General features: G+C 64.8%; 50 protein-coding genes and 1 pseudogene (1 of these 51 running past the window's edge). 21 read left to right on the forward strand and 30 right to left on the reverse strand.

What is annotated here, in order from left to right; genetic code table 11:
* The 3 genes and pseudogenes from VOM14_RS26810 to VOM14_RS26820 form a co-directional block, all read left to right on the forward strand.
* Positions 1-121, forward strand: a pseudogene (locus tag VOM14_RS26810) (porin); the annotation flags it as partial.
* Positions 122-213: 92 nt separating this feature from the next.
* Positions 214-1,842 (forward strand): methyl-accepting chemotaxis protein, encoded by a 1,629-nt coding sequence (locus VOM14_RS26815; protein ID WP_327631756.1) that lies wholly within the window; start codon positions 214-216, stop codon positions 1,840-1,842.
* Between the two features lie 96 nt (positions 1,843-1,938).
* The gene (locus VOM14_RS26820; RefSeq protein ID WP_327631757.1) at positions 1,939-2,106 is read left to right on the forward strand and encodes a hypothetical protein; all 168 of its coding nucleotides are present in this window, start codon (positions 1,939-1,941) and stop codon (positions 2,104-2,106) included.
* Between the two features lie 29 nt (positions 2,107-2,135).
* On the opposite strand, the gene VOM14_RS26825 is transcribed toward VOM14_RS26820, so the two are convergent.
* Positions 2,136-3,323: a GGDEF domain-containing protein gene (locus VOM14_RS26825; RefSeq protein WP_327631758.1), complete on the reverse strand. Its 1,188-nt coding sequence runs from the start codon at positions 3,321-3,323 to the stop codon at positions 2,136-2,138.
* A 25-nt stretch (positions 3,324-3,348) separates the two neighbouring features.
* On the opposite strand from VOM14_RS26825, the gene VOM14_RS26830 reads away from it, so the two are divergent.
* Positions 3,349-3,660 carry a hypothetical protein gene (locus VOM14_RS26830; RefSeq protein WP_327631759.1) on the forward strand — a complete coding sequence of 104 codons (312 nt, stop codon included), beginning with the start codon at positions 3,349-3,351 and terminating at the stop codon, positions 3,658-3,660.
* A gap of 105 nt (positions 3,661-3,765) precedes the next feature.
* Here VOM14_RS26830 and VOM14_RS26835 read toward each other — a convergent pair whose 3' ends face one another.
* The 3 genes from VOM14_RS26835 to VOM14_RS26845 all read right to left on the reverse strand — a co-directional run bounded on the left by VOM14_RS26835 (position 3,766) and on the right by VOM14_RS26845 (position 7,910).
* Positions 3,766-5,073, reverse strand: coding sequence for a tryptophan leader peptide (locus VOM14_RS26835; RefSeq protein WP_327631760.1), 1,308 nt, complete (start codon positions 5,071-5,073; stop codon positions 3,766-3,768).
* 266 nt (positions 5,074-5,339) lie between these two features.
* Entirely contained in the window at positions 5,340-5,585 is a 246-nt protein-coding gene (locus tag VOM14_RS26840) for a hypothetical protein (protein WP_327631761.1), read from the reverse strand.
* Positions 5,586-5,681: 96 nt separating this feature from the next.
* The gene (locus tag VOM14_RS26845) at positions 5,682-7,910 is read right to left on the reverse strand and encodes a putative bifunctional diguanylate cyclase/phosphodiesterase (RefSeq protein ID WP_327631762.1); all 2,229 of its coding nucleotides are present in this window, start codon (positions 7,908-7,910) and stop codon (positions 5,682-5,684) included.
* Positions 7,911-8,245: 335 nt separating this feature from the next.
* Here VOM14_RS26845 and VOM14_RS26850 point away from each other — a divergent pair, with 335 nt between their 5' ends.
* Complete coding sequence (locus VOM14_RS26850) at positions 8,246-8,581, forward strand: hypothetical protein (RefSeq protein WP_327631763.1); 336 nt, start codon at positions 8,246-8,248, stop codon at positions 8,579-8,581.
* Between the two features lie 60 nt (positions 8,582-8,641).
* Here the strand turns inward: VOM14_RS26850 and VOM14_RS26855 are convergent, their stop codons facing one another.
* Positions 8,642-10,171, reverse strand: coding sequence for a UxaA family hydrolase (locus tag VOM14_RS26855; protein ID WP_327631764.1), 1,530 nt, complete (start codon positions 10,169-10,171; stop codon positions 8,642-8,644).
* Positions 10,172-10,303: 132 nt separating this feature from the next.
* On the opposite strand from VOM14_RS26855, the gene VOM14_RS26860 reads away from it, so the two are divergent.
* Complete coding sequence (locus VOM14_RS26860; RefSeq protein ID WP_327631765.1) at positions 10,304-11,029, forward strand: FadR/GntR family transcriptional regulator; 726 nt, start codon at positions 10,304-10,306, stop codon at positions 11,027-11,029.
* Positions 11,030-11,192: 163 nt separating this feature from the next.
* Here the strand turns inward: VOM14_RS26860 and VOM14_RS26865 are convergent, their stop codons facing one another.
* Positions 11,193-12,833 (reverse strand): L-lactate permease, encoded by a 1,641-nt coding sequence (locus VOM14_RS26865; RefSeq protein WP_327631766.1) that lies wholly within the window; start codon positions 12,831-12,833, stop codon positions 11,193-11,195.
* 477 nt (positions 12,834-13,310) lie between these two features.
* On the opposite strand from VOM14_RS26865, the gene VOM14_RS26870 reads away from it, so the two are divergent.
* Positions 13,311-14,861 (forward strand): methyl-accepting chemotaxis protein, encoded by a 1,551-nt coding sequence (locus VOM14_RS26870; RefSeq protein WP_327631767.1) that lies wholly within the window; start codon positions 13,311-13,313, stop codon positions 14,859-14,861.
* A gap of 27 nt (positions 14,862-14,888) precedes the next feature.
* Here VOM14_RS26870 and VOM14_RS26875 read toward each other — a convergent pair whose 3' ends face one another.
* Entirely contained in the window at positions 14,889-15,770 is an 882-nt protein-coding gene (locus tag VOM14_RS26875; RefSeq protein WP_327631768.1) for a LysR family transcriptional regulator, read from the reverse strand.
* Between the two features lie 103 nt (positions 15,771-15,873).
* Here VOM14_RS26875 and VOM14_RS26880 point away from each other — a divergent pair, with 103 nt between their 5' ends.
* Both VOM14_RS26880 and VOM14_RS26885 read left to right on the forward strand, forming a co-directional pair.
* Positions 15,874-17,511, forward strand: a complete 1,638-nt coding sequence (locus VOM14_RS26880) for an MFS transporter (protein WP_327631769.1) — start codon at positions 15,874-15,876, stop codon at positions 17,509-17,511.
* A gap of 324 nt (positions 17,512-17,835) precedes the next feature.
* Positions 17,836-18,867 (forward strand): XdhC family protein, encoded by a 1,032-nt coding sequence (locus VOM14_RS26885; RefSeq protein ID WP_327631770.1) that lies wholly within the window; start codon positions 17,836-17,838, stop codon positions 18,865-18,867.
* Between the two features lie 30 nt (positions 18,868-18,897).
* Here VOM14_RS26885 and VOM14_RS26890 read toward each other — a convergent pair whose 3' ends face one another.
* The 12 genes from VOM14_RS26890 to VOM14_RS26945 form a co-directional block, all read right to left on the reverse strand.
* Positions 18,898-19,821: a LysR family transcriptional regulator gene (locus VOM14_RS26890; protein WP_327631771.1), complete on the reverse strand. Its 924-nt coding sequence runs from the start codon at positions 19,819-19,821 to the stop codon at positions 18,898-18,900.
* 127 nt (positions 19,822-19,948) lie between these two features.
* Positions 19,949-21,514: a UbiD family decarboxylase gene (locus VOM14_RS26895; protein ID WP_327631772.1), complete on the reverse strand. Its 1,566-nt coding sequence runs from the start codon at positions 21,512-21,514 to the stop codon at positions 19,949-19,951.
* Positions 21,515-21,600: 86 nt separating this feature from the next.
* Positions 21,601-22,326 (reverse strand): enoyl-CoA hydratase/isomerase family protein, encoded by a 726-nt coding sequence (locus VOM14_RS26900; protein ID WP_327631773.1) that lies wholly within the window; start codon positions 22,324-22,326, stop codon positions 21,601-21,603.
* A gap of 42 nt (positions 22,327-22,368) precedes the next feature.
* Positions 22,369-24,705, reverse strand: a complete 2,337-nt coding sequence (locus tag VOM14_RS26905) for a xanthine dehydrogenase family protein molybdopterin-binding subunit (RefSeq protein WP_327631774.1) — start codon at positions 24,703-24,705, stop codon at positions 22,369-22,371.
* The gene (locus VOM14_RS26910; RefSeq protein ID WP_327631775.1) at positions 24,702-25,223 is read right to left on the reverse strand and encodes a (2Fe-2S)-binding protein; all 522 of its coding nucleotides are present in this window, start codon (positions 25,221-25,223) and stop codon (positions 24,702-24,704) included. The genes VOM14_RS26905 and VOM14_RS26910 overlap by 4 nt, the downstream gene beginning before the upstream one ends.
* A 63-nt stretch (positions 25,224-25,286) precedes the next feature.
* Complete coding sequence (locus tag VOM14_RS26915) at positions 25,287-25,754, reverse strand: SRPBCC family protein (RefSeq protein WP_327631776.1); 468 nt, start codon at positions 25,752-25,754, stop codon at positions 25,287-25,289.
* A 32-nt stretch (positions 25,755-25,786) separates the two neighbouring features.
* The gene (locus tag VOM14_RS26920) at positions 25,787-26,605 is read right to left on the reverse strand and encodes an FAD binding domain-containing protein (RefSeq protein WP_327631777.1); all 819 of its coding nucleotides are present in this window, start codon (positions 26,603-26,605) and stop codon (positions 25,787-25,789) included.
* A gap of 49 nt (positions 26,606-26,654) precedes the next feature.
* Complete coding sequence (locus VOM14_RS26925; protein WP_327631778.1) at positions 26,655-27,422, reverse strand: alpha/beta fold hydrolase; 768 nt, start codon at positions 27,420-27,422, stop codon at positions 26,655-26,657.
* Positions 27,419-28,777, reverse strand: coding sequence for a fumarylacetoacetase (fahA, locus tag VOM14_RS26930; RefSeq protein ID WP_327631779.1), 1,359 nt, complete (start codon positions 28,775-28,777; stop codon positions 27,419-27,421). The genes VOM14_RS26925 and fahA overlap by 4 nt, the downstream gene beginning before the upstream one ends.
* On the reverse strand, positions 28,774-29,307 hold the full coding sequence (locus VOM14_RS26935; RefSeq protein ID WP_327631780.1) for a VOC family protein: 534 nt from the start codon (positions 29,305-29,307) through the stop codon (positions 28,774-28,776). Before VOM14_RS26935 ends, fahA begins: the two co-directional genes overlap by 4 nt.
* 43 nt (positions 29,308-29,350) lie before the next feature.
* Positions 29,351-30,538 (reverse strand): FAD-dependent monooxygenase, encoded by a 1,188-nt coding sequence (locus VOM14_RS26940; protein ID WP_327631781.1) that lies wholly within the window; start codon positions 30,536-30,538, stop codon positions 29,351-29,353.
* Between the two features lie 183 nt (positions 30,539-30,721).
* Positions 30,722-31,300, reverse strand: coding sequence for a UbiX family flavin prenyltransferase (locus tag VOM14_RS26945; RefSeq protein ID WP_327631782.1), 579 nt, complete (start codon positions 31,298-31,300; stop codon positions 30,722-30,724).
* A 293-nt stretch (positions 31,301-31,593) separates the two neighbouring features.
* Here VOM14_RS26945 and VOM14_RS26950 point away from each other — a divergent pair, with 293 nt between their 5' ends.
* The 12 genes from VOM14_RS26950 to VOM14_RS27005 all read left to right on the forward strand — a co-directional run bounded on the left by VOM14_RS26950 (position 31,594) and on the right by VOM14_RS27005 (position 47,637).
* A complete protein-coding gene (locus VOM14_RS26950) occupies positions 31,594-32,685 on the forward strand; it encodes a porin (protein ID WP_327631783.1) in 1,092 nt (363 codons plus the stop codon).
* A gap of 232 nt (positions 32,686-32,917) precedes the next feature.
* Positions 32,918-34,318, forward strand: a complete 1,401-nt coding sequence (locus tag VOM14_RS26955; RefSeq protein ID WP_327631784.1) for an MFS transporter — start codon at positions 32,918-32,920, stop codon at positions 34,316-34,318.
* A 118-nt stretch (positions 34,319-34,436) separates the two neighbouring features.
* A complete protein-coding gene (gene leuC, locus VOM14_RS26960) occupies positions 34,437-35,864 on the forward strand; it encodes a 3-isopropylmalate dehydratase large subunit (protein WP_327631849.1) in 1,428 nt (475 codons plus the stop codon).
* Positions 35,864-36,496: a 3-isopropylmalate dehydratase small subunit gene (leuD, locus tag VOM14_RS26965; protein ID WP_327631785.1), complete on the forward strand. Its 633-nt coding sequence runs from the start codon at positions 35,864-35,866 to the stop codon at positions 36,494-36,496. Before leuC ends, leuD begins: the two co-directional genes overlap by 1 nt.
* A 62-nt stretch (positions 36,497-36,558) precedes the next feature.
* The gene (locus VOM14_RS26970) at positions 36,559-38,199 is read left to right on the forward strand and encodes a methyl-accepting chemotaxis protein (protein ID WP_327631786.1); all 1,641 of its coding nucleotides are present in this window, start codon (positions 36,559-36,561) and stop codon (positions 38,197-38,199) included.
* A gap of 109 nt (positions 38,200-38,308) precedes the next feature.
* The gene (locus tag VOM14_RS26975) at positions 38,309-39,652 is read left to right on the forward strand and encodes an MFS transporter (RefSeq protein ID WP_327631787.1); all 1,344 of its coding nucleotides are present in this window, start codon (positions 38,309-38,311) and stop codon (positions 39,650-39,652) included.
* Between the two features lie 464 nt (positions 39,653-40,116).
* Complete coding sequence (locus VOM14_RS26980) at positions 40,117-41,385, forward strand: ABC transporter substrate-binding protein (RefSeq protein WP_327631788.1); 1,269 nt, start codon at positions 40,117-40,119, stop codon at positions 41,383-41,385.
* Between the two features lie 141 nt (positions 41,386-41,526).
* Entirely contained in the window at positions 41,527-42,402 is an 876-nt protein-coding gene (locus VOM14_RS26985) for a branched-chain amino acid ABC transporter permease (RefSeq protein ID WP_327631789.1), read from the forward strand.
* A gap of 14 nt (positions 42,403-42,416) precedes the next feature.
* Positions 42,417-43,343 carry a branched-chain amino acid ABC transporter permease gene (locus VOM14_RS26990; RefSeq protein ID WP_327631790.1) on the forward strand — a complete coding sequence of 309 codons (927 nt, stop codon included), beginning with the start codon at positions 42,417-42,419 and terminating at the stop codon, positions 43,341-43,343.
* Complete coding sequence (locus VOM14_RS26995; protein ID WP_327631791.1) at positions 43,340-44,854, forward strand: ATP-binding cassette domain-containing protein; 1,515 nt, start codon at positions 43,340-43,342, stop codon at positions 44,852-44,854. The genes VOM14_RS26990 and VOM14_RS26995 overlap by 4 nt, the downstream gene beginning before the upstream one ends.
* Before the next feature lie 203 nt (positions 44,855-45,057).
* On the forward strand, positions 45,058-45,888 hold the full coding sequence (locus tag VOM14_RS27000; protein ID WP_327631792.1) for a 3-keto-5-aminohexanoate cleavage protein: 831 nt from the start codon (positions 45,058-45,060) through the stop codon (positions 45,886-45,888).
* A 588-nt stretch (positions 45,889-46,476) separates the two neighbouring features.
* Positions 46,477-47,637 (forward strand): hypothetical protein, encoded by a 1,161-nt coding sequence (locus VOM14_RS27005; RefSeq protein WP_327631793.1) that lies wholly within the window; start codon positions 46,477-46,479, stop codon positions 47,635-47,637.
* Positions 47,638-47,703: 66 nt separating this feature from the next.
* Here VOM14_RS27005 and VOM14_RS27010 read toward each other — a convergent pair whose 3' ends face one another.
* From VOM14_RS27010 to cpaB, 11 genes are all read right to left on the reverse strand, one after another.
* Complete coding sequence (locus VOM14_RS27010) at positions 47,704-48,045, reverse strand: zinc ribbon domain-containing protein YjdM (protein ID WP_327631794.1); 342 nt, start codon at positions 48,043-48,045, stop codon at positions 47,704-47,706.
* Between the two features lie 163 nt (positions 48,046-48,208).
* Entirely contained in the window at positions 48,209-49,261 is a 1,053-nt protein-coding gene (locus VOM14_RS27015) for a pilus assembly protein TadG-related protein (protein WP_327631795.1), read from the reverse strand.
* A gap of 8 nt (positions 49,262-49,269) precedes the next feature.
* Positions 49,270-49,740, reverse strand: coding sequence for a TadE/TadG family type IV pilus assembly protein (locus VOM14_RS27020; protein ID WP_442955588.1), 471 nt, complete (start codon positions 49,738-49,740; stop codon positions 49,270-49,272).
* Positions 49,737-50,603 (reverse strand): tetratricopeptide repeat protein, encoded by an 867-nt coding sequence (locus VOM14_RS27025; protein ID WP_327631796.1) that lies wholly within the window; start codon positions 50,601-50,603, stop codon positions 49,737-49,739. The genes VOM14_RS27020 and VOM14_RS27025 overlap by 4 nt, the downstream gene beginning before the upstream one ends.
* On the reverse strand, positions 50,600-51,550 hold the full coding sequence (locus VOM14_RS27030) for a type II secretion system F family protein (RefSeq protein ID WP_327631797.1): 951 nt from the start codon (positions 51,548-51,550) through the stop codon (positions 50,600-50,602). Before VOM14_RS27030 ends, VOM14_RS27025 begins: the two co-directional genes overlap by 4 nt.
* Positions 51,547-52,524: a type II secretion system F family protein gene (locus tag VOM14_RS27035; protein ID WP_327631798.1), complete on the reverse strand. Its 978-nt coding sequence runs from the start codon at positions 52,522-52,524 to the stop codon at positions 51,547-51,549. Before VOM14_RS27035 ends, VOM14_RS27030 begins: the two co-directional genes overlap by 4 nt.
* A complete protein-coding gene (locus VOM14_RS27040; RefSeq protein WP_327631799.1) occupies positions 52,521-53,897 on the reverse strand; it encodes a CpaF family protein in 1,377 nt (458 codons plus the stop codon). The genes VOM14_RS27035 and VOM14_RS27040 overlap by 4 nt, the downstream gene beginning before the upstream one ends.
* Positions 53,897-55,111, reverse strand: coding sequence for an AAA family ATPase (locus VOM14_RS27045; protein WP_327631800.1), 1,215 nt, complete (start codon positions 55,109-55,111; stop codon positions 53,897-53,899). The genes VOM14_RS27040 and VOM14_RS27045 overlap by 1 nt, the downstream gene beginning before the upstream one ends.
* Before the next feature lie 16 nt (positions 55,112-55,127).
* Positions 55,128-55,511: a CpaD family pilus assembly lipoprotein gene (locus VOM14_RS27050; RefSeq protein ID WP_327631801.1), complete on the reverse strand. Its 384-nt coding sequence runs from the start codon at positions 55,509-55,511 to the stop codon at positions 55,128-55,130.
* Positions 55,512-55,533: 22 nt separating this feature from the next.
* Positions 55,534-56,886: a type II and III secretion system protein family protein gene (locus VOM14_RS27055; RefSeq protein ID WP_327631802.1), complete on the reverse strand. Its 1,353-nt coding sequence runs from the start codon at positions 56,884-56,886 to the stop codon at positions 55,534-55,536.
* A 47-nt stretch (positions 56,887-56,933) separates the two neighbouring features.
* Positions 56,934-57,671, reverse strand: partial view of a Flp pilus assembly protein CpaB gene (cpaB, locus tag VOM14_RS27060; RefSeq protein WP_327631803.1) — the 3' portion only. Its footprint extends 270 nt past the window's final position; 738 of the gene's 1,008 nt are visible here — the last part of the coding sequence; its start codon lies beyond the right edge, outside the window — the gene reads right to left on this strand; it ends in the stop codon at positions 56,934-56,936.

Below are 57,671 nucleotides of genomic sequence, written 5' to 3' on the forward strand. Positions count from 1 at the left end.
GCGCACTGAACTGTACCTGGCCGGCGACTACATGAAGCTGCATGGCGGCTATACGGTCGGCACCACGTTCGGCGCAACCAACCAGCTCGAACTGACCACGGGCGTGCGCACTCGCTTCTGATCCGTTTCATTCGAAGTTTCTCCACGATGTTCTCCACCTTGCGGCCGCGGACCTTTTCGCGGCCGCTTTTTTTCAGCAGGCGAGGGTGAGACATGTTCAGCAATACGACTATCCGGACCGCGCTTACCGTCACGATTGCGGGCTATACGGCCGCGTTGATGTTCGTGATCGCGCTATCCGTCGCTGGGTTGAGGAATACCAACGCGGCCCTCGAAAAGATGTACAGCGAAGAGACCGTTGCGTTGCGCCACATCGGTGCGAGTGGCGAAGCGCTTCTGCAAGCGCGCGTGGATCTCGGCGCCTACGAAACGCTGGTTGCACAGGGAAAACCCACCGACGCAGTGCTCGCCCGCATTCATACTGGGCTGAGCGGCAGCGAACGCGAACTGGCGGCCTATCTGACGCAGTCGCCGTCGAACGTGGAAGAGAAAACACTCACCGACTCGCTCCGCACGAAGCGCGAGCAGTTGATGAAGCAGGTGTTGCGGCCCGAAGTCGCGGCACTCGACCAGAACGATTTCATCACGTTCCGCACGACGGAGCGCGAGGCGCCCGACGCGCTGTTTATCGACTACAAGCGTGCCGAGCTTGCGCTGGAGAACTTCCAGTTGCAACACCAGGAAGCGCGCTTTAAAGCGGCTGAGGAACACTTTCGTCTGCTGTGCTGGGTATTCGCCGCGATCGGTTTGATCGCACTCGCGCTTGGCCTGTTTGCGCGTGTGCTGATGAACGCATCGATCTTGCGGCCCATCGGCACGGCGATCGAGCACTTCGAGCGGATCGCGTCCGGCGATCTCACGGGGCGGATCGCCGGCGTGGGCGCGAACGAAATGGGCCGCCTGATGGACGCGCTTGCCAGCATGCAGGCGAGTCTCGTGGCCGCGGTGAATCAGGTGCGGGTCGGCACGGCGGCGATTGCGCATGGCGTGCACGAGATTGCGGGCGGCAATGCCGATTTGTCGACGCGCACCGAACAACAGGCAGCGACGCTACAGGAAACCGCATCGAGCATGGAGCAGTTGACGGCGACAGTCAGACAGAACGCCGACAATGCGCAAGAGGCCAGCACGCGTGCTGAAAACGCGTCGCAAATCGCGGCGCGTGGCGGCGAAGTGGTCGATCAGGTGATCGACGTGATTGCGGACATGGCGTCGGGATCGAACAGGATCGTCGACATTATTGGTGCAATCGAAGGCATCGCTTTTCAGACCAACATACTTGCACTGAATGCCGCGGTGGAAGCGGCGCGTGCCGGCGAAGAAGGGCGCGGATTCGCGGTGGTGGCCGGTGAAGTGCGCGCGTTGGCACAGCGCTCGGCGGCTGCGGCGAAAGAGATCCGGGAACTCATCAGCAGTTCGGTGGCGAAGGTCGAGAATGGCGCGCAACTCGCCGTGCGCGCCGGCGCGACGATGGCGGAAATCGTCGGCGCGGCGCGTGAGGTGACGCGCATTGTCAGCGAGATCAGCGTGGCTTCGGAGGAGCAGTCGCGCGGTATCGACCAGATCAACCGCGCGGTCACGCACATGGACAACGCGACGCAACAGAATGCCGCGCTGGTCGAGCAGGCTGCGGCAGCGGCGGCGTCACTCCAGGAGCAGGCGGCCGCGCTCGATGATGCCGTTGCGGTGTTTCATGTTTCGGGTGAGAGAAGTACTCGGAGTCCGGAGCGGCAAAACTCGAATGAAAGCTCCGGTAGTTTGCAGAGGCTCCACTGCGTGTAACGCTGTAAATAGCGGCGTGGGGCAAGCATCGGCCGGGCAACCTGTGCGGGCACTGAAGGTCTAACGGGAGGAAGGTGCTGCAAACGGAGGTGAAAGATGAGCGGTCGAGCGATGTTGCGGGCGATCGCGGCTAGTTTGCTCGCGGCGCTGGTTCTGTTTGGCCTCGCGGGTTGCGACGCGTTGCGCGGACCGCCTGCACCGGAATGGCCGGGTCCGCACGCGCCCTATCCATTCCCCGACGATGTGCCGCATCGGACTGAGTAATGGGCTTGTTGCTTCATGCGGGCGAACCTTCAGACTGAACGGCTGGCCATCCGGTGCAGCAGATCGTCGGACTGGATGTTGTTCCGGCCTTTCGTCTTCGCGCGATAGAGCAGGCTGTCCGCGGCAGCGATAATGGCCTCTTCCGTCACCTCCGTATTGCCGCCCGCGAGATCGACGGCCAATACGCCGAAGCTCGCCGTGACGGCAATGCTCTGACCACTCCATTCGACCGACGTTTCGGCAAAGGCTTGCCGTAACCGCTCGGCAAGATTCACCGCGCCCAACCTGTCGGTTTGCGGCAGCAGCAACAGAAACTCCTCGCCGCCGTAACGAACGACGCAATCGACCTGCTGGCGAACCAGCCTCTGGAGCAGGGCGGAGCAGCTTCGTAAAACGGCGTCTCCGCAGAGATGGCCGTAGGTGTCGTTAATCGATTTGAAATGGTCGATGTCGCACAGGATGACACCGAACGAGAGCCGGTGCCGCCGGGCACGTTTGAGTTCGGCCGGCAGAAGGACATCATGCAAATGGCGCCGGTTAAAGCATCCGGTCAGATGGTCCTTCATGGCCTGCTCGGTCAAAAGCGATTGCACCCGATATTCGTCGCGCCACAGACGTTGGTAGCGGCGCGCGGCCACCAGTCCGAAGCTGTTCGTCAGCAGTAGCAGCATGGACATGGTCAGCATGTCCGACAATTTGAGCGTGGATGTCTTCAGCACGACGACGATGAAAATCGCCGTGCTGAGAAACGCAATGCACTTCGAGACGATTAGCCGGTTCGGAATGAAGATGTAGACCACGATGAGCATGATGCAAAACGACATGGCATGCCACGGAATCTCGCTGGGTCGATGCCGGACGATGAGCATGAACGTGCCCATTCCGACAATCTCCGCGGCGGTTGCGGCGAGCTGAAGCGTGATGACAGAGGCGGGGCGCAAACGGACCTGATAGAGCCCGACCGTGGCCGTGATGGCCACGAACATCCGGGCGGCAAGAAGGAGCAGCGTCTCGCTCGTATAACCGAGCACAATGGCGTCTGTCAGCGCGAATGCAAGGTAGAAAAAGGAACAGAAAATCAGTGTGGTGCGCAACGAGGCCTGGTTGCGCACCAAGTGGTGAACCTGAAAATTGCGTTCGATCTCGTCGCTTCTAAATTCAACCCGCACAGGTTGAATAGCAAATTTGACGAGTGATGGGGCGATGATATTTTTCAAGTTGTTTTCATCAGGCGAGGGTCATATGCAAGGCGCGCTGAAGCATACCAGCGCGGCGCGCCCGCTTCGCACGCTAACCGGCGGAGCCCGTCCCAAGGTAGTCGTCATCGCTGCGCTGAGGAACCAGGCCAGGTTCGTCTTCGGCTCTTTCGGGATCGCGCTCAAGTGCGCGCAGCACATCGCGCGCAAAGTCTTCGGCGATGTCCCGCCACTCGGGCGAGTCCACTGGGAAGCCTCCGAGACAGCGCTTGCCGCGGGCGCGCCGTATTGCACTGACAGTCAGCGCAAGGGCCTGCGCTTGCGCAAGCAGCATGGCCCGCGAAAGGAGATGGGGTGATTGGCCGTCTTTCATGACTTTTATTACGGCTCACGCGGTAGGAACTTGAGCCGCTTATGCCCCATTGAGCCGCATTGAGATGCGGGCGGCCCTTTCCTTCGAGGCTCAAGCAGGCATTTGACCCGGCGTGCGGTCGAGAATACGAAGCTTGTCGTCGATGTCGGGAATGGTGTGGCCGCCCGCGCGAAACTCGTTGACAAGTCGATGTGCGGTCGCGCGGCACTGCGAAAGCGTCTCGTGCAATCGCGGTTCGGCTTGCACGGCGGCGAGCACCTTTTCAAGCTCGGAAGGCGACTCGCTCAGGAGCGCGGGAACGACTTCTTCGGGCAGGATCAGAGAGCCGTTACTCAAAAGCTGAGCGGTCCAGTCGCAACCATAGAGCAGCGCTCGGCGCTCGCTCCTGTGCGCTTCTTCCTGGTTCAGCGCGGCAAGACTGTGCTGGTTCTTGTGAAGCGAAGTGCGCCACGTCGTGAGGATTTCATTGCGCAGTCGTGCAATGGCTTCGCCGAGTGCCGCATTCTGCCCACCGGCCGCGAGGCGCCGTTCATCGAGCCGGTCGAGATAGTCCCGATAGCCATCGAGGAACGATTGCCAGTTCAGCGGCAGCTCGGTCGTGTGGGAGAACGAGTGGCTGAGTTCGCCCAGTTCGTTGCTGATTTCATGAAGCGCCCGGGCGTCGGAAAGACGGGCTTCATAGACGTCGTGCGCCGTCACCATCTGGCGATGCAGCGGAAAGAGCGGGTTGCCGTGGCGGCGCTGAAGGTGTCGTTCGGCGGCGCCGGGATGGGCGCTCCATTTCCAGTTGGGCAGCGATTTCCCGTCGAAGTCGAGCGCGTCGATCATTGGCCGGAATAGGGCCAGCGCCTCATCAGTCGCATGACGAAAGCAGTCAGCGAGCTTGTAGTCATTGCCGTGCAGAGTGCCGCTCTCATCTTCAGCGTAAGGCGAGTCGGGCGAGAGGCGCAGGAAGCCGGTGGCCAGAAAAAATTCCATCGGCAGTTCCACGGAGAGGCGCTCCAGCCGGAACTTGCGCTCGCCGGTCGAAATTTCCTCGATGGAATGCGCGAGGCGGTTTTCGAAGTCGAGCAGCGCGTCGATCCTGTCGCCGGACGACGGCTGCGCTGCCTCGGCGAGCAGGCAGAAGGATTCGCGGGCCATGCGTGCCGCGATCGTCCCGTGCTTTTCGGCAAAGAGCCAGAACCAGAGAGCGAGCTGATAGCCTCGAACGCCGTTGCTCAGCACGGCTTCGACGTCCGGCGTGAACGTGATGCCCGGTGCGGCCCATCCCGCGAACGGTGCTGCGTCGCCGTCCAGGTAGAGGCCCAGAAGCTGTTTGATGGACTGATGAGTATCGCTGGGCCAGCTACGCGTCTCGTCTTTCCGCTTCTCGGTTTTCCAGAGTTTCCAGGCCATCCTGAACCTCGCAAGGTGTGCGGTAAGCGCGCTGGCAACGATACTTGCACACTCGGCCGAGGCCGTAAACCGGCGACTGCCCTTGTTCTTCCCGGACCGTTCGACACACCTGATGCGGTGTGAGCGGGCGAGGGTGGCCGCTCAAACATCGATGGCCGAACCGGTAGCGCCAAAAGCAAGGCGTTTTCCGCCCGCTACATGGCGCCAGGCTTTAATGCGGCGCGCCCGCGCGAAGGTGAGCCATCGCCGCGCGCCGCCGATTCTGGCTACTGCGCGACAGTCGGCTGCGCTTGCGCTTGAGCCTGGGCTTGAGCCGCAGCCTGCTTGCGCTTCTCTTTTGCAAGGTGTCGCCCGACGACGCACCCGCCCACCGCGCCAACGACGGCGTGATGTCCCGCGTAATGTCCGGCGACTCCGCCGACCACGGCACCCTTGAGACAACCTTCCGCGTTTGCGATGCCGGTGGACGCTAACAGGGCACTACCCAACAGGACTGCAATTACCTTTTTCATTGATTCGCTCATTGTGCTGACAAGGTCGGCGACCTTTCGCGGTAGTGTAGCGGCTTGCTTCGAAAACAGTGACCGGAGGCCCAACGGTTGCATCTTTTACTTATGGTAATCACCTGAGCCGCACCCGTTTTCCGCGAGCAAAGACTCGCCATTCTGGCCGTGCTGCTTCATCACCGAGCGACATGCCTCCACGAGATGGTCGGCATTCATCGGCTTTGTCAAAAAGTACCCTTGCACATGGTCGCAGCGTGCGTCGCGCAGCGTCTGCAATTGCTTCTCCGTTTCGACGCCTTCGGCCGTCACTTGCATGCCCAGTTCGTGCGACATCTGAATGATGCCCCGGACAATCGACGCGGTCGCCGCGTCGTGCCCCAGCCTTGCCGTGAACGAGCGGTCGATCTTGACGGTGTCCGGCGAGAAATCGGCCAGATAGCGCAGGCTCGAATAACCTGTGCCGAAATCGTCGATGGCGATGCGCACGCCAAGGCGCTTGAGCGCCATCAGCGTCGCTTGCGCGAGCGACGGGTTTTCCATCAGCGCGCTTTCCGTCAGTTCTATTTCGAGGCAGCGCGGCGGCACTTTGTGCCTGCGCAGCGCCTCGTCGACGATGGCGACAATAGCGTCGTCCCTGAGCTGGCGCGCGGACACGTTCACGGACATGCACAGTCCCTTTCTTCCGGCGCTGTGCCAGATCGCCAGTTGAGCGAGCGCCGCGTCCATGACCCACGCCCCGACTTCGACAATGAAGCCGCTTTCTTCGAGTATCGGAATGAAGCTGCAGGGACCGACCATGCCGCGCGTCGGATGATTCCAGCGAACGAGTGCTTCCACCCCTTTCACTGCGAGAGAACCCGGCTCGTGAATGCCCTGGAAATGAAGGACAAACTGTTGCGACGCAAGCGCGGCCGGCAGGCTGCGCTCCAGTTCGAAATCTCCGAGCACGTCGCTCGACGCCTGATCGGCGAACCTGAAGCCGTTCCGGCCGCCTTTTTTCGCCGCATACATGGCGATATCCGCGCTTGTCAGGAGCACCTCGTGGTCCCGGCCATGCTCGGGATAGAGCGAAATGCTGATCGAGGCCGTGACGAATGGCGCGGCGTGGTCTTTCCGGACATCGCCGGAAAACACGTTGAGTAGCGATTGCGCCAAGGTGGCCAGCGTGGCCTTGTCGCTCTCGCCGCTCACGATCACCGCGAACTCGTCGCCTCCGAGGCGCGCGACACAGGCATCCGGCGGAAGCGCACCCTGAATCACCTTCGCGATGTCCTTCAGCAGACGGTCGGCGGCGGTATGACCCAGGGTGTCGTTCAGCACCTTGAACCGGTCGAGGTCGATGAACATGAGACCGAAGGCCACGTTCTGCCGGCACAGCGCCTTCATCCGCCGAACGAGGGCGCTGCGGTTGGCCAAACCCGTTAGTCCATCGGTGTAGGCCAAACGGTCGAGCGCCGCGAGGCGCTCCTGCTCCAACGTGATGTCCTCGCTCACGCCGACAATGCGCACGACGTTGCCGGACTCGTCGCGCACGGGGTAGGCCGTGCTTCTGATCCAGCGCAGGCAGCCGTCGGGGCGTCGGATGCGATATTCGAAGCGGCCTTCGGCCGCCTCGGAAGCGATGCGGCGCATCTCGGCGAGCAAGGGTTCGACGTCCTCCGGCAACACGAGGTCGAGCCACGCCGAAGGCTTGCTGCGAAGCGCTTGGGACGTAATGCCGAACACCCGCTCGACACCCGCGCTGACATGATGGAAATGTTCGAAATGCGAGCTGTACGAATAGAACACGAGGCGAACGTGTGACTCCATCTCATGCATCAACTCGTCACGTTCGCGGAGTCTTTTCAACAGTTCACACTGCTGGGTCACGTCCTCGGAAGCGCACAGCAGCGCGACCACCGTACCATCCCCGGCGGTCACTGGCGTGAGGGTGGAATTCCACCATTTGGTCCGTCCCTTCGTCGTGGCGCAGCTCCCCGTGAAAGAGGTGCTCGCTCCGCCCAGCGCGCCCGTCAGGGCGTTTTGCGCCGCCGTGCGGTCGTCCCCGCTCCAAAAACTCAGCCAGTCCGCGCCGGCGAGTTGCTCGGGCGACTCCGCTTCCATCAGCGCGGCGCCATGCTCCGATACCCGCAACATGGTCCCGTCGGTGGCCAGCACCTTCAGGCAGTCGCGATTCGTATTCAGAAGCCCCTTGGCCAGCGCCATCGCGGCGCGCCGCTGCGCGTAGTCGGAACTGAGCTTTCGACGCACGGCCGCGAGCCCGGCGACGCCGGCCGCCGTGGACAAGGCAAGACGCAGGGTCGTCGCCGCTTCACTGGCTGCCTGATGCACCAGCGCGCCTATGCCGAATCCGGCAGCAACCGCGATAAAAAGACTGGCTAGCGGCAGGGCCTTGAGCTGGCCATACCGGAAGAGGAAATAAGAAAGGAATTGCTGGTTTCGACCTGACCCGCCACCGGCGTTTGCACCCATATCACCCCGAGGCCGGTTCGGATTGAATTCTTTAGGGCGCCATGCCGCTATAAATCTCACGCTGTTCTCCGACTACCTGTCTGAGTGGCCGCTCGAACGCTGCGTGCCGCCTCACCTTCTCTATTACGGTCCGATTGCGAGGATCTTTAATGTGTCGAAGTGTCGAGGAAGGGAAAACCCGTGGGGCGGCTTGAGTGCGGCCCGATTCGCTATCGGCTTTTGCGGCTTTTGCGGCTTTTGCGGCTTTTGCGGCTTTCGCGGCTTTCGCGGCTTTCGCGACGAGCGGGCGGCAGTGGTGGGAATATAGGCGGGGAAAGCAGACGGGCATCGCCGTGGCGCGCTTCGCGCCCGGCGACGCGGCGTTGACGCCTGGGACGGTTGCCGGTGATCTCGCCACTGCGGTAAGCGTTTTCGCCGCCCGCCGGACCGGAGCGCATTCAAAGAATCACCCAGAACAGGATGATCGGACCGGCAGCCGCCGCGAGAGCGGCCGCTCCGATGCCATCGAATGGCAAGTCATGCCTGCATGAACATAGTTTTCCGGTAGTCCGTCCGGGCGCGGCCGTGGCTGGCCGCGCCCGTGCCTCACGTCACATCTGCGCGCCGATCATCCAGGGCACGAATTCTTCATTGCCGACACCGAGCGCTTCGCTCTTGCTCTTCGCACCCGACGCGACGGCAATGATCATGTCGAAGATCTCGCGGCCTTTCTGCTCGACGGAAACGTTGCCGTCCATGATGTCGCCGCAGTTGATGTCCATGTCGTCGACCATCCGCGTGTACATCTTCGTGTTGGTGGCGAGCTTGATCGACGGCGCAGGCTTCGCCCCGAAGCACGATCCGCGGCCCGTCGTGAACAGCACGAGATTCGCGCCGCTCGCGATCTGTCCGGTCGCGCCCATCGGGTCGTAGCCTGGCGCGTCCATGAAAACGAGCCCTTTGGCCGTCACCGGCTCCGCATAGCGATAGACATCGACCAGCGGCGTCGAACCGCTCTTGGCGACCGCGCCGAGCGATTTCTCCAGAATCGTCGTCAGGCCGCCGGCCTTGTTGCCCGGCGTGGGATTGTTGTCGATGCTGCCTTTTTCGCGCTCCGCGTAGCTTTCCCACCAGTGAATCCGGTCGACGATCTTCTGGCCGACTTCCGGCGAAACCGCGCGTCGCGTGAGCAAATGCTCGGCGCCGTAGATTTCAGGCGTTTCGCTCAGAATGGCCGTGCCGCCGTGCTCCACGAGAAGATCGACGGCCGCGCCGAGCGCCGGGTTCGCCGTGATGCCCGAGTAGCCGTCCGATCCGCCGCACTGCAATGCGATGTTCAGATGCGAGACGGGAAGCGGCTCGCGGACCGCGCGGTTCGCGACGGGCAGGAGCTTCTCGATGGCGGCGATCGCGGCGTCGGCCGTCTTCTGCGTGCCGCCCAGGTCCTGAATGACGAGCGGCACGACGGTTTCGCCGGTCTCGACGCCTTGCGCGACGAACATCGCGCCCATCTGATTCGCTTCGCAGCCGAGGCCGATCACGACCACGCCGGCGAAGTTCGGATGCCGCACATAGCCGCCGATCGTGCGGCGCAACTGCTGGATGCCTTCGCCATTGTGGTCGATGCAGCAGCCGAAGCTGTGCGTGATCGGCACGATGCCGTCGACGTTCGGCCATGCGTCGAGCGCGCCGGGCGCCGAAAAATGTTGCGTGACCAGTTTTGTCACCGTGGCCGAGCAATTGACGGTGCTGATCACGCCGATGTAATTGCGTGTCGCCACGCGGCCGTCGGCGCGCCGAAAGCCCTGGAAGGTGAGCGCCTGCGGCGCGGCCCGCGTAGGTTTGACGTTCGTGCCGTACGCATAGTCGCGCGCGAAGTCGCCCATCGACACGTTTTGCGTGTGGACATGCTGGCCCGCCGCGATGGCCTGCGTGGCGAAGCCGATGATCTGGCCATAGCGGCGCACCGGGTCGCCGGCCTCGATCGCGCGCACGGCGATCTTATGCGCGGCCGGAATATCGTCGGCGACGATGAGACCGTCCAGCTCGTTCAGTACCGTGCCGGCTGCAAGGGCGCCGCGCGCGATCGCAACGTCGTCGTCCGCGTGCAGCGAGATGACCAGGGAGGTAGAATCGGCCATGTTTTTTCCTGTGAAATCGTGTAGGTCGTGGGCGTCGGCAGCGGTATCCAGTCCGCGTGCCCGATGCGGTCAATACTGATTTCCTTCCGGCGGTGAAGCAAATCGGTCGGACCAATTTCTGGAAGCAACGGCATGGGTGTTCACAGTCTTTCGTGCAGCGTGGTCGACAAGGCCGTCCGGCAGATCGAAGAGGAGTTGCGCGAGGGAAAGTGGCAGGCGTCCACGCGCCTGCCCGCGGAACGAGTGCTCGCCGACATGCTCGGTGTGTCGCGCTCGACCCTTCGCGAGGCGATCCAGCGGCTCGTCAGCCGCGGAATGCTCGAAACGAAACCCGGCAGCGGCGTGTATGTCGTGCACAAGCAGCCGGCGCGTCTAAGCGCGCCCTGGCTGCAACTGGTGGCTGAGAACCCGCCCTTGAGGGCGGACATGCTCGAATTCCGTCTCGTCTTCGAATGCGCCGCGGCGCGCTTTGCCGCGCAACGATCGACGGCGGAGGAGCTTGGCAAGCTGCAGGCCATCCTGTTGAAAATGCGCAACGCGGTCGAGGCTCACGACGTGGATGCGGAAGCCACCGTCGACGGCGAGTTCCATACCGTGCTGACGGCCGCGTCGCACAACCGGATGTTCGACCAGCTGTATGCGACCGTGATCAGAACGCTTCGCGAGCACATCGCCGCGAACACGTTCGATGCCACGCTGAACAACACGAACGCGGTCCGGCAATCGGCCATGCGGCTCGATCAGCACGAGTCGATTTTTTATGCGGTGCGGGATCGCGATGCCGATGCCGCGCAAAACGCCATGTTTGCGCACATCGCATTTGTCGGGAAGCAATTCGAGCCGGGCTTCGCGCAATAGTCACGTAGCTGGCGGCGGAATCGGCCGGCGCATCATCTGAGCCGGCGTTGCGGCACCGGCTTCCACTGCTTGCCGGCGATGAGAATAGAAGGGTGAGTCGAGGGTAAGTCGAGGGGTGCGGCGAAGGCCGCGCCTTCAGGCGGCCTTCGCTCGATGCCAGCCGTCAGTGCGGCAGGGCGGGGATCATCCACGTCAACACATGCTGCTGCAGGAACACCAGAATGCCGAGCAGCAAGGTGAGAAACACGCTATGCCAGAAGGTGCGGGCAAACACGACGCCTTCCTTGCCCTTGAGTTCGGTCGTCGAGACGCCCGTCGCGATGTTCTGCGGCGAAATCATCTTGCCCATCACGCCGCCCGACGAATTGGTCGCGGCCATGAGCACCGGGTCGAGACCCACCTGACGCGCGGCCACCACCTGCAGATTGCCGAACAGCGCATTGCCTGACGTGTCGCTGCCCGACAGGAACACGGCAATCCAGCCGAGCGATGCGGAGACCAGCGGAAACAGCGCGCCCGTCGATGCGACGCCCATGCCGAGCGTGTAGCTCATGCCCGAGTAGTTCAGCAGGTAGGCGAGGCCCACGATCATCATCACCGTCAGAATCGCGATGCGCGTCTGACGCCACGTCTTCACGACGCATTCGAAGAAGCTGCCGACACCCGTGCGCGTCCATGCGGCCGTGATCAGCGCGGCAACCAGAATGGCGGTTCCCGTGCCCAGCGGCTGGAAGTCCCACACGGCGGCATAAGGCTTGTTATACAGCGTCACGAAGACCGCATTGTGCAAGCCCGGCCACTGCACCTTGACGTCGCCGATCGAGGCGATGTTGGCATGGACCCAGAAGATCACCACCACGGACACCACGATCCACGGCAGCCATCCGCCGTAGCCGACGCGCGCGCCGTTCCGCTCGACGCCCGCGCTGCGCACGACCGCGAACTCAGGATCGGGCTCGGGATGCCAGACTTTCAGGAATGCAATCGTTACGATCAGCGACGTCAGCGACGAAAGCACATCGGTCAGTTGATAGCCGAGGTAATTGGACGTCACGAACTGCGCGGCCGCGAAGCTGCCGCCCGACACGAGCAGCGCCGGCCAGAGTTTCCGGATCGAGCGGAGTCCGCCGTAGGCGCCGACCACGTAGAAAGGCAGCAGCAGTGCGAACAGGGGCAACTGACGGCCGACCATGGCGGCAAGTGTGGGAGGCGGCAGCGACGTCACCGCGCCGAGCACCGTGATCGGCACACCGAGCGCGCCAAATGCGACGGGCGCCGTATTGAAGATCAGCGTAAACGTGAGTGCTTCGAGCGCCGGAAAGCCGAGGCCGACGAGCAGCGCGCTCGTAATCGCGACCGGCGTGCCGAAGCCCGAAATGCCTTCGAGCAGGCATCCGAACGAAAACGCGACCACCAGCAGCACGAGACGGCGGTCATCGGGCAGATGGTCCAGCATCCACTGCCGGAACTGGTCGAAGCGTCCCGACTTGACCGCGATGTTGTAGAGCAGAAGCGCGTTGACCACGATCCACATCACGGGCACCAGGGCGAGCGCCATGCCCGCCGCGACCGAATTCAGGGCGATGCCCACGGGCATTCCCCACACGCCTGTCGCAATCGCGATGCCGGCGATCAAACCCGCCAGCGAAGCCTGCCATGCGGGCCGGCGAAGCACGCCGAGCATGACGAGCGCGACCGCGATCGGCACGGCTGCGACAAGGAACGAGAGGAGGAGGGAGTTCCCGACCGGCGTGAGCGGCTGCGAGAAAAGTACCCCGGGAGGTACGACTGCTGTTGATGCCATTGCGTCTCCTATGTGCGATCCTGGTCTGGCGTACCGGGTTGCGATTTATCTTCGTTCGGGGAGAGGCGAGGCCGCAGCGCCGTCAGCTTCGACGGCATGTCATGCGGGACGCCCAGTGCCCCAAGCGTGGCGCATTCTTGCAGCAACCCCCGCGTAGTGTCCATATCCCGAAGGAGTGGTAATACCAGTTTTTACCAAGCGGACCATTCAGTGAAAAAATGTAAAGACCAGCCCGTGCTGCATTGCTGACACCCGCGACACAACCCGAAACGACCGCTTTGCAGTGGTCGTACCAGTTTCCGGCCGGGTTCGCGTGAGAAGCCGCTCGTGCGGTGAGGCGTCGCGTCGAACGATCGACGCGGCTCGCAAGGACTCATGTTGTGTTTTTTTGGGGAACAGCGCTAAAGGTTTTTCACCACCGTCCGTTAAGGGGCCCAGGGACCAATTTTTATGCACCACTCAACCAACGGAGCGCACGTGAGATTGTCCTTTCGCCAGAAGCTGTGGCTTCCCCTGATCTTGAGCCTGGTGCTCATCGTTGTTTTGTCGATTCTCGACGCCTACAGAATCCGCGACATCCGCTATGAAGAACGAAAATCGGACCTCGTCCATGCGACGCAGTTGGCCATTTCGACCGTCAAGACATTCGCCGACCAGGCCGCCGCAGGAAAGATGACTGTGGACGAGGCAAAAGAGCGCGCGCTCAAAGCAGTCGCGGCGATGCGTTACGGTCAGGGCGGCACGGGCTACTTCACACTACTGAATTTCGAGCCGGTCGTCCTGATGCACCCGTTTCATCCGGAAATGCAGGGCAAGAACGTGGATGGCTACAAGGACCCGAACGGCGTCGCGCTGTATCACGACACCGTGACGGTGGTCCAGCGCGATGGCGGCGGCTTTGTCAGCTATTCGTTTACGAAGCCCGGCGCTACAGGGGTATTCCCGAAGGTCGCTTATGCGGCCGCCTACGGCCCGTGGAACTGGATCTTGCAGACGGGTGCCTATATCGACGACATCGACGCGGCGTTTTACGCTTCGCTGTATCGCGGCCTCGCGGTTCTGCTCGTCGCCGCGGCGGTGCTGTCCGGCGTCGTGATCTGGATCAACCGCGGCATTCTGCGCCTGCTGGGCGGCGACCCGGCGTATGCCGTTCATATCGCCGGCCGCATCGCGGAAAACGATATGAGCGTGGTGGTCGAGACTGCACCGAGTGACAATCACAGCCTGCTTCATTCGATGAAGCGCATGCAGCAGCAACTGAGCGCCATGATCCACACGATTCACGACTCCAGCGAGTCGATCGTGTCGGCCGTGTCGGAAATCGCCACGGGCAATCAGGACCTCTCGCAGCGAACCGAAGAGCAGGCCGCGGCGCTGCAGGAGACGGCATCCAGCATGGAAGAGCTGACCTCGACGGTCACTCATAACGCCGACAATGCGCGCCAGGCGAGCCACGTTGCCGCCGTCGCCATGGAAACCGCCCAGCGCGGCGGCGGCGTCGTGCAGCAGGTGGTCGAAACGATGAGCGGCATCAATGCAAGCTCGGAGCATATCGCCGATATCGTCGGCACCATCGAAAGCATCGCATTCCAGACGAATATCCTTGCGCTGAACGCCGCCGTGGAAGCCGCGCGGGCCGGCGAGCAGGGTCGCGGCTTTGCCGTCGTGGCGTCGGAAGTCCGGTCGCTGGCGCAGCGTACGGCGGCTGCGTCGAAGGAGATCAAGGACCTTATTCAGGATTCCGTAGATCGCGTGAAAACGGGCGCTGAATTCGTGGGTGCGGCCGGAACGACGATGCACGAAATCGTGCAGTCCGTGAAGCATGTCACAGACATCGTGAACGAAATCGCCGTGGCGGCCGCCGAACAGAGCAAGGGCATTGGCCAGGTCAGCGACGCCGTCAGCCAGATGGACACCGTCACGCAGCAGAATGCCGCGCTCGTCGAGCAGGTCGCCGCCGCGGCGTTCTCGGTGAAATCCCAAGCGGACGATCTTCGTTCAACGGTCGCGCAATTCAAACTGGCGTAAGGCGCGCGCCCCGGGCGGAAAAACTTTTCAGCTCACGCACGCGCGGTGCGCATGTTGCAGGAAGGCCCGCACCGTGCGCGATCGCTCGTGTTTGCGATAAAGCAGCGCGATTTCCGACGGAATGGGCTTGCCCGCGATCGGCCGGTACACGACGCCCGGAAGCGACACGCAATCGCACAGCGTGCGAGGAATGATCGCCACCGTATTGCCGAGCGAGACGCTGGCGAGCACGGCAATGAGCGGACCCGGGCGCGGTCCGATCGTCGGCGAAAAGTGTCCGCGTTTCGCCACTTCCAGTGTGCCGAACTCCTGCTCCGGCACGGAAAAATGCGCGTCGCGCAACTGCTGCGGCGCGAGCGTCTTGCAGGCGGCCAGCGGCGAGTCTTCGGGCAACGCGACGACGAATTCGTCCCGATGCACGCGAATCGCCTGCAATCCTTCCGGATAGGGCATCGGCGGGCGGACGTAGGCGGCGTCGAGTTGCCGGTCCGCGAGTTGCGCCGGGATGTCGCTCATCGGAACTTCGGCGAGCTCGACATCGATCCTCGGATGCAGGCGGCGAAACTCCATCACCATCTTGCGCATCACGCCGGCATAGGCCGCCGATGCCACATAGCCGATCTGGATGCGGCCCAGTTGCCCGCGTTCGGCGAGCGCCCCAAGCTCGCGCGCCCGCTCAAGATGCGTGAGGGCCGTGGACACGGCCGGCAGATACGCTTCTCCCGCCGCAGTGAGCGAGACCGAGCGCCGCGTGCGGTGAAAGATCGGAAACCGCAGCAGGCGCTCGGCGTCCTGAATCTGCTTGGTCAGCGACGGCGGTGCGATGCCGAGTTCGTCGGCTGCCCGCGCGAAATGCAGATGCCGGGCGACCGCGAGAATGCAGCGAAGGTGGCGCAGTTCGAGATCCATGTTGTTCATTTCCGGATGAATAGATATGAGCTTACAAGCTATCGATCTAAAACACCGCCCGCGTTAGCATGACGCCCTGCTTAACACGCCTTGGGGAACGAGCATGCTGAAGGAAAACGACATCCGCCTGGAGGGAGCGGGTGCCAACGAAGGCCAGTCCCGCGCGCCCGATGCCGCGCGAGGAACGCAGGCACACGCCACTGCCCGTCCTCATTCGGCGTGGTCATTGCTCGCGACGGCATCCGCGACATGCGCGCTGATCGCGCTGGATACCAATATCGTCGCGGTCTCGTTGCCGTCCATCGCCCGTTCGTTTCATGCGGGCTTTGCGGACGTCGAGTGGGTGGTGAGCGCGTATATGGTTTCCTTTGCGTCCTGCCTGCTGCCGATGGGCGGTCTCGCTGACCGCTACGGACGCAGGAAAATGCTGCTGCTCGGCCTGCTCGCGTTCGCGCTGTCTTCGCTCGGCTGCGGGCTCGCGCCGAGCATTGGATTTCTGAACATCTGGCGTGCGGCAAAAGGCGTCGGCGCAGCCATGCTGCTGACGGCCGCCCTGGCCGCGATTGCGCACGCCTTCCCCGGTCCGCGGGAGCGGGCGCGAGCCTGGGCGGTCTGGGGCATGACCATGGGAATCGCGACGACCGTCGCTCCGCTGGTCGGCGGCCTCATCACGCAATGGGTCGGCTGGCGCTGGGTCTTCCTGCTGAATCTGCCGGTGTGTGGCGTGCTGGTTCTCAGCGCGCTGCGCTCGGTGCCCGACTCGCGCAACCCTCAAGCGGGGCCGGTCGATTTCGCGGGCAGCCTGTCGTTCGGCATGGGCCTCGCATCGGGCATCTGGGCGCTGATCGGCACACAAAACGTGGGCTGGGCCAGTCCGCTCACTTCGTTGCGGTTTGCCGCATGCGCGCTCCTGATCACCTTGTTCATCGCCATAGAAAAGCGGCGCAGGCATGCCGTGGTCGATCTGTCGCTGTTCTCGCAGGCGCGCTTCGTCGCGGCGGTGCTCGGCATGTTCGGTTACGCGGCGTGCGCGCAAGTGATGATGACCTTCCTGCCGCTGTATCTGCAAAACGCGTTCGAATGGACGCCGATCCGCGCGGGCGTCGGCATGCTGCCGTTCGCGTTGTCGATGATCGTGGGTCCGTATGTGGGCGCGAGAATCGGGCGGCATGTCACGGCCTCGACCTCGACGCTGTCGATCGGGCTCGTTCTGGTCGGCGCCGGCAACCTGCTGACGGCGACGCTCGCGCAGTTGAACGACTACGGATGGACCGCGCTCGGGATGATCGTGACCGGCCTCGGCGCGGGCGTGCTCAACGGCGATACGCAGAAGGCCATCATGGCTTGCGTGCCTTCGCATCGCACCGGCATGGCGTCGGGCATCAGCACGACGACGCGCTTCACGGCCATCGTGACGTCGGTTGGCGTGCTCGGCGCGGTGCTGGCGTCGCGCACGCAGTCGGCGATCGACACGGCAATGTCGTGCGGCGCTTCCGGCCGTACATGCGTCGATGCCCGCTTCATGTCGGACCTGCTCGCCGGCGACATCGGCCATGCGCTGTCCCGGCTCGCTCCGGACGTTCAGCGAGCGATGGCGTCGATCGCGCCGGCCGGCTTCGCGACCGGCTTCGCGGCGGCACTGAGCGTCGCCGGGTGTCTCGCGCTCGTGGTGGCGTTGGTGATCTGGCTGCTCGCCGGCCGCCGCCGGACCACGGAGCGGCAGAACGTTGTCCAGTCGTGATTGCGCGAGAAGCGTCGCAACGCCTCTGGCGGATGTGCCTCGGCTTCCCGGTTTCCGGCGAGCACACCGAGGCAGCGCTCGCGGCGTGCGATGAGGGTATTGATGAGGGTATTGATGAGCGCATTGATCGGCCGTCGTGATGAACCGATAAAAATTCGCTGATTCTCCGCGCGAGGGGGCTTGTTTACACTGTTTGCACAAGCCGGCCATACGGTGTCCGGCGTATGTGCCACGCGCGCGTCGCTTTCGGATTGCCCTGTCTGTCCTTGCATCGCGTCGCCGCGCCGGCCCACGATGCGAAGAGCGCAGGAGGCGATCACGATCATGGACAGCGTCAATCTCGAAGTGCTCCGCGCGTGCCAGCGCTGGATCGGCGCGGGGCATCGCGTGCTGCTCGTCACGGTGGTGAAAACGTGGGGCTCGTCGCCACGGCCCGAGGGCTCGATGCTCGTCGTGCGCGACGACGGCGTGGTGAGCGGCTCGGTGTCGGGCGGCTGCATCGAAGACGATCTGATCGAGCGCGTGCGCCAGCACGGCGTGATTCCGGCGCGGCCGCAGTCGGTGCGTTACGGCATTAGCGCCGACGAGGCGCATCGCTTCGGCCTGCCGTGCGGCGGCACGATCGAACTCGTACTCGAACCGCTGGCCGGCGGCGAAGCCGCGAGCGGCATCGCCGCGTTGTGCCGCCGCGTGGACGCCGGCGAACTGGTCGCGCGCACGCTCGACATGGCGAGCGGCGCGGCCACGCTCACGGCGGCGCGCGCGACTGAAGGCGTGGTGTTCGACGGCAAGCGTTGCGTCGCAATCCACGGCCCTCGCTATCGCATGCTCGTGATCGGCGCGGGACAGCTCTCGCGCTACCTGTGCCAGATTGCGACTGGCCTCGATTATCACGTGACGGTGTGCGATCCGCGCGAGGAATATACGCACGTGTGGGACGTGCCCGGCACGACCCTCGTGCGCACGATGCCCGACGACACCGTGCTCGACATGCGTCTAGACGAGCGCAGCGCCGTGATCGCGCTCACGCACGATCCCAAGCTCGACGACCTCGCGCTGATGGAAGCGCTCAGGACACCCGCGTTCTACGTGGGCGCGCTGGGTTCGCGGCGCAACAACGCGGCGCGACGCGAGCGCCTGCGCGAATTCGATCTCGGCGACGCGGAACTCGCGCGGCTGCACGGGCCCGTCGGCATCTACATCGGCAGCCGCACGCCGCCTGAAATCGCTATTTCGATTCTCGCCGAAGTGACGGCCGCGAAGAACGGCGTGTCGCTGCCGCGCCTTTTGCAAGTGGAGGGCGCGAAGGCCGCGCGCGAGATCGCGGCGTCGGCCGATTCGCTGTGCCTGACCTGAACCGCGATACGTCAAGCCGGCCGCCGTGCGTCAGTCTTCGTCGATGTCGAGGAGACCCGCCGGATCTTCCTTGGCGGCCTCGGTGAACAGCGCCGTGAACTGGTCGAGTGTGCTCATCGTGTCGCGCCCCGTGCGCGTGATGCGGTAGAACGACAGCGGCACCTCGGGGCGCAGCGCGTCGATGCGCACGCGATAGCGATAGCAGATGTGCTCGCAGAACTGCGGCATGACGGCGGTGCCGAGCCCTTCCTGCGCCATGGCGATCGCCGTTTGCAGATGCCCCACGACAATGCGCCGGCTCACCGTCACTTCTTCCTTCGAGAGTGTCGCCTCGATCAGCCGTTGCAGCGGATTGTCCTTCGGCAGCGTGATGAGCGGCTGGTCTTCGAGCGCCGTCCAGCGGATGCCCGAGCCGCGGCGCGGCGCGCCTTCGTCGGAACTGGACACGGCCACGAGCCGCGTGGGAAAGAGCGGCATGCGGTCGATGCCGGACAGTTGCGAGAAGAACACGCCGAAGGCCGCGTCGAGATGGCCTTCTTCGACCATCTGCACGAGTTCGGTCGGATTGCGGTCGACGAGTTCGATGTGCGCGGCGGGATAAACCTGCGCGAAGCGCGCCAGCACGGGCGGCATGAGGCTCGCCGCGATCATCGGCGTGCAGCCGAGCAGCAGCGACGACTGCTTCTGGCGCCCCAGCTCGTTGAGTTCGATCACCGACTTTTCGAGCGTCTCGACAATCGCCATGGCGGTCGGATAGAACACGCGCCCCGCGTCGGTGAGCGAGACGGTGCGCGTCGTGCGTTCGAGCAGCCGGCAATTCAGTTGCGTTTCCAGTTCGCGAATGATCGCCGAGAGCGCCGCCTGGCTCAGATGCATGCTCTGCGCCGTTTTCGTGAAGCTCGATGCGTTCGCGACGCCGAGAAAGACTTTGAGTTGTTTGAGGGACAGGTTCATCGACGACGGCTTTTCGTGGATCGGGCTTGAGGCAAGCCCGATTCTATCTCGTCTGTCGCAGCGGCTGCAGCACGGTCGGAGTCGTGTGCGGCAGCCGCTCGCGCGTCAGCTTGTGCGTCATCCGGCGTCACGCGAACGCGTAACGGCCTTCTTCGTCGCGCGTGATCGGGCGGCGTTGCTCGACGTCCTCCAGCCAGCGCACCACGTCGCGGCCGTCGCGCGTGCCGGTCGCGGCCATCAGTTCGGAGAAGCGCTTCGGCCCATGCTCCAGCGCCGCTTCGAGCGACTCGAAGCGCGCGCCGCGATACGCGGGCGGCGTCGGCACGCGATGTTCGAGGTCGCGCTCGGCGCCCGGCGCGAGCAGCGGCAGCGTGAGATCGAAGCCCGCTTTCGCGGTCGTTCTCGCGCCGAGCAGCGACGGGTCGAGCGGCATCGCGCGCAGGCTGTCCTGGAGCACGAGATCGCGCTCGGCCTGGAAGCGGGTGGCGAGCGCCCAGTCCATCTGCTCGTCGGAGAACACATCGATGTCGGGGTCCACCACGAACACATGCTTGACGTTCGCGAGCGAGGCGAACACGGCCGCGATTGCGTTGCGCGCTTCGCCCGGCACGCGCTGCTGCATGGCGATGCGTACGTTGAACATGCCGCCCGTGGCCGGATTCGCGTAGACGGCCTTCACTTCGCGCACGGCCGTCTCCAGCGCGCGCCAGACGGTCACTTCGGTGCGCAGCGCGGCGAGTTGCGCGGTGTCGGTGCGCGCCATCGAGCGGCCGCCGATCGTGCAGGTCTGAAAGACGGCGTCGCGCCGGTGCGTGATCGCCGTCAGGTGAAACACGGGGTTGGTCTTCACGCCGCCGTAGTAGCCGAGAAACTCTCCATACGGGCCTTCAGGCTCGGCATGACCGCGCTCGTCGAGATAGCCTTCGAGGATGAATTCGGCGTCGGCGGGCACGAGCAGGTCGTTGGTCACGCACTTGACCACGCCCAGCGCCTGGCCGCGCAGCGCGGCCACGAGTTCGAGTTCGTCGGCGGGAATGCGCATGGTCGCGCCGACGTGGTCGATCGGATGCGTGCCGACCGCGAACGCGATCGGCGTGCGCTCGCCGCGTCTCGCGTGAGCGATCGCGATGGCGCGCAGGTCGGAGGGCGCGACGAGATCGATGCCGGCCGTGCGGCGGCCGCGCAGCATCAGCCGGCGGATGCCGACGTTGGTCCAGCCCATGTCCGGATCGACCGCGAAGTCGATCGACGCGGAAATATAGGGCGCGCCGTCCAGATCATGCTGAAGATGAACGGGCAGCGCCGTGAAATCGCATTCGTCGCCGGTGAGCACGACTTGCTGCACGGGCGCTTCCTCGCGGCTCACTTCGACCAGCTTGCCTTTCACGCGCAGACGTTCGCGCACGGTGTCGAGCAGGCGCGGCGGCGTGGTGTCGAAAGCGCGGGCGAGGCGCGAGCGGCTCGCGGCGACGCTGCCCGCGAGCGGGATCGCGCCGCCGGCCGGGCGCGCGAACCATACGGCGCGCGGATTGCCTTCCATGATCTCGGCGACGTCGGCGAGATCGACGCTTTCTTCATGGCGTTCGAGTTCGGTTTCGTCGAGCGATTCGAGAAAGCGCCGCAAGCGGAAGCGTTCGAGGTCGGGCGCGGCGGCGCCTTCGGCGGTGGAGGGAATAGCGGTCTTCGGTCTCAATCTGGGTTCCTCGCGCATCGTGTCTGCGCAGTTTTTTTAAGCGGGGAAGGGCATGCGCGACGGCGCGCCGCCGCGGGCGGCCCTTGTCAGAAGCGTGCGGAAAGTGCCGTGGCCGCGAGATGCGCGGCGAAGCCGCTCGCGCCGCTGGCCGGCATTTCGGGCGCGAGCTGCAGGAACTGCTTCACCGCGCGCAGCGTGACCGCGCTGCAACCGAGCAGCGTCTCGACGAGCGCGTCCGCTTCGGCGTTCAGGTTCGCAGCACTCACGACGCGGCTCACCAGCCCCGCCTGCAACGCCTCGTGCGCGGACAGCGCCACGCGGCTCAGCACCATGTGCGCCACGGTCTTCACCGGCACGCGTCCGATCAGCGCCGACATCACGAGCGTCGGCGGAATGTCGCGCTCCATTTCGGGAATCTGGAATACGGCGTCGTCGGCGGCGAGCGCGATGTCGCACACGCCCGCGAGCGCGCAGCCCACGCCGAGCGCCTCGCCGCGCACCACCGAGACCACCGGCACGCGCACCGCCTTGAGCGCGTCGTAGAGCGCGAGCGGCGGCGCGGCGACCACGCGGCGCAGCGTTTCGGCGGACGGCTTCGCGTCCTTGGGCGGCATCGGCGACTGGCGGCCTTTACAGAAGTCGGGGCCGCTCGACAGGATGCGCACGAGCTTCACGTCGTCGTCGAGCGTGGTGACGGCGGCGATGATCGCGTCGCTCATCGCCGCGTCGATCAGGTTGCCGTTCTCGGGACGGTCGAGCACGACGTCCATGAGCGGGCCGTTGCGTTCGATCGCAACGTAAGGGCTGGGCATGCGGATCTCCTTGTGCATATAGGTGTGTGTTCTGGCGAGTCGTCAGGCCGCGTCGCGGTGGATGAATTCCCACACGACCTTCGGCGTGGCGGGCATCGCGAGTTCGTCGGTGCCGAACGCCTTGAGCGCGTCGGCGAGCGCGTTGAAGATGGTCGCCGTGGCCGGCGTGATGCCGCTCTCGCCGCCGCCTTTCACGCGCAGCGGATTGCCGTGCGTCGGGTCTTCGGTGAGTTCGAGGTTCAGCGTCGGAATCACGCCCGCGCGCGGCATGCCGTAATCCATGTACGAGCCGGTCAGCACCTGGCCCGTGTCGCGGTCGAGATAGCAGGTTTCCGAGAGCGCCTGGCCGATGCCCTGCGCGAGACCGCCGTGCACCTGGCCTTCGACGATGAGCGGATTGATCGGCTGGCCGACGTCGTCCACCGACGTGTAGTTCACGAGCGTGACCACGCCCGTGTCGGGATCGACTTCGAGTTCGCAGACCGCCGCGCCCGTGGGATGCGCGGGTACGCGCGCGTTCACCTCGGCTTCGGCATAGAGCTTGCGCGTGGCGGGCTCGCCAGGCAGGCCGTCGCGCGCGACGTGCGCCGCCACGTCGAAAAGCCCGATTTCACGCGACGAAGCCGGATCGCGAAACACGCCGTTCGCAAAGCTCACGCGCTCGGGCGCCACGTCGAGCCGCGCGGCGGCGGCGCGCGTGCCCTGCGCGACGATCTGCGCGGCCGCCTCGACGAGCAGCATGCCGCCAAGGCGCATCGAGCGGTCGGAATGACTGCCGCCGCCCACGCTCACGAACGCGGTGTCGCCGGTGCGCAGCGCGATGGAGTCGATCGGCGCGCCGAGATGCTGCGCGATGACCTGCGCGAACGTCGTTTCGTGGCCCTGACCGGTGGATTGCGTGCCTGACACGATGTCGATGCGGCCTTCCGGCAGCACGGTCAATTCGATGCGCTCGCGCGGCGCGCCCACCGGCGACTCGATATAGTTCGCGAGCCCGATGCCGCGCAGCAGGCCTTTTTCGCGCGAGGCCGCGCGGCGCGACTCGAAACCGTCCCATTGCGCGAGTTCGAGCGCGCGCGCCATGTTGCGCGCGAATTCGCCGCTGTCGTAGGTGAGGCCCATCGGGCTGCGATACGGCAGCTTGTCGCGCGCGACGAGGTTGCGCCGGCGAATCTCGGCGCGGTCGAGCTTCAGTTCGCCCGCCGCGAGATCGAGCATGCGCTCGATCACGTGCGTCGCTTCGGGGCGGCCCGCGCCGCGATACGGCGCGGTCGGCACGGTGTTCGTCAGCACGGCGCTGATGTGCACGGCAGCAACCGGCACGTCGTAGACGCTCGTCATGATGCGCGTGCCGTTCGACATCGGCACATACGAAACCGTATGGCCGCCGACATTGCCGATCCATTCGTTGTCGATGGCGAGAATGCGGCCGTCGTTCGCGAAGCCGAAAGTCGCGCGCACGATCTGGTCGCGGCCCTGGTAGTCGGAGAGAAACGCCTCGCTGCGATCGCTGGTCCATTTCACCGGCCGGCCGATGCGGCGCGCGGCCCACACCACGGCGAGCTGCTCGACGTAGATGAACGAGCGCGGACCAAAGCCGCCGCCCGTGTCGGGGCAGACCACGCGCACCGCCGCCGGCGGCACCTTGAGCGCGGCCGCGAGGCACAGCTTTTGGCGCACCGCGCCCTGGCTGCCCGAAATCAGCGTGTAGACGCCGCTTGCGCCGTCGAACACGCCGATCGCGCCGCGCGGCTCCATCTGGCAGTTCACCACGCGGCTGTGATGAAACTCGCGCGTGAGCACGAGCGGCGCCTCGGCGATGATGCGGCGCGCGGCCTCGCGATCGCCGATCTGCGTCTGGAAGCAGAGGTTGCGCGCCGCGCCTTCCCACAACTGCGGCGCGCCTTCCTGCATCGCGTCGGCGGCGTTGACGACGGCGTCGAGCACGTCGTAATCGACCTCGATCATTTCGCTCGCGTTGCGCGCGGCGAGCGCCGAGTCGGCGATCACCATCGCGATCGGCTCGCCCACGTAGCGCACGCGGTCGATCGGCAGCGGAATATGCAACTGGTTGAAGATCTCGCCGGTCAGCGAGCTTAGAAACGCCTTCTTCGTGGCGTCGACAGCATCGACGGGATTGGGCACGTGATCGACCCCCTGATAGCCGTCGTCGAGATAGTCCTGGCCGACGAGCACCGCGATCACGCCGGGCGCCTCGCGCGCGGCTGCGACATCGACCGAGCGCAGCGCGGCATGCGCGTGCGGCGAGCGCAGGAAAGCCGCATGGACCTGGCCTTCGATGTGGAAGTCGTCGGCGTACTGGCCGTTGCCGGTGACGAAGCGCCGGTCTTCAAGGCGCGCAAGCGGTTGGCCGATCATGGCTTGACGTCCTCCGTCGCGGGCTCGGCGAGCGCCGGATACATCTCGCGCGCCGCGTGACGCACGGCCTCGATGATGTTCACGTAGCCCGTGCAGCGGCAGATATTGCCTTCTAGCGCGTGGCAGATGCTCGCTTCGTCGAGCTTCGGCGTCTCGCGCAGATAGAAGCCGACCGACATGATCATGCCCGGCGTGCAGAAACCGCACTGCAAACCGTGGCACTGCACGAACGCGTTCTGCACCGGATGCAGCGGCGCAGCCGGGTTGTCGCCCGGATTCTCGCGCAGACCTTCGATCGTCTTGACCGTGCCGCCGCTCGCCTGCGCGGCCAGCACCGTGCACGACTTCACCGACACGCCGTCGAGATACACCGTGCACGCGCCGCACTGGCTCGTGTCGCAGCCGACGTGCGTGCCCGTGAGACGCAGCGTCTCGCGCAGGAATTCGACAAGCAGCATCTGGTCGGGCACCACGCGCCGCACCTCGGCGCCGTTCACCCGCAATTGGACTTCAGCCATGATTCACCTCTTTCTTGCCTGGACTTGCTGGACTTGCTGGACCGGTCGCGCCGACGGGCGCGCTCAGTCCGCGACGCTGGCGTTCGCCTGCGCGCTCATCGTTGCGTTGAAGCGCTTGAAGAACTCCGCCGCGAGCTTGTTCGCGACCGAAGTGACGAGGCGCGAGCCGATCTGCGCGAGCTTGCCGCCCACTTGCGCGTCGGCGACGTAGGTGAGGAGCGTGCCGCCTTCGTCGGCGTCGGCGAGCGTGACCGTCGCGGTCATCTTGCCGAAGCCCGCGATGCCGCCTTCGCCCGATCCGGCGATCTTGTAGCCGTTCGGGCCGTCGCGGTCCGACAGCAGCAGCGTGCCCTTGAAGCGCGCCTTCACGGGCCCGACCGATGCCACCACCACGGCCTTGTACTCGTCGTCGCTCTGCGCGACGAACTCCTCGCAGCCCGGCACGCATGCCTGCAACACGGCGGCGTCGTTCAAGCCTTTCCATACCTGCTCGCGCGTGGCGGCGATGGTCTGCGATCCGGTGAACTCCATACTTGTGTCTCCTGAAAACGGTTGAAGCAAAGTTAAGCGGACTGGCGCAACGGTTGCGCCAGCAGCGCCTGCAAGGCGCGGCGCGTGTAGGTTTCGATCAGATGGGCGCGATACGCGGCGGAGCCGTTGTCGTCGTCGGGCAGAGCGTCGGCGTCCATCTTCAGGGACGCGAGCGCGGCTTCCGAGAGATCGGCGGCGAGCGCGGCTTCGGCGTCGAACCAGCGGAACACCGAGGCGCCCGCGCCGGTCACGGCCACGCGAATCGCGTCGGCGAATTGCGCGATGAACACGCCGACCACGGCATAGCCCGAAGCCGGCTGGCGGAACTTCGCGTAGGCCGCGCGCAGCGGAACCGGATACTCGAAACCGATGACAAGCTCGCCCGGTTCGAGCGCGGTCTCGAACGTATCGACGAAGTAATCGTCGGCGGCAATGCGGCGTTGCGATGTGACGACTTGCGCGTCGAGTGCGAGCACGGCGCTTGGATAATCGGCGGCGGGGTCGTTGTTGGCGACCGAGCCGCCCATCGTGCCGCGATTGCGCACCTGCGGATCGGCGATCACGTTCGCGAGCTGCGCGAGCGCGGGAATCGCCGCCGCGACCACCGGCGAGGCGGCCACTTCCGCGTGCTTCGTGAGGGCGCCCACGCGCAGCACGCCGCCTTCGACACTCACGCCGCGCATCGTCTCGATACGCGTGAGATCGATCAGATGCGAAGGCGCGGCGAGCCGCTGCTTGAGCGTGGGGATCAGCGTCATGCCGCCCGAAAGCGGCCGCGCGTCCTCGTGCTCGCGCAGCCACGCGAGTGCGTCGTCGAGCGAGGACGCCCGGAGGTAGATGGTTTCGTACATGATGTCTCCTGCCGCCGCGCGCGCCGGACCTCGGCGCGCGCGGCGCGAATCAGGCCTCTTTCAGCCAGTTTTCCAGCGCCGTCGCGAGCGCGGCCGGCACTTCGTGCATCGGGTAATGCCCCGCGTTTCCGAGCGTGTCGAGCGTCGCGTTCGGATACCACGCGCGCCATGTGCGGTTCATCAGATCGGCGGTGATGGTCGGATCGTGTTCGCCGATGAAAAGCTTCACCGGCGTCGCATTGCCTTCGACCTGCGCCGAAAAATCGCTCGCGGCCCAGTGCGGCAGAAAGCCCGCGAACGCGTCGGCGCGCGAGAGCCGCTGCGACTCGCGCGCAAGATGCGCGCTGAAGCGGGACGTGAGGCGATTGCCGGTCGAGAAGGCGATGATCGCGGCGCGCCGCTCGACGTCGTCCACGGCCGCGCGAAACGCGGCGAGGCGCGTGTCGTCCATGCGCGAGCCGCACGCAGGCACGGCGCACACGCCGGCCATGCGTTCGATGCGTTCGGGCGCGGCGAGCAGCACGCGCTGGATCGCGACGCCGCCCATCGAATGTCCGATCAGGCTGAAGCGGTTCCAGCCGAGGTGGTCGGCGAGCGCGAGCACGTCCTGGGCGGCTTCCTCGAAGGTGAACGCGCCGTCGCGCTCTCGCGAGCGGCCATAGCCGCGATAGTCGAAGAAGACGTAGGTGAACGTATCGGTGTCGAGCGCGGGCGCGAGCGCGCGCCAGTCGTCGGCACTGCCGAACCAGCCGCTCATCGCGAGCACCTTGCGCGGGCCGTTGCCGACCTGCTCGTAACCATTGAGCGCTTGCGTCATGCCGTGAACTCCGCGTTGCCCGGCGCGAAGGTCAGCGCGAGCGCCGGCGCGATGCGCGCGCGGCATTCGCCGAAGCCGATCGGCACCGCGCCCGCTTTCGTCGCCCGCGCGCTCAAGCTGATTTCGTCGCCGTCTTCGAGCGCCGTGCGCGTTTCGCCGTTGGGCAAGCGCAGCGGATCGCGGCCCGCGTTCGTCAATTCGGTGATGCACGCGCGCGCCGCGTCGTCTGCGCCGGAAATCGTGCCGCTGCCGAGCAGATCGCCGGTGCGCAGATTGCAGCCATTGCTCGTGTGGTGCGCGACCATCTGCGCGAACGTCCAGTACAGATTGTCGAGATGCGTGTGCGTGATGCGCACGGCGTCGGCGCCGGAATCGCGCAGACGTTGTGTCGAGAGATGTGCGTACAGCTCCAGATACAGGCCGCCTTCCTGCTGATCGCGCGCGCCGTGCAGATGCGGCATGAGCGGCGGATCGTCGGCGGCGCGCGCGACGGGCGCCTTGCGGAATGGCGCGAGCGCCTCCGTGGTCACGATCCACGGCGACACGCTCGAATGAAAGCTCTTGCCGAGAAACGGCCCGAGTACTTGTTCGAACCACTGAATACTTTTCGCCGACCAGTCGTTGAGCAGCGAATAGCCGAAGATGTGCGCGTGCGCGTCGTCCACGGCGATGGGTTGCGTGAGCGTGTTGCCTTCGCCGATCCATGCCGCCAGCTCAAGTTCGAAATCGAGCGCGGGCGCGGGGCCGAACACGATCTGCCCGTTCGCGTCGCGATACTGGCCGTGCGGGCGACGCACCTCGCCGCCGCTCGCGCGCAGCGAGGAAGCACGGCCGTGATACGCGATCGGCAGCGATTTGAACGCGGGCGGCAGTGGATCGGCAAGACCCTTGTAGCGGCCGTGGCGTTCGGTGTGATGAAGCGACGTGAGAAAGTCGGTGTAGTCGCCGACTTCGCACGGCAGGCGCAGCGTGAGCGTGTCGAGGCGCGGCAGCAGCGCATCGACACGCTGTGCGACGCGCGAGCGCTGCGGCGCGTCGCTCTTGAGCAGATCGGAAAGCGCGGCGCGCAGCGCGCTTGCGTGGCGTGCCGGCATCGACATCAGGCGATTGAGCGTGCCCTCGGCGGCCGCTTCGCACGCGAGCGCGGCATCGCTGCCCGGCGCGAGCAGGCTGCTGTCGAGAAGCGCGCGCAAGTCGAGCACGTGTTCGCCGATCGCGACACCCGCGTGCACGACGCCGTCGCGCTCGAAAGCGCCGAACGGAAGGTTCTGGATCGGAAAATCGGTGTCGGGCAGATTCGCCGACTCGATCCAGCTATGACGCGCGGGATCGTGAGTGAGGTTAAGCGCGCTCATGCGGCGGGGGTCTCCGGTACGGCTTTGTGTCGTTCTTCGTTCCATGCGTCAAGTGCCGCACGCGCCTCTTTCCTGTACGTCGCGAGCGTTTCGGCCGGCGCGACCGGCACCGTCAATTCGAGGCGGAAACCGTTCGGGTCGAAGAAATAAATGGAGCGCACGAAATGATGGTCGGTGACGCCGAGCACTTCGATGCCGTGATCGACGAGACGCTGCTTCATCGTTTCGAGCGCGTCGAGCGTGGCGACGCGCAGCGCGATGTGATTGACCCACGGCGGCGTGTTCGGCGAAGGTTCGGCGGCCGTGTCGTCGCCGAGATCGAAGAACGCGATGTTGGAGCCGTCGGCCATTTCGAAGAACAGATGCACATACGGGCAGTATTCGCCCGTGCTCGGCACGCGGTCGAGGCGGATCAGATGAACCAGCGGCAGACCGAGGATGTCCTCGTAGAAATGGCGTGTTTCTTCGGCATTGCGGCAGCGCCACGCGAAGTGGTGCAGGCCGAGCACCGGCGACAGGGATTCGGGCATGCAGTGTCTCCTTGATGCGCGAGTAGATTAAGAACGCGCGCGCTCAGACTTCGACGGCGTCGACGTCGTATTCGAACAGCCAGTTGTAGCGCTCCTTCACACGCTCCTCGCTCCACTCGCGATTGACGTAGTCGGCCGCGCCTTCGGCATGCGCGAGGGCGGGATTGTGGAAGCGCTTCGTGTTGGCCGCCGAGCCGCGCACGATGCGCGCGGTGCGTTCGAGGCGCAACGCCTCGAAGCGTTCGAGCGCGCGCGACAGGTCGCTCTGATAACGCGCGAGACAGCGCGCGATCAGATAGCCGTCTTCGAGCGCCATGCCCGCGCCCTGCGCGAGGAACGGCAGCGTGGGGTGACACGCGTCGCCGAGCAGCGTGGCGTTGCCGGAGGTCCAGCGCGCCATCGGCTCGCGGATCATCAGCGCCCATTTGTACGGCACGTCGATCGCGGAGATCATCGTGCGCACGTCTTCGTGCCAGCCCGAGAAATCGGCAAGACATTCCTCGATCGTGCCGCGTTCCGACCACGATTCGACTTGCCAGCCGTCGCGCTCGACCGCGCCGACAAAGTTGATGAATTTGAGGTCGCGCAGCGGATAGTGGATCACGTGCGCGCCGGGGCCGACCCAGTTGGTGCCGAAAGGCGTGCGCAGATGCTCGGGCAACTTCGTGGCGTCGATCACGCCGCGCCAGGCCATCACGCCCGAATAGACGGGCTCGTCCGCGCCGAACAGAGCGCGGCGCACGCGCGAATGCACGCCATCCGCGCCGATCAGCAGATCCGCTTCGAACACGGCGCCCGAGACGGTTTGCACTTGGACCTTGCCGTTCTTCTGCACGATCGACTCGACCTTGTGATCGAGCTTGATGGCGTCGGCGCGAAAGGCGCGCACCGCATCGACGAGCGCTTCGTGCAGGTCCGCGCGATGCACGGTCAGGTAGGGGAATCCATACACTTCACGAGACGCCGCGCCGAGATCGAAGAGCGGCCAGGTCTGACCGCTGTTCCAGAGCCGCACGCGCTTGCCGGGCGGCTCGCATGCAAGGCCCTCGAGGCGTTCGCCGACACCGATCCGGTAGAGCACGCGCGTGGCGTTCGGGCTCAGTTGCACGCCGGCGCCGATCTCCCCGAGTGCCTTCGCCTGTTCAAGGATGGTGACGTCGAAGCCTTTTCTCAACAACGCGGCTCCTGCCGTCAGGCCGCCGATACCGGCCCCTGCAATGACGATTTTCATTCGACCTTTCGACCTCTTTCGTAATGGCGCTTCTCTTATCGAGAATATTTATCAATTCATCGATAAATCTTTTAAATATGGTTCTGTTTTAAAACGGAACCACTTTAAATCAACGCCAGCCGCTATAGAAGCAAAAGAATTCGAACGTCTTATCAGTGAATTTTGTTAATGCGCGGATGAATCTCACATACCCCAGCGATGCACCACCGAACTCTCGATACCGAAGAGATCGAGCACGCGCCCGAGCGTGTGATCGACCATGTCGTCGAGCGATTCCGGGTTCGCGTAGAATGCCGGGACCGGCGGATAGACGATCGCACCGGCTTCGGTCACGCTGGTCATGCTGCGCAGGTGGCCGAGGTGCAGCGGGGTTTCCCTCACCATCAGCACGAGGCGGCGGCGCTCCTTGAGCGTGACGTCGGCCGCGCGCGAAATCAGCCCGCTCGTCACGCCAGTGGCGATTTCCGAGAGCGTGCGGATCGAGCAGGGCGCGACGATCATGCCCATCACGGGGAACGATCCGCTTGAAATGGCCGCGCCGATATCGGTGTTGGGATAGGTGACGGTGGCGAGCGCGCGCACGTCGGCGACGCTGAACTGCGACTCGTGCGCGAGCGTGACCTGCGCGGAGCGGCTCATCACCAGATGCGACTCGATGTCGAGCTGCCTGAGCAACTGCAGCAGCCGAACACCGTAGACAACGCCCGAAGCGCCGCTGATGCCCACAATCAGGCGCCTGGGCCGGCCTGCGCTGAAATGCATTCGTGCTCTCCGTTTAAACGCTAACTGGTTTCGAATGCGGCGGATGTTAGCACGCGAATTCATTCTCCCGAATAGGTTATGAGCTTTTTTGGAATTAATGAGTAAAGACCCTGGCTGAGTATTCGGAATGTTCTATTGATTGATAAAAAATTCGCGATTCAAAACGCGAATTGAAGTGGTTAAACTCTGTCGGCATCGCGCTGTGGGGCGTGAAAGAGCGGCCCGAGGAGACGGCGCGATGCACGAAGCCGGCGCCGCGAGCGGCCGGCAAACGATAAAAACATTGGAGACATGTGTTGAAAACTCGTCTGCTCGTCGGCGGTTGCGCCGCGATCCTGGCTGGCCCGGTGTGGGCGCAGTCGTCTGTTTCGCTGTATGGCAGCATCGACGTCGGCGTCGACTTCGTATCGAACACGCAAGGCAAGCATCTGATTCAGGAGTCGGCCGGCAAGCGTCAACCCGATCGCTGGGGACTGTTGATCAAGGAAGGGCTGGGCGGCGGCAACACGGCGTTCGCGCGGCTCGAATCGGGATTTTCGTCCACCACGGGCGCGCAGATCAACCCGACCAGCTTCTTTAACCGCGAGGCTTATGTGGGCCTCTCGAACGATCGCTGGGGCTCGCTGAGCTTCGGCAACATCAACGACTATATCTATCAGTACGTGGGTCGCCTGAACAATTCCATTCCCGGCATTTCGTCGTTCTACACGCCCGGCAATCTTGACGGTCTCGCGAACACGCACGCGCTCAACAACGCCGTGAAGTACGAGACGGTCAGCTTCCACGGCATCCAGGCGGGCGTGATGGACGCGTTCGGCGATCAGGCGGGCAATTTCAGCGCGGGGCGGCAGTACAGCGTCGGCGCACAATATCTGGGCGGGCCGGTGAAGTTCGGCATAGCCTACACAATGTCGCATAACCGCACGGCGGATGTGTTCGGCACCTTCAGCCTGGGCTCGCTGCTCGGCCAGCCGCTGAAACAGGGCACGATGTTCAACGCGAGCCGCTACAGCACGCTGGCAGCGGGCGGCTCGGTGAAGATCGGCGACTTCACGCCGCACCTGACGTATTCGGGCGTGAAGCTGGAGAACAACAAAGGCGCGGCGACGCTGAACAACTACCAGGCGGGCGTGAACGTCAATCTGGGCGGCAAGGGCTTCTACTTCCTCGGTCTTTCGTGGGATCACTCGCTGTTTCAGGGCCTCACGATCAACCAGTACAACCTGTTCCTGACCGATTACCTCTCGAAGAGCACGCAGGTGTACGCGGGCGTGGGCCTGCAACGCGCGTCGGGAAACGGCGCGCGCGCCGCGCAGTTCGGCTATCAGCCTTCGACGAGCGGCAGCCAGACGGTCGCGCGCATCGGCGTCAACCATATGTTCTGACGAAGCGGAGGCGCCATGCGTGCGATGAAATGAGAACGTAAAGCAGCGAACGCAGAACGGATTGTTCACTTATTTCGATCTCTTCATCGCTATTTTTTGATTGAGCCGCGCGGGACCGCCTTTTATATTGTGGCTCCGGCCGTGGCGCAGCCATGAGGAAAATTGAGGAGCAACAGCGCGAGCGGGCGCGCCACGGTGGCGCGTTCGTGCACGCGAGGTCAATGGGATAGACATGCAAGCAGACCGGACTTTCAACATCGCGACACTGGTAGAAGAGCAGAAGACGGGACGCTTCGCCGTCGGCCTGCTGTTCTGGTGTTTCCTGATCATGCTGATGGACGGCTACGATCAGACGGCCGTTTCCTTCGCGGCGCCCGCCATCATCAAGGACTGGCACGTCGCGCGCGGCGGCTTCGGCCCCGTGTTCGGCGCGGGCCTGTTCGGCACGCTGATCGGCTCGTTCATTTTCGGCTATCTCGGCGACCGGCTCGGGCGCAAGAAGGCCATTATCATCGGCAGCCTTTTCTTCGGGTTGCTGACGTACGCCTCCGTGTGGGCGAGCTCGCTCCAGGAACTGATGCTGCTGCGTTTTCTCGCCGGCATCGGCATGGGCGGCGTGGTGCCGAACTCGGTCGCGCTCGTCGCCGAATACGCGCCCAAACGGTTGCGCGCGACGTGGGTCACGCTCATGTTCTCGGGGTTTTCGATTGGCGCGGGCTCGGGCGGACTGGTTTCGTCGGCGCTCATTCATCGCTTCGGCTGGCCTGTGATGTTCGCCGTGGGCGGCGGCGGTTCGCTGCTCGTCGCCGTGCTGCTGATCTTCACGCTGCCGGAATCCGCGAAGCTGCTCATGATCCGGCAGCGCGATCCGCACATGCTGCACCGTCTCATGACGCGCCTGCGCCCCGAGCTGAACATTCCCGCCGACGCGCAGTTCGTCGCGGGCGAAGTGCGCGAGAAGAAGCACCGCTTCGTGTTGAGGCTGATCTTCTCCGACGGCCTCGCGGCGATCACGCCGCTGCTGTGGATCGTGTTCATCGCGAACTCGATGGCGCTCTATTTCCTGCAGAACTGGCTGCCCATTCTGATGGAAGGCATGGGTATCGATCCGCGGGGCGCGGGGCTCATCACGATGATGTTCTCGGTGGGCGGCGTGCTCGGCGGTCTGATTCTGTGCCGCTTCGTCGACAAGCACGGCGTGCTCGCGATCATTTCATTGCCCGTGATCGGCTTTCCGGTTGTCGCGCTGCTGGGTCACGGTTCGTCGCAAGCGTGGCTCATGCTCGCCGTGTTCGCCACGGGTTTTTGCGTGGTCGGCGCGCAATACGGCCTCTACGCGGTGGCGGGCATGATCTATCCGACCTCGTTCCGCTCGGCGGGCGTGGGAAGCGCGATATCGGTGGGTAAGATCGGCTCTGTGTCGGGGCCGATGATCGGCGGGCTGCTGCTGTCCATGCATCTGCCGATCACGCAGCTTTTTTACGCGGCTTCGCTGCTGTTCCTGATCGCGGCAATATTCTCCACGATCCTTGCGCTGCTTTATCGCGCGCGCTTCAGCGAAGCGCATGCGGAGGTCACCGCGCCGGAAGCAGCCGCCGATACAATGCAGCGTTCGTTGCTGCACGACTCGTAACACCCGCGCCGCACCGCGCCGCCACGAATGCGCGGCGGCGCGGCACTCCTGTCGAATCAGAACAATACGGCGCAATATGGTTCGGATGCCTGACTATATTGCGCCCGATGCCATGCCGATGAACCAGACCCTCTACGACAAGATCTTCGACGCGCACGCCGTTCGAACAGACGCGAACGGCACGACGCTTCTCTACATCGACCGCCATCTGCTGAACGAAGTGACCAGCCCGCAGGCGTTCGAATCGCTGAGGCACGAGCGGCGGCCCGTGTGGCGACCGCGCGCGAATCTTGCCGTGGCCGACCACAACGTGCCGACGACGGCGCGCGAATTCGGCATCGCCGATCCCGTGTCCCGCATTCAGGTGGACGCGCTGCGCGAAAACTGCGAGCGCAGCGCCATCGCGCATTACGGCATGAGCGACGCACGTCAGGGCATCATTCATGTGGTCGCGCCGGAGCGCGGCAACACGTTGCCGGGCATGACGATCGTCTGCGGGGACTCGCACACGAGCACGCACGGCGCGTTCGGCGCGCTCGCGTTCGGCATCGGCACGTCGGAAATCGAGCACGTGCTGGCCACGCAAACGCTCATCACGCGACGCAGCCGCACGATGCGCGTGACCGTGAACGGCGTGCTGCCCGCGAGTTGCTCGGCCAAGGACGTCGCGCTCGCCGTGATCGGCGCGCTCGGCACCGCGGGCGCGACCGGTTACGCGATCGAATTCGCGGGACCCGTCGTGCGCGCTCTCTCAATGGAAGGGCGCATGACGCTTTGCAATATGTCGATCGAGGCGGGCGCGCGCGCGGGTCTGATCGCCGTGGACGACACCACGCTCGACTATTGCCGCACGCGCGAACACGCGCCACGCGGCGAGGCGTGGGAGCGCTCGGCGCGCGCATGGCGTGAATTGCGTTCTGACGACGGCGCGCGTTTCGACGCGGAGCACACGCTCGATCTCTCCGCGCTCTCTCCACAAGTGACGTGGGGAACGTCGCCGGAAATGGTTACGGGCATCGACGGCCGCGTGCCCGATCCGGCGGACATCGACGACGCGGGACGCCGTGCGTCGTGGCAACGCGCGCTCGACTACATGGATTTGCGCGCGGGCTCGCCGATCGAGTCGATCGCGCTCGACAAGGTGTTCATCGGCTCGTGCACGAACGGCCGTCTCGAAGACCTGCGCGCGGCCGCCGACGTTCTGCGCACGGCGGGCGGACGTGTCGCGCCGAATGTGCGCCTCGCGCTCGCGGTGCCGGGCTCGCAGCAGGTCAAGCGCGACGCGGAGGCGCAAGGGCTTCACGAAGTGTTCATCGATGCGGGCTTCGAATGGCGCGAGCCCGGCTGCTCGATGTGCCTCGCGATGAACGCCGACCGGCTCGAAGCGGGCGAGCGCGTCGCCTCCACGTCGAATCGCAATTTCGAGGGACGTCAGGGCGCGGGCGGACGATCGCATCTCGTGAGTCCGGCAATGGCCGCGGCTGCCGCGCTCGCGGGACGTTTCGTGGATATTCGAACATTCGTCAGGATAACTGGAGATAAGTGATGGAGCCGCTCGTCAGTCACACCGGGCTCGTCGTGCCGCTCGATCGCGACAACGTCGATACCGACGCGATCATGCCCAAGCAATTCATGAAGTCGATCGCGCGCACGGGTTTCGGGCCCTATCTATTCGACGAATGGCGTTATCGCGATGCGGGCTACTACGGCAAGCCTGCCGATGAACGCGTGCCGCAGCCCGACTTCGTTCTCAACCTGCCGCGCTATGCAGGCGCCTCGGTGCTGCTCACGCGCCGCAACTTCGGCTGCGGCAGCTCGCGCGAACACGCGCCGTGGGCACTGCGGCAATTCGGTTTCCGCGTGCTCGTGGCCGAGAGTTTCGCGGACATCTTCTTCAATAACTGCTGTAAGAACGGCATCTTGCCGGTGCGGCTCGACGCGGCGGCGATCGAGCATTTGATGGACGCCGTGGCGGCGACGCCGGGCTTCCAGCTGTGCGTCGATCTGAGCGCGCAAACGGTGATGGCGCCCGAGGGCGAGCGCTGGAGCTTCGAGATCGCGCCCGCGCTCAAGACGCTGCTGCTCGAAGGGCTCGACGAAACGGGTGCGACGCTTGAATTCGCCGACGAGATTCGCGCCTTCGAAGCCGCACATCTCGAACGCTCGCCGTGGCTCTAGCCGCCGCGCGCTGTTCTCTTCGATCACGATTCCACGCCCACGCGCACGCCCACGCCCACGCCATGAAGTCTCATCTCGCCGCCGATTTTCCCGATTCACCTCACAACGCGTTCGCGCCGCAAGCCATCCGGCGCGTCATCCCCCGCACCGACCGCGCGAAGGCGATGTCGCTTCAGGCGCGGCTCGCGTTCACGATGGCGCTGCTCGCCGCGCTGATAGCGGGCATCGGCGCGCTGGGTCTCGCGGGCGCGTGGCGCGCGAATCGCGCGAACCGGGACACCTACGAGAACAAACTGACGGCGGCCGTGCATATCGGCAACGCGGAACTGCTGATCGGACGCACACGGCTCGTGCTCGGCGGCGCGATGGCGCAACTGGAGGGTCCACACGCGCACGAGCAGATCGCCCATGCAAGCGACTTCTTCCGGCAGTCGGACGAGGAATGGAGCGCTTTCGTCGACGAATCGCATGAGGTGGGCGAAGCGCCGCTGATCGAAGCCGCGAGCCGGCAACGCGCGCCGATGCGCGAGGCAATGCGCGCCTTCATCGACGCGCTGAAGGCACAGGACCGCGAGGGCGCGCAACGCATCGGCACGGTGCAACTGAGTCCGCTCTTCAACGCGATGAGTCGCGCGAACGACGAATTGAAGCGCACGCTCTATGCGAACGCGAAACGCAGCTACGACGACGCCGAGCGCTATTTTCAGCTGTTTTTCGCGGTGGCGGCCGTGATGATCGCGTTCGGCATCGCGGCTGCGGCATGGAGCTGGATCGCGTTGCGACGCGCGATCATGGCGCCGCTCAACGAGGCGCTGACACACTTCGAGGCTATCGCGGCGGGCGACCTTCAACGCAACATCGTGCACCATCGCGCCGACGAAATGGGGCGCCTGCTTGACGGCCTGCGCAACATGCAAACGCAACTCGCGCGCACGGTCACGGCCGTGCGATCGAGCAGCCGGTCGATCGGCGCCGCGACCGCCGAGATCGCGGCGGGCACGCTCGATCTTTCGTCGCGCACGGAAGAGCAGGCGGCCTCGCTTGAGCAAACCGCCGCAAGCATGACCGAGCTGACCGGCACGGTGCGGCAGAACGCGACGCGCGCGCAGCAGGCGCACGCAATCGCCGACGAAGCCTCGGCGGCCGCGTGCGACGGCAGCAGCACGATCGCGCGCGTGAGCGACACGATGGAGCGCATCGAATCGAGCGCGCGCAGGATCGCGGACATCACGGGCATCATCGAAGGCATCGCATTTCAAACCAACATTCTTGCGCTCAACGCGGCCGTCGAGGCGGCGCGCGCGGGCACGCACGGGCGCGGCTTCGCCGTGGTCGCCGCCGAGGTGCGCTCGCTCGCGCAGCATGCGGCGACGGCTGCGAAGGAAATTGGCGCATTGGTGAGCGACGCGGTGCGCGCGGCGTCGGACGGCACGACGATGGTCACGCAAGCCGAGCACGCGATCGACACGATCCTCGAATCCGCGCGGCGCTTCGCGGACATGATGGGCGGCATCGTCTCGTCCGCCGAAGCGCAGCGCGCCGGTATCGAGCAAATCGATGCCGCGGTCAATCTCATGGATGCGATCACGCAGCAGAACGCCGCGCTCGTCGAACAGGCGAGCGCCGCCGCCCAGGCGCTCGATCAGCAGTCGCGCGAACTGGAGCGGCAGGTGGCGAGATTCAAAATCGCGCCTTCCGCGTAGCGACAAGGTCATTGCAACAAAGACAACGACAACGACAAAAACGGAGACAGCACATGCACTCATGCACACACGCACTCACCCATTCGCTCGACGCATGCGGAGGCCGGCCATGAATACCATCAACGTCTCGGCGCTGATCGAGCGGCAAAAGCTCGGCGGCTTTGCGCTGATGCTTATCGTCTGGTGTTTCACGATCGTGCTGATCGACGGCTACGATCAGGTGGCGGCCGCATTCGCCGCGCCCGCGCTGATCCACGCGTGGCACACGAATGCCGCTGGCTTCGGGCGTGTGTTCGGCGTGGGCCTGTTCGGCGTGCTGGTGGGATCGCTGCTGCTGGGCTTCGGCGGAGATCGTTTCGGTCGACGCAAAACGATCGTCTACGGTTCGCTTTGGTTCGGTATCCTGACGTTTATGTGCAGCTATGCGGCTTCCATCGAGCAGCTTACGTTGCTGCGTTTTCTGGCGGGCATCGGCATGGGCGGCGTGGTGCCCAACACGGTGGCGCTCGTCTCCGAATACGCACCCAAGGCACGCCGCGCCACGTGGATCACGCTGATGTTTTCCGGCTTTTCGATTGGCGCGGGCGGCGGCGGGGCGGTGGCGTCGTGGTTGTTGCCGCGCTATGGCTGGCCCGTGCTGTTCACGGTGGGTGGCGCCGCGGCCGTGGCCGTGGCGCTGGCATCGTTCGCGCTGCTGCCCGAATCGATCCGCTTCCTGATCCTGAATGGCCGCGACACGCGCGAGGTGCGCCGGATCGCGGCGCGCCTCGGCGCAACGGACGCGGAGGAGGGCACGCGCTATGTCGTCGACGACGAAGCGCGTTCGCGCGCGCGCCCGAGCGCGCTGTTCCAGCATGGCCTCGCGCAGGTCACACCGCTGCTTTGGGCGCTGTTCATCCTCAACTCGCTGGCGCTGCATTTCCTGCAGAACTGGCTGCCGATTCTGTTCGCCATGGGCACGCTCGCGCCCGCGCGCGCCGCGCAGGCGGCGATGATGTTTCCCGTGGGCGGCACGGTCGGCGCGCTTGCGTTGAGCCGTTTCGTGGACCGTTACGGCATTCGCGTGTTGCTGCTTCTCGCCGTGGCCGGTTGCCCGATCGCCGCGTCGCTCGGCATGCCGATGCCGACTGCGTGGCTGTTCATGGCCGTGTTCGCAAGCGGCGTGTGCGTGATCGGCAGTCAGTTCGCGCTCTATGCGGTCTCGGGCATGGTCTACCCGACGACGGTGCGCTCGACGGGCGTCGGCTCGGCGATCGGCATCGGTAAATTCGGCTCGGTGGCGGGCTCGATGCTAGGCGGCGTGCTGCTCTCGATGCATTTGCCGCTCGGGACACTGTTCATCTATCTCGCGACGGTGTTCGTGCTCGTGGCGCTGCTCGCCGCATGGCTCGGTGGCGTGCGGCGCGGCGCGCGCACGGCAAGCGCGTGCCAGACGCAGGGCGCAACGGAATGACGTTGCAGCGTAGGCGCCGGGTCTAAACCGTCCGGGCCGTTACCGTGATCTTGTGATCCGCACATCGACAAGCTTGAACCGCTCCGGCTCGCAATCGATCTGTAAGCCGGGGCATTTGTCTTCTTTTTTCCAGACGCTGCACGCCGCTCGCGAAAGGCGGTGTGAAGAGAGCAAAAAACGGACGAAGTGCATACCGTTCACGTCATGCGAGCGTTCCTGAACGCAATATTTGCGCAACTGCAAAGAAGCAGCAATGTGCAGCGCCGATGCCCCCATCCGCGATTCCGTCACGCGAATTGCGCAGTACTTTTGCTGCTTTGCAGGAAGAAAATGGGCGCCATTCAGTAATCGTAATTACTGATGTAGTGCTTAAAAACCCGGTGCTATTGTGGGCACGCTTTCTTCCCAGCTGCATGTACCTGGCAGATGTTCGCTCAACGATCAAAATGAATCGGGGAAACATAATGTCCAAGCAGAGCAAGTGGTCGCAACAGTATCGCGTCATTGCGTTAGGTACAGCCGCAGCGGGGCTGTGGTTCGCGGGCAACGCGCATGCGGCTGGCGAGCCGATCAAGATCGGGGTGATCAGCGAGGAGTCGGCGGTCGCGGGCGCCTCGATCAGCAAGGCCGCGCAACTCGCCGCCGACGAGATCAACGCGCACGGCGGCGTCGATGGCCGGCAGGTTCAGATCATCGCGTATGACGACCATTCGTCGGCGTCCGACGGCGTGCGGGCGTTTCAGCGGGCCGCGACGCAGGACAAGGTAGTCGCGGTGATCGGCAGCTACATCAGCGAAGTGGCGCTCGCCATGGAGCCCTGGTCGGGCCGCCTGAAGGTGCCGTTCATCACACCCGGCGCTGCGAGCAACGACATCTCGAAGCACGTCCACGACGACTATGACCACTACAAGTACACCTTCCACGGCTGGATGACCTCGGCGTTCATCGCGCAATCGATCTGCGATTTTTCACACGATATTCTGGTCGGTCAGTTCAAAATGAAATCGACCGTGGTGATGAGCGAAGACGCCGCGTGGACCAAGCCGCTCGACGAACGCTTCATGGAGTGCCTGCCGAAAGCGGGCCTCCAGGTGCTCGACCACATTCGCTTCAATCCGGACACGTCGGACTTCACGCCGATCTTCAACCAGATCGAGGCCAAACATCCCGACACGATCACGACGGGCATCAGTCACGTCGGCGTGCAGCCAACCGTGCAATGGCATGACCAGCAGGTGCCGATTCCGATGTCGGGCCAGAGTTCGCAGGCCACCACCACGAGCTTCTGGAAGGACACCAACGGCGCGACAGACGGTGTGATCACGGCGTCCGCGGCGGCGCCCGGCGTGGCGATGACGCCGAAGACGGTGCCGTTTGTGGATGCGTATCAGAAGAAGTTCGGCGTCTCGCCGGCTTATTGCGGCTTCACGAGCTACGACCTTGTCTACATTCTCACCGATGCGATCAGGCGCAATAAAGGATCGACCGATCCGGACAAGATGGTCGACGCGCTGGAGAAGACGGACTATGTCGGCACGATCGGCCGCTGGCAGTTCTATGGCAAGAACGACCAGTTCACGCATGCGTTGAAGTACGGCACCGGCTATATCACGGGCATCACGCTGCAATGGCAGGATGGCAAGCAGGTCGCGATCTGGCCGAAGTCGGTGGCGAACGGCGCGCTCAGGTTTCCCGCGTTCGTGAAGACGTCCCAGCACGTGGCCGCGAATTAGACGCGCGGACCCGGCAGTGCACGGCGCCGCCGCCTACGTTCCTGACGTGCCGGCGGCGGTTTTTCCACGCTGTTCGGGCTCGCGTGACGCGGGCTCCGACAGTCCATGCATCGACACCCCACTCGACACGAAGGGCCGGGCATGCTGCCACTGCAGATTCTCATCGACGGTTTCGCAATCAGTTCTCTTTACGCGCTGGGCGCAATCGGCTTCACGCTGATCTTCGGCGTATCCGGCGTACTCAATCTCGCGCACGGCGGCGTGATGCTGGTGGCGGCACTGACAGGCTGGATGCTCGCGGGCGAAGCCGGGCTCGGCACCTATATCGGCACGCCGCTCGGCGTGCTGGCCGGCCTCGTGACTGCCTACGTCACCTATCTGATGGTGGTCCGGCCGATCCAGCGTTCGGCCGCGATTCCGGCTGAAGAAAAAGAAATCTTCGTCCTGACCGGCACGCTGCTGTGGGGCATCATGATCCAGCAAGGCATGGCGTGGCTCTTCAGCGACAATCCCGTCACGATGCGTCCGCTGATTGCCGGCGTCGCGAGCGTGGCGGGCGTGCGCGTGCCCTACAACGAGATCATGATCGCCGTGCTCTGCTGGGTCGTGATCGGCCTGCTGTGGCTGTTCGTGAATCGCACGCGGCTTGGCAAGGCGCTGCTCGCGGCGTCGATGAATCCGCGTGGCCTGACGCTGCTCGGCTTCGAGCTGTCGCGCATCTATCTGCTGGTATGGACCATTTACGGCGTGCTGGCGGGCATCGCGGGCGTGCTGCTCGCGTCGTTTCTCGGCGTCAGCTCGAACAACACCGGTCAGCTCACCGCCAGCGCATTTTCGATCGTCGTGCTGGGCGGCCTCGGCAGCGTGTCCGGCTCGTTGATGGCCGCGTATGTCGTCGGCTACCTGGAGACCATCACCGCGTACCTGCTCGCGCCGACGCTGCGGCCGTTGCCCGCGCTGCTGCTGCTGGTGCTGGTCGTCTATGTGCGCCCACAAGGCTTTCTTGGCCGGCGCTAGCGGAGTCCATTGTCATGAGCGTACTGATTCGTTCGCGTTCGATATGGGTCGCCGCGCTGCTCGCCGTGGCCGCGGCGACACTGCCCTGGTGGCTGTCGGGTTATATCCTCGGCGTGCTGACCGTCGCGTTTTATTTCGGCGTGTTCGCGATGTCGTGGGATCTGCTGTTCGGTTTTGCCGGCGAGGTGAACTTCGGGCCGACCTTTCTGATCGGCCTCGGCGCGTATTCGGCCGCGATCATCGACGCGCACTGGGGTCCGCCGATACCCGTGTGCATCGCCGCGGGCGGTCTCACCGCGCTGATCGGCGGCCTGTTGCTCGCGGTGCCCGCGCTGCGGCTGCGCGGTCCTTACTTCGGGCTTGTCACGCTGGTCGCGGTGCTGCTGCTGCAGAACGCGATTGTGATCTTCGCGGGCGTGACGGGCGGCGAAATCGGCATGATGGTGCCGGACGTGATGTCCGTCGACGCCATGAGCAACTACTGGATTGCGCTCGCGTTTCTGGTGGTCTGCGCGGTTTTGCTGTTTGGCCTGTCGCGTTCCGCCATCGGCCTGATCCTTCAGGCGAGCGGCCAGGACGCGACCGGGGCTCAGGCGCTCGGCTTCAACGTGACCAAGCACAAGCTCGCGGCGTTCTGCATCAGCGCCGTGTTTTCCGGTGTGGCGGGTGCGATGCTCGTGTTCTATCAGGGCACGGCTTCGGTGAGCACCGTGGTGGATCTCGGCGTCGGCGTTCAGATCATTATCGCGGCGGTGCTTGGCGGACGCCGCACGATACTCGGTGCGGTGCTCGGTTCGATCTTCCTGATCGTGGCGGGCGAATTCCTGCGTCCGCTCGGCCAGATCAATACATTCGTGGTCGCGGCGGTCGCGCTCGCCGTGATCCTGTTCTTTCCGGACGGCCTGCTCGGCAACGTGCTGCGCGTGAGGGAAAAGGAATGAACGAAGCGCCTCTTCTGTCGGTACGCGGGCTCACGAAACGCTTCGGCGGACTCGTCGCGGTCAAGGACATCGGTTTCGATATTCATCCCGGCGAGATTCTGGGCCTGATCGGACCGAACGGTTCGGGCAAGTCGACGGTGATGAAGCTGATCATGGGCATCGAGCGGCCGAATGCCGGCTCGATCAAGGTCGACGACGTCGAGATGGCCGGCTGGGCGCCGCATCGAATCGCGCGCGCGGGCGTGGGCATCGTGTTCCAGCACTCGCGGCCGCTGCATCGGCAGACAGTGCTCGAACATATCAAGCTCGCGCTGCTGCCGGATTCGCTGACGAAACTCGCCGCCGATCCCCACGTGAGCCGGCGCGCGCGCGAGATCGCCGAACGCGTCGGGCTCGGCGCCGTGATGCACCGTCATCCGGCAACGCTGCCGTTCGCGGACCTGCGCCGCATGGAGATGGCCAAGGCGGTCGCGCGCGATCCGCGCGTCGTGCTGGTCGACGAACCGTTCGCGGGTCTGACGGCCGCGGAGTCGGCGGCCTTTTCGGAACTGATCCGCGGGTTTCGCGACGAGGGCCGCGCGGTGCTGCTCGTCGATCACAACGTGAAGAGCCTCGCGGCGCTCGTCGATCGCGTGCTGGCGATGTATCTCGGCGAGCACATCGCCGAGGGCACAGCCGAAGAGGTGATGCGCAACGAGACGGTGCGCCGCGTCTATCTGGGCGGCAAGCTCGAAGTGCGCGAGCGCGCGGGCGCAGACGCGAACAGCCGGCCGGCGCTGTTGCGAGTCGAGAACGTCGGCATGCAGTACGACAAGGCGAGGGCGCTCGACGATGTGAGTCTGCACGTGAACGAGGGCGAGTTCGTGTCGATCGTCGGACTCAACGGCGCGGGCAAGACGACGCTTTTCAACGTGATTTCGGGCCTCCTGCCTTATGAGGGGAACATCCGCTTCGGCGCACGGGAACTGAAGGGGCTGAGCGGCGCGGAGATCGCGCGAACCGGCATCGTTCAGTGCCCGGAAACGCGCGAACTGTTCAGCGACATGACGGTCCGCGAAAATCTCGATCTGGGCGGCTACCATCTCGCCGACGCCGTGCGCGCGGATCAGCTCGCGTGGCTGTTCGATCTGTTCCCGATCCTCAAGTCGCGCCAGAGTCAGACGGCGAGAACGCTGTCGGGTGGCGAGCAGCAGATGCTCGCGATTGCCCGCGCGCTGATGATGCAGCCGAAGCTGCTGATCCTCGACGAACCAACGCTCGGCCTCGCGCCCGTGATTCTGGAGCAGTTGTCGAAGGCGCTCGAATCGATGCAGAAAACGACGCCGATCACCGTGCTGCTTGGCGAGCAGAATGTCACGTTCGCGCTGCCGCACGCCGACCGCGTGTATGTGCTGGAGCACGCGCGCATCATCTGGGAGGGCAGTCCGGCGCGCTTCGAGCGGGAAATGGGGCGAGGCTTTCTGGAGGCGGTGCCGGCGGGCGAGCCGGCCGCGATGCAGGCGCGCGCCTAGGCAGTTGCGCGTGGAGGCCTGAGGTTTTACGCAGCGGCCATTGAATGCGTCGCGCGACACTGAATCGCCATATTGAATGATCGACTCCGGACGCGTCCATTTGAACTAGACTTGGATAACCGCGTGCGGGCATGGAGCCGCGCGCGCGGTCATGAGCGCTCGCCCGCTGGGCGGGACAAAGATCTGGAGCGGGAGGGCTAGCCATGAGTGAACCGTGCATTATCTCCGTTGCCATCACGGGTTCAGTTCCGCGCAAGAAGGACAACCCGGCTGTACCGATCACGATCGCCGAGCAGGTGGAAAGCACCCACGAAGCGTACGAAGCCGGGGCATCGCTCGTTCATCTGCACGTGCGTGACGAACAGGAAAACTCGAGTTCCGACAGGTCGAGTTTCGCCGAGCTTCAGGAAGGCATCCGCAAGCATTGCCCGGATATCATCATCCAGTTTTCGACAGGCGGTCGCGGCCGTTCCTTCGAGCAACGCGGAGCGATGCTCGATCTGCGCCCGGATATGGCATCGCTCGCAACGGGCTCGGTCAATTTTCCGACTACCGTCTATGAAAATCCGCCGGACTTCGTGCGTGCGCTTGCACAAACGATGCTCGACCATGATGTCAAACCGGAAATCGAAATCTTCGATCTGGCGATGCTGTACAGCACAGTGGATCTCGTCCAGCAAGGGCTGCTCAAATCGCCCGTGCACGTGCAGTTCGTGATGGGTGTTAAAAATGCGCTGCCGGCGCGTCGCGAGATTCTCGAGTTCGAGGTGAAACAACTCAAGGCGCTATTGCCCGATGCCACATGGACCGCGGCGGGTATTGGACGGCATCAGCTGGAAGTCAATTATTGGACGCTCGACATGGGCGGACACTGTCGCACGGGTCTCGAAGACAATGTGCGCTGGGACAAGGACACGCTGGCGAAGAGCAATGCGCAACTCGTTGCCCGGGTGGCCTCCTTGTGTGGCGAATATGGCCGCCCCGTGGCGAGCGCTGCCAAAGCGCGTCAAATGCTAGGCATTGCGCCCCGCTAGTGCGAGAAGACGGGCGCGCCTGCGTGCCGCTTCGGCGGTGGCATTCGACGCCGGCATGTGGCGCATGGAGCACTGACAAACCATCGCGGCACCGCTGACGATTCAACCTGAGTCGTCAGCGTCAAACCTGCTCTCCAGACCTTATGGTTTCATTGTCTGTGTGGTTCGCCGCACGGACAGCTTGCGCTTGCGTTCGCTATGACGCAGCACCGCCCACGCTTCTGGATGCCCGCGCGGCAAGCCCACGCGCCTATGGGCCACGCCGCAGGCACATTCCGCACGTCACATTGATCGGCTGCGCGCTGCACGCCGCGCGTTGCACGCGATTGCCCGGAAGGCAAGACCTCCACCGCGCGCCGACCCGGCTACTACAACTGAATGCAAAAGAAAAGCGCCCAATTCGTGCGCTTCATTACATTCTATTACCGGATGCATTGCTACGCTGAGCCTGCCGGTTTTGCGATCTGGATGCGCCAGTTAGCAAGCGGTGTTCCGTTGCATCCGACCACTCCGTCAATGGCGATCTCGGTTGAGTCAACATGATATCGCCTCCTAACTAATTTATCTTACGAAAACGAGGAGCAACCCATGTTGCAACGGCTAGGCTCAAGATGCGCCGTTATCGGCGTCTTTCTCATCATTGCAGGCTGCGGCGGAGGCGGAGGCGGCTCCTCCGGCTCCGGCACGAACGCTTCGGCGTCACCGACACTGGCCGCCGCCACGCCGGTGATCGACGGCACCACGCTCGGCGACTCCAACTGGCCCACCGGTTCGACATCGACCGGCGGAACGGGGCAGCCCGTGAGCGGCCTGAACTGCGCGTTGCGCAGCAGCTCGTACACGTACACGCATCTGTCGATCTATCAGAATGGCCGCCTGCTTTCGCTGCCGGCCAACATCGGCATGGCGGAGCCGACCATGTCCGTGCAGACCGGTTGCGCGTATCCGCTGCACACGGTCGATGCCAGCGGCAAGATTCACATGGATGCCACCACGAGCGCGTCCTATACGCTCGGCCAGTTCTTCGCGGTCTGGGGGCAAACGCTTAGCACGTCGAACGTTGCCGGCCTGAGCGGATCGCCCGTTTCGATCTATGTGAACGACGGCGGCTCGCTTTCGCAATACAAGGGCGATCCCGCGAGCCTCGTGCTGCCCAAGCATGGCGAAGTGACCATCATGGTCGGCACGCCGTTGACGCAAATTCCGAGCTACACGTGGACCGATCCGCCGCCGTTCGACACGAACGCGATCACCCTCGCGTACGGAGGCACGGTCGGTACGTCGTACTGGCCGAGCGGCAATACATCGACGGGCGGCACCGGCCCGGATGTCGACGGTCTGACCTGCGCGGCCAAGATGAGCGAGCTGTATCACGTGCACGCGCACCTTGCGATCATCAACAATGGCCAGTCGCTCGCGGTGCCGATGAACGTCGGCCTTCTGTCCCAGTGCAGCTATGAGATGCATACGCACGACCAGACCGGCATGATCCATATCGAAACGCCCACGATCAGGCCCTATACGCTGGGCCAGTTTTTCGACATCTGGGGACAGCCGCTCACCAGCACGAACGTCGCTGGCATCACGGGCAACGTGGTCGCGTATATCAACGACAACGGCGATTCGCGGCGCTACATGGGCGACCTGCGCAACATCGAGTTGACCTCGATGCGCGACGTCACATTGCAGATCGGCACGCCGCCGATCAGTAAGCTGCCGATCTACACGTGGGCCGACCAGACGCAGTGACGAAAGGGCGGTAGCGAAAGTTGCTGGACGCGCTGGCTGGTGGTTGAGCCAGCGCGTCCACTCTCGTTACGCCTTCCTGACGAATTCCGATTTCAGGCTCATGGCGCCGAAGCCCTCGATCTTGCAATCGATATCGTGATCGCTATCCACCAGTCGAATATTCCTGACCTTGGTGCCCATCTTGATCACGCCGCCCGAACCCTTCAGTTTCAGGTCCTTGATGACCGTGACGGTATCGCCGTCCTGCAAAACATTTCCGGCTGAATCGCGATAAACCTTATTCGCCGTTTCGGCCGGCATGCCTGCTTGCTCCGACCATTCATGCGCGCACTCCGGGCAGACGTAGACACCCCCATCTTCGTAGGTGAACTCGGAGTTGCATTTCGGGCAGGGAGGCAATGTGCTCATGTGTAATCCTTAACGCCTGACGAGGCCAATGAAAGCGCGAAATTATAGCGTGGCCGGTCCAGGCTCCCTGTTCAACTGCCGCGAGGCGGTGTGCGATGAAGAGTGCGATGACGAGTGCGATGAAGAGGGCAATGCGGGTTCGCGAATGCGACGCCTGGAGAAATTATCCGGCGAGGCGCGGCGCAATGTATGCACCATAAGAAGGTCCAACGCCGGTAGCGGGTACAGGGATTCTGTAGCTGCCCACGAAGTGTCCCTGGATGTACTTGCCGCTGCCGCCGATCGCGCGGTCGATATGGAAAGCCGCAAACGCGACGACCGGCACATACGACTTGATGTCGATCTGCGACGCGACCGGCATGACCACCGTCAGGTTCGTCGGCACCGAGTTGTACAGCGAGGTTTCCGCGCCGGGCTGAATCCAGATGCTGTCGCCGATATTCAGCAGGGTAGGGTTGCCGTTCGACATCAGCCCGCGAACGGTCGGCACGTCGTTGGCGTTGGTCAGAAACGACGTCCATTGACCCGCATCGCAAGAGCCGCCATTCATCTGCCCATTGAGGATGTTCAGCTCATACGGCTGCCCCGTGCTCAAGTCGATCAACGGCTGATTCGTTTGCGAGTTCCAGAACTGATCGAACAGACACCGGTTCAACACGATCGGAAAGAGGCCGCCCGCGCCGACCGTGCCGGGTGCCGAAGCAACCGCGACCGCGCTCGCGCTGCCCGGTGTGCTGAGAAGATTGAGCAGCCATCCGAGCAACAGGTCGATCGCGCCGCCATTCGTGTTCGCGGCGAGCGTCACGACCACGCGCACGGCGGGCACATCGTCGGCGCCCGGCGTGATCGTCGTCGATTGAAGGCCGGCCGGCGCGCCCGTCAGATTCCAATAGCCGGCGAGCACAGTCGCCGTCGTGAGCATGCGTCCGTCCGCGCGATTCAGCGCGATGGCGCCGCTTGCGGCCGTTTGCGCCTGCTGCCATGCGGGCCCGTCGTTGCCGCCCGTCACCAGCGCGGACGCACCGGAAAGCGCGGCGGCGTCCGCCGCGTTCTGCAATTCGTTGCGCACCACGCCGACACGCGCGAGGTCGATCGCGAATGCGCCGAAGCTCAGCAGCACGACGAGGAACAGCAGAAAGAACAAGGCGATCGATCCGCGCTGTCGTGCCGCGCCACGAGTCGTAGCGGTGCTTCGCTGGCGAACGTGACGGTGCATGGCGGACCTCACTCGTAATTCATGACGGTAGTGGCCGACAGCGTGATCGGGCCGGTCAGCGAAGACAGGGCCGAGCCGAGCACGAGGCCGCTATATTGATAGGTCACGGTGACCTGCAAAGGATTTCCCGGCAGCGAACCGTTCGGCTGGCCGACGGTGACGGTCGGCGTGGTGGCGGTTCCGCCGGTGACCAGATTCTGCTGAGCGTAGCTCAACGCGACGTTGCTGATCTCGCTCGTCGTGTATTGGGGAACCCGCACGACAACTCCGGCGCGCGCGGCTTCTCTGCTTGCATTGGTGATGACCGCCTTGTCGCACAGCAGCAGACTCACATCCACGATGCCGAACAGCACGAGCATGAGGAACGGAAAAACCAGCACGAATTCGAGCGCGATCGCGCCGCGTTCGCCGCTTCTCGATGCGCGAGGGGCCGCCCGCGCCGGGAGCCGGCGACGCAGGCCGGGCTTGGCAGGGCTCATCGCGAGTTGTCGCCTGGCAAGGGCGCGCCGCCCGCCGTCACGGCCGCCGCGTTTGCGCCGGCTCCGCGAGCGGTGTTGTCGGCGAGCCTGTCGCGCAGCGATTGATAAAAGCGCAGGTTGTCGTCCGCCGACGAAGGCGGCAGATCGACCAGCAGAATCTGCTTGGCCGCTTCGGTATTGCCGAGCAGACCATAGGCGAGCGCCAGATTCTGTCGCGCCTGCAACGGCGCGTTGGGCAAGCCCGCGATATCGAGCAGCGTGTTCGCGGCTTCGCGCGGCCTGTTTTCGAGGATCAAAGACATGCCGAGGTCCACACGCAAGCCCTGTTCTTCCGGATGCGCCGCGAGTGACCGGCGATAGACGGCCTGAGCGTCCGCATGCCGTCCTTCGAGGTCGAGCACGGCGCCGAGGCCTTCGGACACCACCGGGTTATCCGGCTGGGCGGCCATGAGCGCTCGATACAGCGCCGCTGCGTCATCGAGGCGGCGCTGCTTGAGCGCGACGCGCGCAAGACCGAGCTGCGCCGCGGCCTTGTCGGGCAACTGCTGCGCGGCGCGCTCATAGAGACTGCGAGCCCGCGCCAGATCGCCGCTCAGGTACATCGAATCGCCGAGGCCGAGCAGCGCTTGCGCCGAATTCGGATTGGCCGTAAGCGATTTTTCGAACAGCGTGGTCGCGAGTTCGATGTCGCCGGCGCGCAATGCGCCTTCGGCCACGTGCAGATCGGTGGTCCCGCTGGGGTTCGCCGATGAAGCGATCGGACGCGGATTGAAGGCGCCGCCGCTCGCGCACCCGGCAAGGAGCGCGCTCACCAGCGGCACCGCGAGAGTGAATGCGCGCAGCGAGGCAGGAAGAAGTTTCATTTGAACACCGCAATCAGGCGAATTACAGCAGGACCGGCCGCGATCAGACCGACGGTCGGCAGAATGAAGAGCATCATCGGCATCGTCATTTTGGTCGCGAGTTTCGCGGCCTTTTCTTCGAGCGCCATCATCTGCGCGGTGCGTTCGGCGCGCGACAGCATGCGCAGCGAGTGGGTGATCGGCGTGCCGTACTGTTGCGACTGGATCAGCGTCGAGACGAGCGCGCGCACCGACGGCAGGCCGATCCGATCCGAAAGATTGCGCAAGGCGAGCGCGCTGTCGCTGCCGATCTGCAACTCATCGCCTGTCACGGTGAACTCGTCGGCGAGCGGCGGGCAGATGGTGCGCAGCTCGCGCGCGACCCGCTTCACGCCGACCGCGAGGCTGTTGCCGGCGTTCGTGCAGATCACGAGCAGGTCGAGCGCGTCGGGCAGATAAGAAGAAATAGTGCGTTGCCGCCGGCTGACCAGAACGCCGAGCGCGATTTCCGGCAGGATCATGCCGACGATAAACGCCGTGCCCATCATTAGCGCGCGGAACACAAAGTATTCGCCGATTCGCGGCACATACGGCCCGGCGACAATCGCGGCGAGCGCAAGGAGCGCGCCGACAAGGAGCTTGAGTCCGATCATCATCGAGATGGCGCGGCGCTCGCGAAATCCCGCGCGCACGAGTTGCGCGCGCAGTTCGTTGCGCTGCGCCTGGCCGCCGACCGGCACATGCTCGCCAAGCGACGCGAAGCTTCTGAGAAGGGGTTGCAGCAGGCCGGCAGCCTGGTCTTCGTTGCGCGACATCTGTTGCGGCATGGCTCGCAGCACGGTGCGCCGCGTGCGATGAGCGATGCGCCGCCGCGAACCGCGCGGCGAGATCAGCGCGAGCAGCAGCCCGCCGCATAGCAGCAGCACCAGCGCAAGATCGCGCATGACGGGGGAATCGATATGGATCATCGCGAGGTATCCAGTCGTGAAATTTTTTGGATCAACGTCAGACCGACGACGAGCAATACCGCGGCGAGCGTCAGCATCTTGTGGCCCGCGCGAGTGTGAAAGAGCAGGTCCACGTAAGGCCGGTTGATCATGTACAGGAAGCCCGTGATCGCAAACGGCACCGAGGCGATGATCTTGCTGGCGATGCGCCCCTCGGCGGTCAACGCGCGCGTCTTGAGCCGGATGTCCCTGCGGGTGCGGATGATGGTCGAGAGATTCTCAAGCGTTTCTCCAAGATTGCCGCCGGTCTCGCGTTGCAGCAGCATGCACACCGCAAAGAAGGAAAAGTCGGCGATCTGCACGCGTGCGACGGCCTTTTCCAGCACCTCGTTCAGGTCGGCGCCCAGCCGCAGGCTGTCGCCCATGGTCCGGAAGGTCGAGCGAACCGGTTCGTCGGCTTCCTGCCCGGCCGTGCCGATCGCCTGAACCGCGGGAATGCCGGCACGCACCGCGCGGATGATGAGTTCGAGCGTGTCCGGAAACACCAGCAGAAACTGCGCGCGAAAGCGCGCAATCAGAAACCGATAGGTGAGCCTGGTCATGCCAAGCGGAAGCGCTGCATAGACAAGCGGATGCGTCCACCACGGCAGCGGCGTGAGCCATACCACCACGAAGGCGACGATCGCGCCCATGAGCGCGCCCGCGCACACGATGCGTATGCCGCTCGCGCCGCCCACCGTTCTGATGCGCTGCACCCGCTGCTGCACCCAGCGCTGCATCGCGCTGTAGTCGCGAGTCCGCTCGAACAGCGCGCCGCCCGCGTCGGCCGGCGCAGCCGCCTCGCGCGCGACGCGCAGGCGATCGAGTTGCCGCATGCGCTGCTGGATGCGTTGCCGCGGCCTGCGGCGCAACAGATCGCGCAGCGACGCCGCGATCAGTCCCGCGACCACGATCGCGAAGAACGCGCCGACAGCGACGACGTCTGCGGGAGTCATGGCCGCATCGCCTCCATGAGCGCCTGTTCGAGACCGTAGTAGGCGGCGCGTGTCGCGAACACCGGCCGCAACGACGACGACTCGAAGCTGCCTTTCACGTCTTCCTGATACGCGCTCGCGTCGTAGTGAAACGCGAACAGGTCTTGCGTGATGATCACGTCGCCTTCCATCCCCGCGACCTCGGTCACGCGCGTGACGCGGCGCACGCCGTCGCGCATGCGCTCCACTTGCAGTATCAGATGCACCGCGCTGGCTATCTGACGGCGTATTGCCGTGAGCGGCAGATTTCCATTGGCCATCATGACCATGCTTTCGAGACGCGTGATGGCGTCGCGCGGCGTGTTGGCGTGAATCGTGGTCATCGAGCCGTCGTGGCCGGTGTTCATCGCCTGTAGCACGTCGAACGCTTCCGGGCCGCGCGTTTCGCCGAGGATGATGCGATCGGGCCGCATCCGCAGCGCGTTGCGCACCAGGTCGCGCTGCGTCACCGAACCCAGGCCCTCGCTGTTTTCCGGTCGAGTCTCGAGACTCACCACATGCGGCTGCTGCAATTGCAGTTCCGCCGCGTCCTCGATCGTCACGACGCGTTCATGCTCGTCGATATGATGCGACAGCGCATTGAGCAGCGTGGTCTTGCCCGAGCCGGTGCCGCCCGAGATGATGAGGTTGAGGCGGCACGCGCTGGCCACCTTCAGCATGCGCACCATCTCTGGTGAGATGTTGCCCTGCTGCGCCATGCGCGCGAGCGTGATATTGCGGCGCGAGAACTTGCGGATCGAGATCGACGCGCCGCGCAGCGCGATGGGCGGCAGCACGACGTTGACGCGGCTGCCGTCGGCGAGCCGCGCATCCACCATCGGGCTGCTTTCGTCGACGCGCCGCCCGACTGCCGCCGCGATCCGTTGCGCGACGTTGACCACATGCGCGTTGTCGCGGAACTTGAGCGGCGTCAGTTCGAGCCGGCCGTGCCGTTCCACGTAGACCTGGTCCGGACCGTTGACGAGCACGTCGGTCACCGCGTCGTCGGCGAGAAGCGGCTCGATCGGCCCGACGCCGAACATGTCGTTCACGATTTCGCCGACGATCAGCGCCTGCTCGGCGGACGTCACGTTGAGTTGCTCGCGCGCGACCAGGTCGGCGGCGATTTCGTCGATGGCCGCGCTGACCTGCTCGCGCGTCTTCATCAGTGCCGCCGACATGTTCATCGAGGCGAACACCACCGTGCGGATCTTGCGGAAGTTCTCCGACCGGATGAGGGCCTCATACCCGTCGGCGGGCGTCCGCTGCGGCGCGCCCGCGGGCGCGGCGGTCTCGGCTGCCTCGGCATCGGCACGCGCGAGCGCTTGCGGCGGCTGTTTCTTTACGCCGAACATCAGGCGCTCCTCCATCGCTTCAGAAGCTGCGTGTGCCACGCGGGCGGGGCGGCGGACTCACGCCCCGTCAGGTTGTCGGCGAGGCGCTCGATGGCGGCCGCAAAGCCGTCGCGGCCCGCGCGTGCGCCGATGGGTTCGCCGAGGTTCTCCGCGCGCGCAAGCGACTTCGGATCGTAGGGAAACTCATGCACGACGGAGCTGCCGAGCGCGCGTTTGAAGTCCTGTGCATGCACGCGATCGGCGACCGGTTCGAGCGGGTTATTCAGCAGCACCGAGATATCCCGATTGTCCGAGTGCTCCTCGGCAAAGCGGATGATGCGCGCGCACTCGCGGGCCGCGTACACGGACCGGTCGGTGACGATACACACGTTCTGCGAGACGTCGAAGAGTTCTTCCAGGCCGCGTCCATCGCGCCTCGGCAGATCGAGCAGCACATAGTGGAAGCGCCGCGTGAGCACATTCGCGAGGTTGGCGAGCGCGCCGGGGCGCAGCGCGACGTCCGTTTCGTACGCGAGTTCGGACGCGAGCACGAACAGCCGGTCGCCGGCCGCCGTCATCGCGCGATCGAGCGAGGGGGAGTCGATCGCGCCCGGCTCCTGGAGCAGCTCCGTCAAACCGTTGCCGATGCGCAGCCCGAGCATGGTGCTCGCCGCGCCGCCGTGCAGGTCGAGATCGACGTACACGACGTGTCGGAGCGTCCGTGCCGACAGATGGCGCGCGAGCGAGACCGCGATCGTCGTCGCGCCCACGCCGCCACGCGCGCCGACAAAACCAATCACCTTGCCCGCGCGCGCCGGCGTCGACGGATCGCGGGTGGAGAGCGAGCGCCGCAGCAATTCGACCGTGACGGGCTTGACCACGTAGTCGTGCACGCCGACTTCGAGCAGACTGCGATAGAGGCCGACATCGTTGCGCTCGCCGATCACCACGACGGAGACGGACGGCGCGCAGGCGTCGGCGAGCCGCGCGAGGTCGGACAGGGGCATCTCCGAGCCGGACACATCGACGAGCAATTGGCGCGGCGGACGGCCGAGCGTACGCAGCAAACGGATGGCGTCGTCGATCGTGCCGGTCTGGACGTGGGCGTTGGCGATGGCCTGGTCGGCGATCAGGCTTCTCAGGGCGCCGACGCTGGCCGCGTCCGAGAAGACCGCGAGCAGGTCCACGGCTTCGGCATTGGCGATGGCGGGGCGAAACAGATCGAGCGCATTCATGGGGCGTGGCTAGCCGTCAGTGGGTCAGTTGCGTGGTGGTCGAGGTGGCGTTGGGCTGCTTCACGCGCCCTTCATCGAAGCGGCGCACCGCGCCTGCAGCGGTTGCCGCGCCGGCTCCGGCATAGGGCAGCGGTTCGACCAGATCGGCCGGGCGCGCCAGCATGACCGCGAGGTTCGTGTAGGTCGCGCAGCCGAACGGCACGCTCGGGCGCGCGGCGCCCGCATCGGTCAGATGCGACGGCTCGACGAGCGTCGCGCAATCCGGCGCAATCGCGTTGCGTCCGTCGAAGCCGACGACCGAGGCGCTGGGCAATCCGATCGGCGGCGTGGCCGACAGGCACGCGGTGAGCGCGAGCGGCAGCGCGGCACAGGCGAGGAGAGCGGCAAGACGAGAAGGCATGGCGTGTTCCTTTGCAGTCCAGTCAGTAGATGAAGCCCGCTGCGCCCACGAGGCGCGGCACGGTGCCCGACAGCGGATCGCCGCCCAGCTTGCGCTGCAATACATATTCGATGTCGCTGCTCGGCTTGACGAGGGCGTCGATCGGCTGGCGCAGGCGTCCGGGGTCGGCCGGTTGCACGATATACGGCGTCACGATGACGACGACCTCGGACTTGTTGTTCAGATAATTCTTCGATGAGAAGAGCTTGCCCAGGATCGGAAGCCTGCCGAGACCCGGCAGTTCGGCGAGCACGTCGCTCGTCTTGCTTTGCAGCAGTCCGCCAATGGCGAAGCTTTGTCCGCTCGACAGTTCCACGGTGGTTTCAACGCGGCGCACCGTGAGCGCCGGCACCTTGATCGCGTCGATCGTCACGCTGTTGGTCGGATCGATTTCGCTCACTTCGGGGCGCACCTTCAGGCTGATGCGGTTGTCGGCCAGCACGGTCGGCGTGAAGTCGAGCGAGACGCCGTACGGCTTGAATTCCACCGTGATCGAATTGTTCTGGCTTTGCGGGACCGGAATCGGAAATTCTCCGCCCGCCAGAAAGCTCGCGGTTTCACCCGACATCGCCGTGAGGTTGGGTTCGGCGAGCATCGTGATGAGGCCTTCCTGGTCGAGCGTGTCCAGCACGCCGTCGATCGCCCACTTGCCGACGTTGAAGCCGCCGAGTATGGAGAACGCGCCCGTCGAGGTCAGCGTGGCGCCGCGGCCGCTGAACAGCCCGCCGACGAAATTCCCGCTCTGACCGAGCGCGGTCCAGTTGATGCCCAGTTGCTGCGTCACGTTGCGATCAACCTCGGTGATGCGCACGCGCAGATGCACCTGAATGGGCCGTGACAGCGTCAGCCGGTTCACGAGCGTTTCCTTGTCGTGAAGGTAGGGTGAAAGAGACTGCATGACGGCATCGGCGGTGGCCGCGTCCGGCACGCGTCCTGCCACCATCAGGGAACCGGGCGCGCTCGTCACGGCGAGCTGCACGCGCGGGAAGCGGGCGTCGAGCATGCGTTGGATCGAACCCGTATCCGCGCTCACGACGATGGTCTCGCGCAGGATCGTGCGGTTGTTCGCGCCGAGCGCGAACAGCGTCGTGGTGCCCGCTTTCTTGCCGAGCACGAAAACGGTCTGCGCAGTAGGCACGTGCACGTCCGCGACGTCCGGATCAGCGACGAACACCGCGACGGCCGCCTCGGGCAAGCGCAGCATTTCGCCGCCGCCCGCCGCGAGCGCGAGGCGCGGCTCGCCGCTCGCGGCAAACGCGCTGTGGAGCGTGGCGGCCCACAATAAGAGTCCGCCGATCAGAGCGGCCCTTGATGCCGAATGGACACGATGCAACATAATTCTTTCCAGTCAGATTCCGGCGTCCCGGCGGGGCCGCCGACAAATCAGCGTTGTGCGGTGGGCTGCTCGTGCAGCGGACTTTGTTCCGCGACTGTCGCAGGCGGATTCGGCGGCAGCGGCGGCAAGCCCGCGACGCCGGTGCTGCCTGTCGATCGTGTGTCGCCTGACGCGTCCGAGACTTTCGAGCCGCGATAGACGATCACCGGATGAGGACTCGCCGTCACGCGTTCCGCTCGGCCGCGCTCCGTCGCGCGTATGGGCAGCATCGCGCGGGAGACATCGCCGGCCCACACGGGCGGCGTTTGCGGCGGCGTTTCGAGGCCGACGGCGGGCGGATTGCGGTCGCTCGTTGCGAAGCTGCGCAGCGCGAGCGAGAGCGAACCGAGATGGCTTGCGACCGCGACGACCTGCGCGGTATGCGCGGTCACTTCGAACGTGACGGTTCGTGCGCGCGTGTTCGCGTCGGGCGCTTCCGACTTTGGCCGCTGGAAGATCGAGCCCACCGCGAGCACGCGAACCCGGTTGACCACGGTCTCGCTTTCCACGGCACGCGGGTCGTTCTGCTGTTCGCGGCCCGAATCGCCGAGTTGCCGTGTAAGCAGGACGTCGACGTAATCGCCCGGCTGGATCAGCCCGGCGTTGCCCGAGACGTCGTCGATCGCCACCGAAATCGCACGCATGCCGGGCTTTAACGCGGCGGCCAGAAAGCCGGGCGCGTCGGGCGTGATGACATCGGCGGTGCCGAGCGGCGCGCCGGCGGTGACCGCGTGGCGCAGCACGTC

The sequence above is a fragment of the Paraburkholderia sp. MPAMCS5 genome, from assembly GCF_036016995.1.
Lineage (GTDB): Bacteria > Pseudomonadota > Gammaproteobacteria > Burkholderiales > Burkholderiaceae > Paraburkholderia.

Coding starts and splice junctions, on each gene's coding strand:
- VOM14_RS26990 (WP_327631790.1), top strand. CDS start 42,417: ATGAGCGTACTGATTCGTTCGCGTTCGATATGGGTCGCCGCGCTGCTC.
- VOM14_RS26820 (WP_327631757.1), top strand. CDS start 1,939: ATGAGCGGTCGAGCGATGTTGCGGGCGATCGCGGCTAGTTTGCTCGCG.
- VOM14_RS26985 (WP_327631789.1), top strand. CDS start 41,527: ATGCTGCCACTGCAGATTCTCATCGACGGTTTCGCAATCAGTTCTCTT.
- VOM14_RS26830 (WP_327631759.1), top strand. CDS start 3,349: ATGCAAGGCGCGCTGAAGCATACCAGCGCGGCGCGCCCGCTTCGCACG.
- VOM14_RS27025 (WP_327631796.1), bottom strand. CDS start 50,603: ATGAAACTTCTTCCTGCCTCGCTGCGCGCATTCACTCTCGCGGTGCCG.
- VOM14_RS26880 (WP_327631769.1), top strand. CDS start 15,874: ATGCTGAAGGAAAACGACATCCGCCTGGAGGGAGCGGGTGCCAACGAA.
- VOM14_RS26885 (WP_327631770.1), top strand. CDS start 17,836: ATGGACAGCGTCAATCTCGAAGTGCTCCGCGCGTGCCAGCGCTGGATC.
- VOM14_RS27015 (WP_327631795.1), bottom strand. CDS start 49,261: ATGCACCGTCACGTTCGCCAGCGAAGCACCGCTACGACTCGTGGCGCG.
- VOM14_RS27045 (WP_327631800.1), bottom strand. CDS start 55,111: ATGAATGCGCTCGATCTGTTTCGCCCCGCCATCGCCAATGCCGAAGCC.
- fahA (WP_327631779.1), bottom strand. CDS start 28,777: ATGAGCGCGCTTAACCTCACTCACGATCCCGCGCGTCATAGCTGGATC.
- VOM14_RS26980 (WP_327631788.1), top strand. CDS start 40,117: ATGTCCAAGCAGAGCAAGTGGTCGCAACAGTATCGCGTCATTGCGTTA.
- VOM14_RS26855 (WP_327631764.1), bottom strand. CDS start 10,171: ATGGCCGATTCTACCTCCCTGGTCATCTCGCTGCACGCGGACGACGAC.
- VOM14_RS27010 (WP_327631794.1), bottom strand. CDS start 48,045: ATGAGCACATTGCCTCCCTGCCCGAAATGCAACTCCGAGTTCACCTAC.
- VOM14_RS27030 (WP_327631797.1), bottom strand. CDS start 51,550: ATGATCCATATCGATTCCCCCGTCATGCGCGATCTTGCGCTGGTGCTG.
- VOM14_RS26890 (WP_327631771.1), bottom strand. CDS start 19,821: ATGAACCTGTCCCTCAAACAACTCAAAGTCTTTCTCGGCGTCGCGAAC.
- VOM14_RS26920 (WP_327631777.1), bottom strand. CDS start 26,605: ATGTACGAAACCATCTACCTCCGGGCGTCCTCGCTCGACGACGCACTC.
- leuC (WP_327631849.1), top strand. CDS start 34,437: ATGAACCAGACCCTCTACGACAAGATCTTCGACGCGCACGCCGTTCGA.
- VOM14_RS26995 (WP_327631791.1), top strand. CDS start 43,340: ATGAACGAAGCGCCTCTTCTGTCGGTACGCGGGCTCACGAAACGCTTC.
- VOM14_RS26940 (WP_327631781.1), bottom strand. CDS start 30,538: ATGAAAATCGTCATTGCAGGGGCCGGTATCGGCGGCCTGACGGCAGGA.
- VOM14_RS26835 (WP_327631760.1), bottom strand. CDS start 5,073: ATGGCCTGGAAACTCTGGAAAACCGAGAAGCGGAAAGACGAGACGCGT.
- VOM14_RS26925 (WP_327631778.1), bottom strand. CDS start 27,422: ATGACGCAAGCGCTCAATGGTTACGAGCAGGTCGGCAACGGCCCGCGC.
- VOM14_RS26970 (WP_327631786.1), top strand. CDS start 36,559: ATGAAGTCTCATCTCGCCGCCGATTTTCCCGATTCACCTCACAACGCG.
- VOM14_RS26910 (WP_327631775.1), bottom strand. CDS start 25,223: ATGGCTGAAGTCCAATTGCGGGTGAACGGCGCCGAGGTGCGGCGCGTG.
- VOM14_RS27055 (WP_327631802.1), bottom strand. CDS start 56,886: ATGTTGCATCGTGTCCATTCGGCATCAAGGGCCGCTCTGATCGGCGGA.
- VOM14_RS26945 (WP_327631782.1), bottom strand. CDS start 31,300: ATGCATTTCAGCGCAGGCCGGCCCAGGCGCCTGATTGTGGGCATCAGC.
- VOM14_RS26860 (WP_327631765.1), top strand. CDS start 10,304: ATGGGTGTTCACAGTCTTTCGTGCAGCGTGGTCGACAAGGCCGTCCGG.
- VOM14_RS26840 (WP_327631761.1), bottom strand. CDS start 5,585: ATGAAAAAGGTAATTGCAGTCCTGTTGGGTAGTGCCCTGTTAGCGTCC.
- VOM14_RS26905 (WP_327631774.1), bottom strand. CDS start 24,705: ATGATCGGCCAACCGCTTGCGCGCCTTGAAGACCGGCGCTTCGTCACC.
- leuD (WP_327631785.1), top strand. CDS start 35,864: ATGGAGCCGCTCGTCAGTCACACCGGGCTCGTCGTGCCGCTCGATCGC.
- VOM14_RS26935 (WP_327631780.1), bottom strand. CDS start 29,307: ATGCCCGAATCCCTGTCGCCGGTGCTCGGCCTGCACCACTTCGCGTGG.
- VOM14_RS26815 (WP_327631756.1), top strand. CDS start 214: ATGTTCAGCAATACGACTATCCGGACCGCGCTTACCGTCACGATTGCG.
- VOM14_RS26955 (WP_327631784.1), top strand. CDS start 32,918: ATGCAAGCAGACCGGACTTTCAACATCGCGACACTGGTAGAAGAGCAG.
- VOM14_RS27035 (WP_327631798.1), bottom strand. CDS start 52,524: ATGACTCCCGCAGACGTCGTCGCTGTCGGCGCGTTCTTCGCGATCGTG.
- VOM14_RS27005 (WP_327631793.1), top strand. CDS start 46,477: ATGTTGCAACGGCTAGGCTCAAGATGCGCCGTTATCGGCGTCTTTCTC.
- VOM14_RS27020 (WP_442955588.1), bottom strand. CDS start 49,740: ATGAGCCCTGCCAAGCCCGGCCTGCGTCGCCGGCTCCCGGCGCGGGCG.
- VOM14_RS26875 (WP_327631768.1), bottom strand. CDS start 15,770: ATGGATCTCGAACTGCGCCACCTTCGCTGCATTCTCGCGGTCGCCCGG.
- VOM14_RS27050 (WP_327631801.1), bottom strand. CDS start 55,511: ATGCCTTCTCGTCTTGCCGCTCTCCTCGCCTGTGCCGCGCTGCCGCTC.
- VOM14_RS27040 (WP_327631799.1), bottom strand. CDS start 53,897: ATGTTCGGCGTAAAGAAACAGCCGCCGCAAGCGCTCGCGCGTGCCGAT.
- VOM14_RS27000 (WP_327631792.1), top strand. CDS start 45,058: ATGAGTGAACCGTGCATTATCTCCGTTGCCATCACGGGTTCAGTTCCG.
- VOM14_RS26975 (WP_327631787.1), top strand. CDS start 38,309: ATGAATACCATCAACGTCTCGGCGCTGATCGAGCGGCAAAAGCTCGGC.
- VOM14_RS26865 (WP_327631766.1), bottom strand. CDS start 12,833: ATGGCATCAACAGCAGTCGTACCTCCCGGGGTACTTTTCTCGCAGCCG.
- VOM14_RS26900 (WP_327631773.1), bottom strand. CDS start 22,326: ATGCCCAGCCCTTACGTTGCGATCGAACGCAACGGCCCGCTCATGGAC.
- VOM14_RS26915 (WP_327631776.1), bottom strand. CDS start 25,754: ATGGAGTTCACCGGATCGCAGACCATCGCCGCCACGCGCGAGCAGGTA.